Source organism: Pseudomonas fluorescens (assembly GCF_902498065.1).
Taxonomy (GTDB): domain Bacteria; phylum Pseudomonadota; class Gammaproteobacteria; order Pseudomonadales; family Pseudomonadaceae; genus Aquipseudomonas; species Aquipseudomonas fluorescens_BJ.
This window is the reverse complement of the sequence record NZ_CABVIR010000006.1, coordinates 343,469-389,240: the sequence shown is the minus strand read 5'-3', so window position 1 is coordinate 389,240 and position 45,772 is coordinate 343,469. Positions and strand designations below refer to the sequence as shown.

Annotated in this window: 30 protein-coding genes, 1 rRNA gene and 4 pseudogenes (1 of these 35 only partly in view); 26 read left to right on the top strand and 9 right to left on the bottom strand. The window is 59.7% G+C overall.

Annotation, left to right across the window (positions count from 1 at the left end):
* Positions 1-185 precede the first annotated feature (185 nt).
* Positions 186-301 (top strand): 5S ribosomal RNA (gene rrf / locus F8N43_RS22025).
* A gap of 295 nt (positions 302-596) precedes the next feature.
* On the opposite strand, the pseudogene F8N43_RS22020 reads toward rrf, so the two are convergent.
* Positions 597-767: pseudogene (locus F8N43_RS22020) on the bottom strand (peptide ABC transporter substrate-binding protein); the annotation flags it as partial.
* 325 nt (positions 768-1,092) lie between these two features.
* Between F8N43_RS22020 and F8N43_RS22015 the strand changes: the two are divergent.
* The gene (locus F8N43_RS22015; RefSeq protein ID WP_150632968.1) at positions 1,093-2,973 is read left to right on the top strand and encodes a methyl-accepting chemotaxis protein; all 1,881 of its coding nucleotides are present in this window, start codon (positions 1,093-1,095) and stop codon (positions 2,971-2,973) included.
* 137 nt (positions 2,974-3,110) lie between these two features.
* Here the strand turns inward: F8N43_RS22015 and F8N43_RS22010 are convergent, their stop codons facing one another.
* The 5 genes from F8N43_RS22010 to F8N43_RS21990 all read right to left on the bottom strand — a co-directional run bounded on the left by F8N43_RS22010 (position 3,111) and on the right by F8N43_RS21990 (position 10,082).
* On the bottom strand, positions 3,111-3,578 hold the full coding sequence (locus F8N43_RS22010; RefSeq protein ID WP_150654364.1) for an SRPBCC family protein: 468 nt from the start codon (positions 3,576-3,578) through the stop codon (positions 3,111-3,113).
* A gap of 22 nt (positions 3,579-3,600) precedes the next feature.
* Positions 3,601-7,017 (bottom strand): non-ribosomal peptide synthetase, encoded by a 3,417-nt coding sequence (locus F8N43_RS22005; RefSeq protein ID WP_150654363.1) that lies wholly within the window; start codon positions 7,015-7,017, stop codon positions 3,601-3,603.
* A gap of 13 nt (positions 7,018-7,030) precedes the next feature.
* The gene (locus F8N43_RS22000; RefSeq protein WP_150632965.1) at positions 7,031-7,960 is read right to left on the bottom strand and encodes a diiron oxygenase; all 930 of its coding nucleotides are present in this window, start codon (positions 7,958-7,960) and stop codon (positions 7,031-7,033) included.
* Positions 7,957-8,733, bottom strand: a complete 777-nt coding sequence (locus tag F8N43_RS21995) for a DUF3050 domain-containing protein (RefSeq protein ID WP_150654362.1) — start codon at positions 8,731-8,733, stop codon at positions 7,957-7,959. Before F8N43_RS21995 ends, F8N43_RS22000 begins: the two co-directional genes overlap by 4 nt.
* Before the next feature lie 638 nt (positions 8,734-9,371).
* A complete protein-coding gene (locus F8N43_RS21990) occupies positions 9,372-10,082 on the bottom strand; it encodes a GntR family transcriptional regulator (RefSeq protein ID WP_150632963.1) in 711 nt (236 codons plus the stop codon).
* Positions 10,083-10,276: 194 nt separating this feature from the next.
* Here F8N43_RS21990 and lapG point away from each other — a divergent pair, with 194 nt between their 5' ends.
* Entirely contained in the window at positions 10,277-10,969 is a 693-nt protein-coding gene (gene lapG, locus F8N43_RS21985; RefSeq protein WP_150632962.1) for a cysteine protease LapG, read from the top strand.
* 14 nt (positions 10,970-10,983) lie between these two features.
* Positions 10,984-12,930, top strand: a complete 1,947-nt coding sequence (lapD, locus tag F8N43_RS21980; RefSeq protein WP_150654361.1) for a cyclic di-GMP receptor LapD — start codon at positions 10,984-10,986, stop codon at positions 12,928-12,930.
* Between the two features lie 63 nt (positions 12,931-12,993).
* On the opposite strand, the gene F8N43_RS21975 is transcribed toward lapD, so the two are convergent.
* The gene (locus F8N43_RS21975; protein ID WP_150654360.1) at positions 12,994-13,359 is read right to left on the bottom strand and encodes a tryptophan synthase subunit beta; all 366 of its coding nucleotides are present in this window, start codon (positions 13,357-13,359) and stop codon (positions 12,994-12,996) included.
* Between the two features lie 499 nt (positions 13,360-13,858).
* On the opposite strand from F8N43_RS21975, the gene bcsQ reads away from it, so the two are divergent.
* From bcsQ to F8N43_RS21905, 14 genes are all read left to right on the top strand, one after another.
* The gene (gene bcsQ / locus F8N43_RS21970; protein ID WP_150654359.1) at positions 13,859-14,998 is read left to right on the top strand and encodes a cellulose biosynthesis protein BcsQ; all 1,140 of its coding nucleotides are present in this window, start codon (positions 13,859-13,861) and stop codon (positions 14,996-14,998) included.
* Complete coding sequence (bcsA, locus tag F8N43_RS21965) at positions 14,995-17,217, top strand: UDP-forming cellulose synthase catalytic subunit (protein WP_150632958.1); 2,223 nt, start codon at positions 14,995-14,997, stop codon at positions 17,215-17,217. Before bcsQ ends, bcsA begins: the two co-directional genes overlap by 4 nt.
* A complete protein-coding gene (gene bcsB / locus F8N43_RS21960) occupies positions 17,217-19,490 on the top strand; it encodes a cellulose biosynthesis cyclic di-GMP-binding regulatory protein BcsB (RefSeq protein WP_150654358.1) in 2,274 nt (757 codons plus the stop codon). Before bcsA ends, bcsB begins: the two co-directional genes overlap by 1 nt.
* On the top strand, positions 19,490-20,725 hold the full coding sequence (gene bcsZ / locus F8N43_RS21955) for a cellulose synthase complex periplasmic endoglucanase BcsZ (RefSeq protein ID WP_150632956.1): 1,236 nt from the start codon (positions 19,490-19,492) through the stop codon (positions 20,723-20,725). The genes bcsB and bcsZ overlap by 1 nt, the downstream gene beginning before the upstream one ends.
* The gene (locus tag F8N43_RS21950; RefSeq protein WP_150654357.1) at positions 20,701-24,705 is read left to right on the top strand and encodes a cellulose biosynthesis protein BcsC; all 4,005 of its coding nucleotides are present in this window, start codon (positions 20,701-20,703) and stop codon (positions 24,703-24,705) included. Before bcsZ ends, F8N43_RS21950 begins: the two co-directional genes overlap by 25 nt.
* 54 nt (positions 24,706-24,759) lie before the next feature.
* Positions 24,760-25,383: an SGNH/GDSL hydrolase family protein gene (locus F8N43_RS21945; RefSeq protein ID WP_150632970.1), complete on the top strand. Its 624-nt coding sequence runs from the start codon at positions 24,760-24,762 to the stop codon at positions 25,381-25,383.
* A complete protein-coding gene (locus F8N43_RS21940) occupies positions 25,380-26,048 on the top strand; it encodes an alginate O-acetyltransferase AlgF (RefSeq protein WP_150654356.1) in 669 nt (222 codons plus the stop codon). The genes F8N43_RS21945 and F8N43_RS21940 overlap by 4 nt, the downstream gene beginning before the upstream one ends.
* An 18-nt stretch (positions 26,049-26,066) precedes the next feature.
* A complete protein-coding gene (locus tag F8N43_RS21935; protein ID WP_150654355.1) occupies positions 26,067-27,482 on the top strand; it encodes an MBOAT family O-acyltransferase in 1,416 nt (471 codons plus the stop codon).
* An 11-nt stretch (positions 27,483-27,493) separates the two neighbouring features.
* Positions 27,494-28,636, top strand: coding sequence for an alginate O-acetyltransferase AlgX-related protein (locus F8N43_RS21930; RefSeq protein ID WP_191630148.1), 1,143 nt, complete (start codon positions 27,494-27,496; stop codon positions 28,634-28,636).
* Between the two features lie 453 nt (positions 28,637-29,089).
* Positions 29,090-31,636 carry an EAL domain-containing protein gene (locus F8N43_RS21925; protein ID WP_150632951.1) on the top strand — a complete coding sequence of 849 codons (2,547 nt, stop codon included), beginning with the start codon at positions 29,090-29,092 and terminating at the stop codon, positions 31,634-31,636.
* 187 nt (positions 31,637-31,823) lie between these two features.
* Positions 31,824-32,711: a TauD/TfdA dioxygenase family protein gene (locus F8N43_RS21920; RefSeq protein ID WP_150639949.1), complete on the top strand. Its 888-nt coding sequence runs from the start codon at positions 31,824-31,826 to the stop codon at positions 32,709-32,711.
* 18 nt (positions 32,712-32,729) lie between these two features.
* Complete coding sequence (locus tag F8N43_RS21915; protein WP_150632949.1) at positions 32,730-33,755, top strand: ABC transporter substrate-binding protein; 1,026 nt, start codon at positions 32,730-32,732, stop codon at positions 33,753-33,755.
* Between the two features lie 5 nt (positions 33,756-33,760).
* A complete protein-coding gene (locus F8N43_RS21910) occupies positions 33,761-34,621 on the top strand; it encodes an ABC transporter ATP-binding protein (RefSeq protein ID WP_150632948.1) in 861 nt (286 codons plus the stop codon).
* Positions 34,622-34,641: 20 nt separating this feature from the next.
* A complete protein-coding gene (locus F8N43_RS21905) occupies positions 34,642-35,508 on the top strand; it encodes an ABC transporter permease (RefSeq protein WP_150632947.1) in 867 nt (288 codons plus the stop codon).
* Between the two features lie 31 nt (positions 35,509-35,539).
* Here the strand turns inward: F8N43_RS21905 and F8N43_RS30015 are convergent, their stop codons facing one another.
* A complete protein-coding gene (locus F8N43_RS30015; RefSeq protein ID WP_150632946.1) occupies positions 35,540-36,625 on the bottom strand; it encodes an RHS repeat-associated core domain-containing protein in 1,086 nt (361 codons plus the stop codon).
* A 259-nt stretch (positions 36,626-36,884) separates the two neighbouring features.
* Between F8N43_RS30015 and F8N43_RS21895 the strand changes: the two are divergent.
* The 3 pseudogenes from F8N43_RS21895 to F8N43_RS21890 form a co-directional block, all read left to right on the top strand.
* A pseudogene (locus F8N43_RS21895) lies at positions 36,885-36,990 on the top strand (LysR family transcriptional regulator); the annotation flags it as partial.
* Positions 36,985-37,089, top strand: a pseudogene (locus F8N43_RS30010) (LysR family transcriptional regulator); the annotation flags it as partial. The pseudogenes F8N43_RS21895 and F8N43_RS30010, both read left to right, overlap by 6 nt.
* Positions 37,082-37,273, top strand: a pseudogene (locus F8N43_RS21890) (hypothetical protein); the annotation flags it as partial. The pseudogenes F8N43_RS30010 and F8N43_RS21890, both read left to right, overlap by 8 nt.
* Here the strand turns inward: F8N43_RS21890 and F8N43_RS21885 are convergent.
* Positions 37,246-37,608 (bottom strand): helix-turn-helix domain-containing protein, encoded by a 363-nt coding sequence (locus F8N43_RS21885; RefSeq protein WP_224787844.1) that lies wholly within the window; start codon positions 37,606-37,608, stop codon positions 37,246-37,248. The pseudogene F8N43_RS21890 and the gene F8N43_RS21885 overlap by 28 nt on opposite strands.
* A gap of 222 nt (positions 37,609-37,830) precedes the next feature.
* Between F8N43_RS21885 and F8N43_RS21880 the strand changes: the two genes are divergently transcribed.
* The 5 genes from F8N43_RS21880 to F8N43_RS21860 form a co-directional block, all read left to right on the top strand.
* Positions 37,831-39,459 carry a methyl-accepting chemotaxis protein gene (locus F8N43_RS21880; RefSeq protein WP_150654353.1) on the top strand — a complete coding sequence of 543 codons (1,629 nt, stop codon included), beginning with the start codon at positions 37,831-37,833 and terminating at the stop codon, positions 39,457-39,459.
* Positions 39,460-39,549: 90 nt separating this feature from the next.
* Positions 39,550-42,096: an EAL domain-containing protein gene (locus F8N43_RS21875; protein WP_150632943.1), complete on the top strand. Its 2,547-nt coding sequence runs from the start codon at positions 39,550-39,552 to the stop codon at positions 42,094-42,096.
* Positions 42,097-42,172: 76 nt separating this feature from the next.
* Positions 42,173-43,099 carry a LysR family transcriptional regulator gene (locus F8N43_RS21870; RefSeq protein ID WP_150632942.1) on the top strand — a complete coding sequence of 309 codons (927 nt, stop codon included), beginning with the start codon at positions 42,173-42,175 and terminating at the stop codon, positions 43,097-43,099.
* 216 nt (positions 43,100-43,315) lie between these two features.
* Positions 43,316-44,851, top strand: coding sequence for an MFS transporter (locus F8N43_RS21865; protein WP_150654352.1), 1,536 nt, complete (start codon positions 43,316-43,318; stop codon positions 44,849-44,851).
* A gap of 26 nt (positions 44,852-44,877) precedes the next feature.
* Positions 44,878-45,772, top strand: partial view of an HlyD family secretion protein gene (locus tag F8N43_RS21860; protein WP_150654351.1) — the 5' portion only. It continues 167 nt past the right edge of the window; only the first 895 of its 1,062 coding nucleotides appear in the window; the start codon lies at positions 44,878-44,880; its stop codon lies off the right edge, out of view.

The following is a 45,772-nucleotide window of genomic DNA, read 5'->3' as shown; positions in this document are numbered from 1 at the left end:
TCCCGAACTCAGCAGTGAAACGATGCATCGCCGATGGTAGTGTGGGGTTTCCCCATGTGAGAGTAGGTCATCGTCAAGATTAAATTCCGAAACCCCTATCTGCGTATGCAGGTAGGGGTTTTGTTTTAGTAGAAGTCACCAATTTTGCTGGCACGTTAGGACGTAACGGGCTGGTCACAGAATTTCTTGACGACCATAGAGCATTGGAACCACCTGATCCCATCCCGAACTCAGCAGTGAAACGATGCATCGCCGATGGTAGTGTGGGGTTTCCCCATGTGAGAGTAGGTCATCGTCAAGATTAAATTCCGAAACCCCTGTCTGCTAACGCAGACAGGGGTTTTGTCGTTTCGGGCTTGCTAAAAGCCCGATAGGCCGCCTCGGAGGAAGAAAAAAGTTCAGGCCAGATCGACGCCATATACCGAGGTGCCTGGGTTGACGAGTTACCTTTGTTCTCGATCATGTCCGTTGGCGTGCTCAAGGCTTACCGATGTTGCAGGCAGTGATTGCAGGATTTCGTAGGAAGTCGCTGAAGTCAGAGTTGAAGTGCTTACTGGCTAAGCCCGCCTCGCCCGGAAAACCCGCGAAACAATAATTCAGACCTGCCGTTCCAGTGTCACCCACCATCGGGAGCGGTAGCGCAGTTGCACCGGCAAGGTCCACGCAAGGGTGGCCAGCAGTGTGTCGGTGTCCTCCAACCGGAAGCCACTGGACAGTCGCAAGTCGGCAATATCTGCCGCACATGTCAGATAACCATTGCGGCAACGCGGGTGGAGACATGAACGCAACAACCCGATCTTCACAAATGATAGTTACTCGCATTTCTGCCAAGGGGCGGGAAGTTTGCAACTGCCTCGCGAACAACCGTCATCACAAAAATGTTACTCAGCCGCTCTAGCACGCCGTTCGGCGGGTATCTGACGGAAATACCGGCAATTTCGTACAAATCCCTAAGATTTATCCGGTTCGTGCCGACAGACTGGTGAGACATGCGTGCACCAAAGTAGAGCGGCCATAGAAGCTGCTTGAGCTGTACATGGAATGTTGCAACCCGGAACGCATCCCCACTTTCTGCATAAGAAGTCCCATGAAATGAATCTCAAGTTCAGCCATAAAATTTTGTTGGCCGCCTCCGGCGTCGTGGTGCTGGCTTTTGCGTTGTTCACTTTGTACAACGACTATTTGCAGCGAAATACCATTCGGCAAAACCTCGAATCCTCTGTCCAACAGGCCGGCGACCTGACCGCAAGCAGCGTGCAGAACTGGATGAGCGGTCGCGTGCTGGTGCTGGAAAACCTCGCGCAAAACGTCGCTCATCAAGGCGCCAGGGCCGATCTGCCAGGTCTGGTTGATCAACCGGCCTTCACCTCGAACTTCCAGTTCACGTACGTCGGCCAGACCAATGGCGGGTTCACTCAGCGCCCGGACGCGAAGATGCCAGACGGCTACGATCCGCGTCAGCGGCCCTGGTACAAGCAAGCGGTTACCGCCGACAAAACCATGCTGACCCCGCCTTACATGGCCGCCGTCGGTGGGCTGGTCGTGACCATCGCCATGCCGGTGAAAAAGAACGGTGAATTGCTTGGCGTAGTTGGCGGTGACCTGAGCCTGGAAACCCTGGTGAAAATCATCAACTCGGTGGACTTCGGCGGGATTGGCCATGCGTTTCTGGTCAGTGCCGACGGCCAGGTAATCGTCAGCCCGGACAAAGATCAGGTCATGAAGAACCTGAAGGACATCTACCCCAACGCCGGTCTGCGCATCGAAAAGGGTAATCAGCAAGTCACCCTGAACAACCAGGAGCGCATCCTCTCGTTCACCCCGGTCAACGGTTTACCGAATGCGGCGTGGTACATCGGTCTGTCGATCGATAAAGACAAGGCCTACGCACCACTGAGCCAATTCCGCACCTCGGCGTTGATCGCGATGTTTATCGCTGTCGCCGTCATTGCGGTGCTGCTGAGCCTGCTGATCAACGTGCTGATGCGTCCGCTGACCACCATGGGCCGCGCGATGCAGGACATCGCCCAAGGCGAAGGCGACCTGACTCGTCGTCTGTCCGTGGAAAGCAAAGACGAATTCGGCGAACTGGGTGGCTCCTTCAACCAGTTTGTGGAGCGAATTCACGCATCGATTTCCGAAGTGTCCTCGGCGACCCGGCAGGTCCATGACTTGTCGCAACGGGTGATGGCGTCGTCCAACGCATCGATTGTCGGCTCTGACGAGCAAAGTGCGCGCACTAACAGTGTGGCGGCGGCGATCAACCAATTGGGTGCCGCGACCCAGGAAATCGCCCGCAACGCCGCCGATGCTTCGCAGCACGCCAGCGGCGCGAGCGAGCAAGCCGATGACGGGCGTCAGGTGGTGGAAAAAACCATTCTGGCAATGACCGCGCTGTCGCAGAAAATCAGCCTGTCGTGCACGCAGATCGAAACCCTGAACGCGAGCACCGACAACATCGGGCACATTCTCGATGTGATCAAAGGCATCTCCCAGCAGACCAACTTGTTGGCGCTTAACGCCGCCATCGAAGCGGCCCGCGCCGGTGAGGCCGGTCGCGGTTTTGCGGTGGTGGCGGACGAGGTGCGCAACCTGGCGCATCGTACGCAGGAGTCGGCTGAAGAGATTCACAAGATGATCACGTCGCTGCAGATCGGCTCGCGTGAAGCGGTGACCACCATGAATGCCAGTCAGGTCTCCAGCGAAGAGAGCGTTGAAGTAGCAAACCAGGCGGGTTTGCGTCTGGTCAGCGTGACGAAGCGCATCGGTGAAATCGACGGGATGAACCAGTCGGTGGCGGCAGCGACCGAGGAGCAGACTGCAGTGGTAGAAACCCTCAACGTCGACGTCAACCAGATCAATCTGCTGAACCAGCAGAGCGTGGCCAACCTCAATGAAACGTTGAAGGATTGCGATGCGTTGTCGTTGCAGGCGAATCGGTTGAAGCAGTTGGTTGATAGCTTCAAGATCTGACCGCGTTATCGTTCAATTGCGGGCAAGCCCGCTCCCACAGGATTTTTTGGCGAACACAAAGTTTGTGTCCAGCCGGGAAACTGTGGGAGCGGGCTTGCCCGCGAAAGCGATGGCTCAATCACCACCAAACTGAAGTTTTAAATAAAAAACTTCAGCACATTATTCATCGCATCATCGGCAAACCCCTGCACAAAATCCTTGAACCCCGGCAGCGCCTCGGCACCGCCCTGGGCCGGTTCGGCGATGATTGTCCACGTCGCCCGGGACTTGCCCTCACCCAGCACTTCAACCGTCATCGCTGCCCACAAATTAGCGACGCCCAGCGTGTTGTAGATCGTGGTCCAGGTCATGCTCCGGGCCTGCTCATCCCGCGAGTTGAGTTGCTCGACCACCAGGTTGCCGTCCTTGAAGAATTTTTTGCGCAGCGATGAAACGCCTTCGCCGGTCATCTCGATGTGCGACAACGCCGGGATGAACTGATCGAAGCCGGCAAAGTTGCCGACCACCGCCCAGACTTTTGTGGCCGGCGTCGGCACGTCTACTGAAGACACGACGTGGCAGCCTTGAGGGTTTTTGATCAGGGTATCGGGTTGCAGGTTTTTCATGGTTTTGCTCCGCTTGAGTGAGTCAGATGAAGTTGATTTCTTTGAGGTAATCGCAGCCGCGACGCAGCAGCGCCGGGGATTTTTCCGGGTAGTGCGCGCCCATCTGCCGCACGCCGGCCTGAGCGTTGTCATGGCCGATCATTGAGATGTCGCCGATGTCTTCTTCGAAGCCGTTGAGGTAAAAACCGAGCACGCCAAACAGCGCGTTGTCGCTGTCGACCCGACCCAATTGCTGCTGCCAGTCCGCGACACTGACCATGGAAAATTCCCGACCCGCTTCACGGAAGGATGCGACGTAATCGTCCCAACTCAGCGGTTCGGGGTTGTGCAGGTTGAACACCGCTTTTTCCGCTGAATATCGGCTGGCGTGGAAGGCGATGAAACGGGCGAGAAAATCCACCGGCATCAGGTCGAAATTCAGGGCGAATTCCGGCACCTGACCGAGCTGGATCGAGCCTTTGAGCATCAGCATCAAACGGTTTTTGTGCGGCTGGCAGACGCCGCTCAGGCTGTTGAAACTGATGTTGCCGGGGCGGTACAGATTGACCCGAACCCCGCGCTCCCGAGCCCTTTCCAGGATTCGTTCGCCGACCCACTTGGAGAGGTTGTAGCCGTTCTTGATATAGATCGGCGGGGTCTGCGCGGCGGGCAATTCGAGCACCCGGCCGTCAGCGGAAATGGTGCTCGATGCCGACAGCGTCGAGACGAAATTGAAGATTTTTTTACTGCGTCCTTCGCACAGACGCAGGCACTCGAAGATCGGCTCGACGTTGTCCCGCGCCAGCGACTCGTAATCCAGCACGTGATTGACGTTGGCGGCGTTGTGCACCAGCGCGCCGTATTCGCGATCCAGGCGCTCATAAACGTCCACCGCGAGTCCCAGCGAGGGCTGTGTGATGTCCGCCGCGTAAACCTGCACCCGGCTCAAATCCAGATGCTCCAAACGGTTTTCCCGCAATGCATGACCAAAGCGTTCCGCCGCCGATTGCCCGCCGCCATCGCGCACCAGACACGCCACTTCGCTGGCGCCCCACGCCAACAACGCCTCGACAATATGCACACCGACAAAACTGTTGGCGCCGGTGACGATCACCTTGTGCACATCGCCCATGCGGCTGACGGGCAACGGCTCGATATCCAGTTCGCGGAAGGCATCCGCCATGGCCTGTTCGCTCAACACCTCTTCAGTACCGGAGCCGCGCACCAGTGTCGCCAGTTTGGTGATCGTCGGCAGTTCGATGAAGCGGTTGATCGAGATGCTGCGACCGAACTCTTCACGCAGGCGCAACAGCATGCGCGACAACAAGATCGAGTGGCCGCCGAGATTGAAGAAACTTTCGTCGGTGGAAATGTCGCTGGCCGGCAGCTCCAGCAGCTCGGCCCAGATCTCCAGCAGCAGCGCTTCGTCGGCACTGGTCGGCAAGCGTCGCTCGGTGTTTTCGGCGAGGCTGACAGGCAAATTCAACAGCGCTTGGCGATCGACTTTGCCATTGCTGGCGAACGGCATACTCGCCAGTTCGGTCCAGGCCATGGGCTGCATGTAGTCCGGCAGAAACCGAGTGGCGTGCGCTTTCAGCGCTTCACGCGCCGCGCCCGGTTGCTCTTCCTGAGGTTGGGCGAGGAACGCCAGAATCCGCCGTTGGCTGTCGATGACCACGGCCACCTGGCGGTACAGCTGACTGTCGCGCAGGCAACGTTCGATCTCCTCAGGCTCGACCCGAAAGCCGCGAATCTTCACCTGATTGTCCCGGCGTCCGCATAGCTCGATGCCGGCGCCGGTCCACTTCGCCATGTCGCCGGTGCGGTAGGCCCGCAGGCGCTCACCGCTCGGCAGGTTCACGTTCACATAGCGCTCGGCGGTCTGCTGCGGATTGTTCAGATAACCCAGGCACACGCCCGGTCCGACGATGTACAACTCGCCGACGGTCTGTTCGGCCACCGGCTGGAAGTCCTCGTCGAGAATCAGCACCTGACTGTTGGCGATGGGCGCGCCGAGGGTGCGATTGCTGTCGCCGGCACGCAATTGCCGCGCAGTGATCAGCACCGTGGCTTCGGTCGGGCCGTAGAGGTTGTAGAGATTTCCCTGGCGGGTGAGCTGCTCGATGACATAGGGTTCGCACACATCGCCACCGGTCATCACGTGATCGAGCACCTGCAACTGCTCCAGCGGCAGAATGCTCAACAAGGCCGGCGGCAAAAACGCGTGGCTCAAACGTTGGTGGCGGATCAGCTCCACCAATTGCAGCGGATCACGGCGTTGATCATCGCTGGGCACGATCAGCTCGGCGCCCTGCAACATCGTCGGGAAGATATCGATCAGCGACGAGTCGAAACTCAACGACGAAAACTGCAGCGCGCGGCTCTGCTCGGTCAGTTGCACATACTCGGCGTACCACGCGGTGAAGTGCGCGAGGTTGGCCTGGCTGAGCAATACCCCTTTGGGATGGCCGGTGGTACCGGAGGTGTAGAGCGCCATGCACGGCGCATCGAGGTCCGGGCGCTGGCGCATCAACGGTTGGTCGAAATCCACGCCGTCGATGTCGATCGCGCTGATGTCCAGACTGGGCATCTCGAACGCCAGTGGATGCTGCCCGTCGTGCAGCAGCAACACCGCGCCGGCATTCGACAGAATGTAGTGCTGACGTTGCAGCGGATGGCTCGGTTCCAGCGGCAGATACACCGCGCCGCTGCCGAGAATCGCCAGAATCCCCGCGTATAACGCGCTGCATTTCGGCAGGCAAATGCCGATCACCCACGGCCCGTCGAGTTGCTCGAGCATTGGCTGCAAGCGCTGCTGGATAGCGCGGCTGTGCGCATGCAGTTGCCGATAGCTGAGGGACGTGCCGGCAAAGTTCAGCGCCGGTCTTTCGGCGGACTGCGTGAAGCGCTGCTCAAGCCGCTCGATCATCGGTACCTGAGCGAGTTGCAGCAACCGAGGGTCAGCAGTGGAATTGAGCCGATGGATGAAGGCCAGGCGCTCCAGAAACCGCAGACTTTCCACTTGCTCGAAGTCCGCCGGGGTCGCTGGCTCGGCCAGTAGAAAATAGTCGGCGTCCCGCGAGAAACGACTGACCAGCAGCGCTACATGGTCAACCAGTTCCGCCACCGCCCGCAGGCGCAATGCCTGGCCGTTGCCCGAAGGTTCGTCGGCAATCGGCACGCGCGTCAGCAACGTCGAACCGTGCAAACACAGCAGGTCCAACGACGGAAGGCCTGAAGTCTGCGGCACGCCCATACCCAGTTGCAGCGTCAATCGCGATGTCGCGCTGAAGTCCACAAATGGCAGGCTTGTGTCATCGATCAGCAAATCAAACGTATACGCCGCAGGCTGGCCAACCTCCTCAATCCGCGTCAGTGAATGACCGTGTTGTTCGAGCTCCAGCGCCAGGTCGGTCAGGGCCTGGCTCTGCCCGATGAGCAGAATGTCGAGACGTCTCATGATGTACTCCTCGTTAAACCAGGTAGTCGCTCAGGGCTTCTTGAACGCACGGCGAATCGAGCAGCGAACTGCTGCGGAAAAACCGCACGATGTTGGCGACCAACGGGTGATGGCGGTTGATCGGGAAGGCCAGCCCCGACACTTCGCGCTTGAGTGCGCCGCGCGCGGCTTCGCTGATTTGCAAGGACTCGATCAGGCGGAAGTCGAACGACTTCTGAATGTCGTTGGTCAGGTAATGCCCGATAAACACCGGCAAGATCTGCGCGATGCATTGGCGGTCTTCTTCGCTTGCGGTGTGCCAGTAGATGCGCACCAGCCGCGCCCAGAACCCGGAGTGACGCCCCTCGTCGAGCAAGTGATCGGCCATCAAACCCTTGATCGATTGCTTGACCGTGTCGTCCTTGGCAAACGCCGCCACATCGCCGGTGACGGTGTTCTCGGCGATGGCCACGCAGATCAATTCCACGGCGCTGCGCAGGTGTTCCGGCGCGAGCGCCACGGCGGCCGGAATCGCCCGGCTCAGTTCGATTTCATCCGGCAGGTCGATGGGCGTGATGCCCGTCATGGCGACGGTTTGCTGCATGAAATCCATCGCCACCAGCGCGTGGTAATCCTCGTCCACCACCACGGTCATCGCGTCGTAACGGCAGGCGAACGGGAAGGCCACGGCAAAGCGGTTCTTGGCGATGCTGCGGGCGGTTTTGTCGACGATCTCGGTTTCGAAAATCACCACGTCATTGATGAATTTGTAGAGCGTCTGCACCAGGGCGAAATCCCGTTGCTCCGGGCATTCGCGCAGAAAAGTTTCGCTCAATACCAGCGGTTGGCGGCTGAGTGGGTAGATCAGCTTCGCGTCGTTCTCCAGTACGCGGCGCGGGCGGGTGCGGATGGTCGCGCGGCTTTCCCAGGCGTCGGCGAAGGATTGGTAGTCGGCGGCGTTCATGCGTTCATCTCCGCCACCGGTTCGCTCATGCTCAGGCGCAGGCCGTCCCACAGGGCGATACGGTTCTCCACGGCAGCGAGGGCGCTGGCGTAGACGTCTTCTTCTCGTTGTGGATCGCCATTGACCAATCGCGCGAGGAGTTTTTCCGCTGCCGGGCCGTGGTCTTCGGAGTCGACTTCGATGTGCCGTTCCAGGTAGTAACGGAAGGTCGGCGCCTGTTCGATGCCGATGCCCCAATCGTCGAGAATGCGCTGGAACATTTGGGGAATGACGCTCTCGCGCCCGTGCAAAAACGCCGCCGCAACGCTGTGGCCGGGCGCATGCAGCGCGGTGTGCAAGGTGTGGCGCACGAACTGCGCAGCGGCCGGATCGACCTCCACACTCTGCAACGCCACGTCATAACTCACGCCTTCTTGCTGCAGCGCCACGAAGCGTTCGACGGCGGCCGTGCTGGCACCCACTTCGCGCATTGCATCCAGATACAGTTCGAAATGGCTGTAATGGCCGTGGGAAGGACGATCATCGGACTCTTCGCCAAGCACGATCTCGTTGATCAGGCGCGCCGCCTGCGGATCGCTCGGCGGCAGCCACGGCAACTGAACGCAGGTCAGTTCCTGTTGCAGGCGCTTGGTCAGCGACATGAAGTCCCATACCGCAAACACATGGGATTCCATGAAACGTTGAAGCACCGAAAGCGAATGTATTTCAGAGAAAATCGGGTGAGCGCTAAGTTCTGCTTTTTTCTGATTAAGACGGTCTTTAGTCGATTTCATGGCGAGCCTATAAGTGATCCGTAGTGAGGGGTATTCAGTAAGTAACGGTGCTTTCATTAGTCTGATGGCGAGCGGGCGCCTCAAATGAATTGATCGGCGTTAGTTACATATAAGTCGTGCGGCCAGGGCTTGCAGGCCTTGGTCAGTGGTGGCGGAGAAAAACTAATACACGAATAAAGTGCTGGGCAAGTTATTTTTATACTATTTTAAAGTTTAACTTTTTCGGGCGTGAAAAGTTCCGATAAAACTTTTTGATCGGGTTTTATTTGGGCGTAGTTGCTCCTTCCGGCTTATATAAGTCGAAATCGAAATAAAGAGTGAATGCCTCACTCGAAGCAACTTTCTAAGGGTGATCGTTAGTGTCATTTGAGGGGTGGAAGTTGGCCGGGACGCCGCTGCTTCCTTTCCCGTGGCAAGACTCCTTCCTTAGGTTCTTGATATGGGGACAGCGCCGCTCATGCGGGGCGTCGCCCGTTTGTTATTCGTTGGCAGACCAAGAGTGAGCGTAAATCAAGGCAGCCGCTATCACCGACGCGTCATAGGGTCAGTGCAAGGGTCGGGTTTAGGAGGAAGGGGGTGAGGCGCGGCAAGCGCAGGCGAACAGGTAGCCCTGCTCGTGCCCTTGCCGGGGTGATTATTTATTTCGAGGTTTTACTGCTTTGTGCTTCGGGGCTGTCGAGATAGCGGGTGATGACCTCGACACCCCGGTTGAGGTGCTGTTCGAGCAGCTTCACCGAGCGCTCGATGTCGCGGCCTTCTACTGCTCGCAGCAACGCACGGTGATCTTCCTGGGACAGTTTGCCCAGCCCCATGGCTTCCAGGTTGAAGCGCAGGAAGCGCTCTTCTTCATTCAGGCCGTCTTCGACCAGCTTCAAAAGCCGACGGTTCGGCGCCTTGCAATACATCGACATGTGGAACAGGCGGTTAAGCCGGCCGATTTCGGTGTAGTCGTGTTCCGTTTCCAGTTCGTCGATGTAGCGGGCCGCCTGCTCCAAGTCTTCGGCGGTGAGCAAAGGGATCGACAGGCGCAGGGCTTCGGATTCCAGAAGGATCCGCAATGCGTAAGTCTCGACGGCGTCGCCCTGAACCAACGGCGCGACCACCGCACCTTTGTGGGCGACCACGTTGAGCAGCGCTTGCGCTTCGAGCTGGCGCAAGGCTTCACGGACCGGCATGCGGCTGACGCCGAACAGGTCGGCCAGGTCTTGCTGACGAAGGGCCGTGCCGCAAGGGATGCGACCATCGAGAATGGCGGCACGCAGGGTTTCTTCGATGACCGAGCGTGCCAGATGAGCGGGAATCGGCCCGTTGACCTTGATACTGCTGAGAGGGTTGGGCTTCTGTGTCACTACAACGCACCCTGAATGACTGAGGAAAATTTGGATCCAAGAGGACACTAGTGACTGCCTGATGGGTTGTCAAACGTACAGCGGGCCACACTCCCAGTTTAGCCGGCCCACAGTGATCTCACCGTGCCATTGTCTTTTAACAGGCTAACCTTCACCATCAATCGATTCCACCTGCCCACCCTGGATGCCTCGCATTGGCGGCACGTTTCGCGATCCCTCGGACCTTGCGCTGGTTGTGCTGCGCGTTGCTGCTGGCCGGTGTCATTCCGGGCGGCCTGCATGCCGACTGGGATTTTTCCCTGATCAGCCGCCGGGCGCAGGCCTTGTATGGGCCATTGGGCGAGGGTCGGCAGCGTATCGATGCCTGGCAGCAATTGTTGGCGACGCACAAGCAACTCGGCGAGCTGGACCAGCTCAATGTGGTCAACCAATTCTTCAACAAACAGATGCGCTATGAAGAGGACATCGACCTGTGGCACGAGGTCGATTATTGGGAAACCCCGATCCAAGCCCTGTGGAAAGGCGCCGGTGATTGCGAAGACTACGCCATCGCCAAGTATTTCAGCCTGCGCCGTCTCGGCGTTTCCAGCGACAAGCTGCGCATTACTTACGTAAAGGCCTTGAGCCTGAATCGCGCGCACATGGTGCTGACTTACTACGCCAGCCCCGAAGCCATGCCGCTGGTGCTCGACAGTCTCATCGATGCAATCAAGCCTGCCAGCCAACGTACCGATCTATTGCCGGTCTACGCTTTCAATGCCGAAGGGTTGTGGTTGCCGGGTGCCAAGGGCAACAAGAAAGTGGGCGATACCAAACGGTTGTCTCGTTGGCAGGATGTGTTGAAGAAAATGCAGGCGGAAGGATTCCCGGTCGAAACGATTAACTAGGAGCACGCGCTCAGATGTCTTTGTTCAAACAGCTATTGATCGCTATTTGTCTGTTCCTGGTGGTCGCCTTCACCGGCAGCTTCATGGTCAGCCTCGAGAGCTCGCGCACCCAATACGTCAACCAGTTGCGCTCCCACGCCCAGGACGCCGCGACGGCGTTGGCGCTGTCGCTGACGCCGAACATCGACGACCCGGCGATGGTCGAGCTGCTGGTCAGCTCGATCTTCGACAGCGGCTACTATGCGAGCATCCGCGTGGTCGATCTGTCGAACGACAAGGCCCTGGTCGAACGCAGCGGCATCCCGGCGGTGAACAACGTGCCGGACTGGTTCGTCAAACTGATCGGTCTCGAACCGGCCGGCGGCGATGCGATTGTCAGCCGTGGCTGGGAGCAGGCTGCACGGGTCGAAGTGGTCAGCCATCCGATGTTCGCGCTGGCCAAGCTTTGGCAGAGCGCACTGGGCAGCCTCGGCTGGTTGTTGCTCTGCGGTGCGGCGAGTGCGGCGCTGGGCGCGTTGCTGCTGCGCCGGCAATTGAAACCGCTGGACTACATGGTCCAGCAGTCCCACGCCATTGCCCGCCGGGAATTTCTCAGCCTGCCGGACCTGCCGCGCACACCTGAATTGCGTCGAGTGGTGCAGGCCATGAATCAGATGGTCGAGAAGCTAAAGGCGTTGTTCCAGGAGCAGGCCGAGCGCAGTGAAAAACTGCGCGCCGAGTCCTATCAGGACAACCTGACCGGGCTGGCCAACCGGCGCTATTTTGAAATGCAATTGAACGCACGGGTGAGCAACCCCGAAAAGGCGAGTTCGGGTTATTTGTTGCTACTACGGGTCAAGGATCTGGCCGGACTGAATCAGCGCTTGGGTGGCCAACACACCGATGATTTGCTGATAGCGGTCGCCGAGCAACTGTCCCGCGAGTGTGCCAAATACCCCGAAACGCTGAACCTCGTTACGCGGATCCGCGGCGGCGAATTTGCCGTGCTGGCGCCGGGACTGCTGCGCGCAGAAGCGTTGCAACTGGCGCAACACCTCGACAGTGCCTTGGCGAGCCTGCATGCGACCGGCGCCACCGACGTGGCCGCAGTGGCCTTCATCGGGCTGGCGCCTTTTGTCTATGGCGACGCCCCGCAAGCGGTACTCGGGTTGGCGGATCAGGCCTTGGCGCAGGCCGAAGGCCTGGGTGATTCACGGTGGGTGTGCCTGGACCACGCAGCGTCGGCCACTGTCGGCGATGATCATCATGCCTGGCACAGCTTGCTCGATCAGGCACTGAAACAGCAGCGTTTCGAACTGTATTTCCAGCCGGTGGTGGCCAGCCAGGACACGGCGCTGGTGCTGCACTACAAAGTGCTTTCGCGCTTGATCGACGAGCAGGGCCAAGCGATCCCTGCCGGCCGGTTCCTGCCCTGGATCGAGCGTTTCGGCTGGAGTGCGCGCCTGGATCGCCTGATGTTGGAACGGGTGCTCGAGCAGATGGCCGACCATGAAGCATCGTTGGCACTGAACCTGTCCTCGGCGACGCTGGCCAATCCGCAGGCGCTGGGTAAAGTCTTTGATACTTTGCGTGCGCATGCCCATTTTGGGCCACGGCTGACGTTGGAAATCGGTGAGGAGCAACTACCCGAGCAGGCTGAGCTGGAAGAACTGACGCGGCAGCTACGTGAACTCGGCTTCTCGTTGAGCCTGCAACACTTTGGCGGGCGCTTCAGCATGATCGGCAACTTGGCACGGCTCGGATTGGCGTATTTGAAGATCGACGGCGTTTACATCCGCGCAATTGATCAGGAGAGCGACAAGCGTTTGTTCATCGAGGCGATCCAGCGGGCGGCGCACAGCATCGACTTGCCGTTGATTGCCGAGCGGGTCGAGACAGACGGGGAGTTGGCGGTGATTCGCGAGATGGGGATTTACGGCGTGCAGGGGCAGTTGTTTGGTGAGCCGAAGCCTTGGGGATAAGGCCCTGAAGTTGCTTTGTCTGTGCTGACGCCATCACGAGCACAGACAACGACAACGGTTGGATCAGATCAACCCCGTCTCATCATCATCAATCAATTGACTCAACCCACCCAACGCTTCCCGGGCCTGGGACCGGTCCATCAGTTTGGCTTGTGCGGCGGCCGGCAGGTCGGTGACGCGGATCACGCCTTTATCAGTCAGCACCTGAATCAGGTCGTCGAGTACCCGGATCATGTCCAGGTCACTTTGCCTCAATTGCTTGAGTTGTTTGATTTGCTGCAGTTGTTTGTGACTGGTGGCCACGACTTCGCTGGCGAACCAGGCTTGAAGGTCTGGGTGATCGGCCGGGAGCGTTTCGGTGGAGCCGATATAAGCCTCTGCTTCCACGCGCATCAGCTGGCCGTCTGCATTGCGTTGCACGTAGAACATTGAGCATCCCTCATGAATGACCCACATCGGTCTGTCAGCAGCATAGCCAACGGCGCGTTGTCTGGTGTTCAGTCGTCGTAAAACAGGCTTATAAAATTAAGTAACTCTTTGATTTAAAAGATATATACGAAACAACTAAACGTTTGTTTCTTAATTGCCTGGTACATGGTCCGCTTATTGCTCCGTTGTTTTTCATTGGCATGAAGTTGTCAACGACTCAATACCCTGCCATTCGGCGAAAAAATGAGCAGCCTTTCAGGCTTGAGCGGATAATCGCGCGCCGTCGAAGAGTGCCGTTTATTCGCTGAATGCATGCATAGATCGGCAGCCAAAAAAAACTGCGCCAAGTCAAAAAAATGGCGATTAAAAAATAATTTTGATCGCGATTAAGTATTAGGCTAGTGTAGTTCAAAATATTGACGATATCATTTTAGTGGCTCGGTTCGACGGACCGTCTCGAGCCTCGTGTTCTATCTCAGCAAGCGCCTCGGGCAGTCTTATGAATCGTACAGACGATATATCGAACCTGTTCAACAGGTTCGGGGCAAGTGCGGACAGCTATCTCGAATTCGATAGCCATTTTGACTATAAAGAAAAGCCGTTGGCGCTGGTGCCGACTACGCCTGTGTCCGTGGTGATTGACGCCCCTCAGGCCGCTATTGGGGTGGTTGAAGCCGCACCGGTCGATCGCCCGATCCAAGATGCTGCTGAACTGTCGCCAACCCAAACCCCCCAGGTCGCCGCACCGCTTCGTCATTTACTGGCCGAGGTCGCGCTGGCGCGCCAGGCGGAGGCGCAAGCACGCAACGAAGAGGCACTGCGCCAAGTGTTGCCCAATGGTCGCCCGAGCAAAACCAAAGCGCATGTCATCGCGCTGATATCGGGCAAGGGCGGCGTTGGCAAAAGCACCCTGGCCTCGGCGCTCGCCACCCTCTTGCGGGTTGAGCACGGGCAGACGCTGGCCATCGACCTCGATCCGCAAAATGCCTTGCAGCATCACCTGGGTGCCGAGCCGGATGTGGCCGGCATGGGCAACGCCAGCCTTCAGGGTGAAAACTGGAATTCGCTGTTGTTGGCCGGGCCGGCAGGCTCATTGTTGCTGCCTTATGGTGCAGTCACTGAAGATGAGCGCCGGACGCTGGAACGCTACCTGGAAAACGATGAGTTCTGGCTGGCCCGTCAGCTGGCAAGCATGGCCCTGGGCGAAAACGACGTGGTGATTCTCGACACACCACCCGGTCGCACGGCATACCTGGACCAGGTCTTGATGGTGGCTGATCAGGTGCTGGTGGTGGTTACCGCCGACGCCGCGTGTTTCCTGACGCTGGACCCGATGCAGCGTTTGCTCGACGAACGCAAGGCCCGGGGACAAGTACAGCAGTGCAATTACGTGATCAATCAATTCGACGCTTCCCGAGCGTTTTGCCGGGATATGCAAGAGGTGCTCAAGCGCCGTCTCGGTAACGAACTGCTGGGGACCGTGGCGCTGGATCACGGCGTCGGCGAGGCGTTGGCGTACGGTCAAAACCCGTTGCTGAAGGCGGGTTTTTCCCCTGCGTGTCGAGACATGCGAGTACTGAGTGACACGCTCAAGGCGCAGTTGCAATCCATGGATATCGCGGAGTCGTACGCGTCGTGATTACAGCCTCTGCTCCCGATACCGAAGTCCTGACCCGTTCACAGCGTTGGGCTCAAGCGTTGTCGGATCGCGTGGACAGCTTGCCCAAGGCATTGCGTAAAGCGTTGACCCTCGGCGTGACCTTGATGTGCGCGCTGTTGGCCGTTTTTATCATCACGGTGCCGTTCGATCTGTACTCGCAGTGCATCTTTGCGGCGGGCTGTTTCGCCACCGCGTTGGTGCTGCGCAAGATCCCGGGGCGCCTGACGGTGATGGTGATGATCGGTTTGTCACTGACGGCCTCTCTGCGTTATCTGTACTGGCGGCTGACGTCCACCCTCGGTTTCGAGGGCTGGCTGGACATGGTGTTTGGCTACGGCCTGGTCATGGCCGAGCTGTACGCGATGATCGTGCTGGTGTTCGGTTACATCCAGACCGCCTGGCCGCTGCGCCGCAAACCCATATTGATGAGCGGCCCACCCAGTGAATGGCCGACGGTCGATGTGTTCATCCCGTCGTACAACGAAACACTGGATATCGTCAAAGTCACCATCTTCGCCGCCCAGGCCATCGACTGGCCACGCGACAAACTGCGCGTGCATGTACTCGATGACGGGCGCCGCGAAGACTTCCGCGAGTTCTGCGAGCAGATCGGCGTCAACTACATCGTGCGTGACAACAACCGCCACGCCAAGGCAGGCAACCTCAATGAAGCGCTGAAGGTCACCAGTGGCGAGTTCGTGGCCATTTTCGACGCCGACCACGTCCCCACGCGCTCGTTCCTGCAGGTGAGTATCGGCTGGTTCCTCAAGGACCCGAAGTTGGCGATGCTGCAAACGCCGCACTTCTTTTTCTCGCCCGACCCGTTCGAAAAAAACCTCGACACGTTCCGTTCCGTGCCGAACGAAGGCGAGCTGTTCTACGGCCTCGTACAGGACGGCAACGACCTGTGGAACGCGACGTTCTTCTGCGGTTCCTGTGCGGTCATCCGTCGTGAACCGTTGCTTGAAGTCGGTGGCGTGGCCGTCGAGACCGTGACTGAAGACGCTCATACGGCGCTCAAACTCAACCGTGCCGGCTACAACACCGCGTACCTGGCCATTCCTCAGGCGGCGGGCCTGGCGACTGAAAGCCTGTCACGCCACATCAGCCAGCGCATTCGCTGGGCGCGGGGCATGGCGCAGATTTTCCGCACCGATAACCCGCTGTTCGGCAAAGGCCTCAGCCTGGGCCAGCGTCTGTGCTACGTGAACGCGATGCTGCACTTTTTCTATGGTTTGCCGCGTCTGGCGTTTCTTACCGCGCCGCTGGCCTTTCTGATTTTCGACGCGCGGATCTACCACGCCTCGGCATTGATGATTACCGCTTATGTGCTGCCGCACATCCTCCACGCCAGTCTGACCAACTCCAGCATTCAGGGGCGGTTCCGCCATTCGTTCTGGAACGAGGTCTACGAGACGGTACTGGCCTGGTACATCATGGGCCCGGTGCTGATGGCGCTGGTCAATCCCAAGTTCGGCGGGTTCAACGTGACCGACAAGGGCGGGATCATCGACAAGAAGTACTTCGAGTGGAAGCTGGCGCGCCCCTACATCATCCTGCTGGCGTTGAACGTCGCCGGTCTGATCATTGGTCTGGTGAAGCTGGCCGAGGGTGCGGACGATGCGGCGACCACGATCCTGATCAACCTGGCCTGGACGGTTTACAACGTCATCATCACCAGCGCCTCGGTGGCGGTGGCCAGTGAAACCCGGCAGATGCGTTCCGAGCCGCGTGTCGCGGCGGTGCTGCCGATGCGCCTGACCCGTGCCGATGGCAGCGTCATCGAAGGCTCGACCCTGGACTTCTCGCAAAAAGGCCTGGGCTTCCGTTTGCCGGAAGGGGTGATGGTTCCCCAAGGCGAGCGGGTGCAGATTTCGCTGTTCCGCAATCAACACCTGAGCGTGTTCCCGGCGGTGATTGTGTTCAGTCGCGGTAACGTTTTGGGGGCGCAGTTCGATCAGTTGACGCTGCGCCAACAAAGCGAACTGGTGCGCTTGACCTTCTCGCGAGCCGACACCTGGGCGTCGACCTGGGGCAGCGGTCAGGTTGATACGCCGCTGGTGGCGTTGCGCGATGTCAGCGCCATTGGCTTGCGCGGCATCTACGAACTATTCAAGGCCACGGTCCTGGAAGCGCAGGCATGGCTGCGCAACCGTCGTCCATCCCCCCCCCTCTTAGAAAACGTTCTGGACAAGTGATGAACTCGAAGTCTTTCGCTGTCGGTAACCTGCGCGGCGCTCGCCGTATTCTGGCTCGTGCGACCTGCACCTTGCTGGCGTTGGGGAGTGGTGCTGCGGCGTTTGCCGAAACGGCGCCGGTGACCGGTGCTACGGCAGGTGTCGGCAACTACAGCCTGACGCTCAAGCAGTTGGGTCGGAACTATCCGATGACCCTGCGCGGCGTGGAATCCAGCGACAGCGTCAACTTCGACGTGCGCGCCGATGCAATCGTGACCGGCGCGCACCTGACGTTGCAGTACACCTATTCCCCTGCGTTGTTGGCCGACCTTTCGCAGATCAACGTGATGGTCAACGATGAGGTGGCTGCCAGCCTGCCTTTGCCCAAGGAAAACGCCGGGGTGATGCAAAAGCAGGTGGTGGAGATTCCCGCCCACCTGATCACCGAGTTCAACCGTTTGAGCCTGCAGTTCGTCGGCCATTATTCGATGAGTTGCGAGGACCCGCAGCACTCCAGCCTGTGGGCCAAGATCAGCAACAGCAGTCAGCTCGACATTCAAGTGTCGCCACTGTCCCTGCCGGACGATCTGGCGATCCTGCCTCTGCCGTTTTTCGACCGTCGGGATGCGCGCCAGCTGAGCTTGCCGTTTGTGTTTGCCACCGCGCCTGATAACAGCACCCTGGAGGCTGCCGGCGCACTGTCGTCCTGGTTCGGCGCGCAGGCCAGCTATCGCGGCGCGATGTTCTCTTCGCACTTCAACCAGTTGCCGGGCAGCGGCAATGCCGTGGTGCTGCTCAGTGGTCCAGATGCGCTGAAACTGGGCCCGTTGACGCTGCCGGCCGCGACAGGGCCGACCCTGACGCTGATGAGCAACCCCAACGATGCCAACGGCAAACTGCTGATCATTACCGGTCGCGATGGCGCCGAGCTCAAGCGTGCCGCGACTGCGCTGGTGCTGGGCAGCCAGGCCTTGTCGGGCAGCCGCGTCGTCATCGACCATCTCGACAACGTGCAGCCCCGCAAGCCGTACGACGCACCGAACTGGTTGCCCACCGATCGCCCGGTCAAGCTGGGTGAATTGATTGCGGCCAAGCAGTTGAACGTCGCCGGCTACAACCCGGGCGAGATCACCGTGCCGCTGAATTTCCCGCCGGACCTGTTCACCTGGCGCGACGATGGAGCACCGCTGGACCTCAAATACCGCTACACCCCCCAGGAGAAATCCTCCAACTCGTCGTTCATTGTCAGCTTCAACGACGGGCTGATTCAGTCTCGTAACCTGCCGTCCCAGGACAAACTCGACAGTGGTGTGCTCAGCGCACTGAAGACCAACGACAGCCTGGCCCGCGAGGTTCGTGTGCGCCTGCCATTGAACTCGGTCGCCCTGCAATCGCGTCTGCAACTGCGCTACATGTTCGATTACATCAAACAGGGCGAGTGCGGCGACATCATCATCGACAACATGCGCGGCAGCGTGGACCCGGAATCGACCCTCGACCTGAGCGGCTACGACCACTTCATGGCCATGCCGAACCTTGGCGTGTTCAAGGACGCGGGCTTCCCGTTCACTCGCCTGGCCGACCTGTCGCAAACCGCCGTGGTGCTGCCGGACAACGCCGGGGCTGCGGATCTGGATGCCTACCTCACTGTGCTCGGACGGTTTGGCCAGTCCACCGGTTACCCGGCCACTGGCGTACAGGTGACGCAAGCGGCACAGGTCGCCGCGGCTGCCGACAAGGATTTGCTGGTGTTGGCGTCCGGGGCCAACCAGCCGCTGCTGACCCAATGGGCCGATCGCCTGCCGGCGGCCGGGAATGACGGCCAGCAACGTTTCGAATTGTCCGATTTGCCCATGCGCGTGCGGGACTGGTTCAGCCCCGACCCGGATGCCAACCAGCGCAAGGCGCGACTGGCCATGGCGTTTTCCGGCGGGCAGCGCAGCACCTACCTGACCGGTTTCGAGTCGCCGCTAAAGAGCGGTCGCAGTGTCGTGGTCATTGCCAGCGACCGGCCGGAGGGTCTCATCGACGCGACCAAGGCGTTGATCGGTGGCGAGGAATACACCCAGTCGATCCAGGGCAGCCTGGTGGTGGTTCGCGGCAAATCCATCGAAGCGCTGGTGGCGGACGAGCAGTACTACGTTGGCGATCTCGGACCGTTCAAGTACGTGCAATGGATGTTGTCGCGGCATGTGGGCTGGATGTTTGCGCTGACCGGGCTGGCCATTTTGCTGCTCAGTGGTCTGGCGTACGTGTCGCTGCGCGCCCGAGCCAAACGACGTCTTGAGGTGTGATGAGCGTGCCCGCCTTCGCCCATAAACGCCCGCGCCGCGCCGCCATGATCGCTCTGTCGACGCTGCTGCTGGCATGGCTGCTGCCCGCCACCGCCCAGGCGCAACGCTGCGAGGCATCGACCTGGCCGTTGTGGCAGACGTTCGTCGAGCACTTTGTGCAACCCGACGGGCGTGTGCTGGATGCCAGCACGCCGCAACGTCACAGCTCGTCTGAAGGTCAGTCGTACGCCATGTTCTTCGCCCTGGTGGCGAATGACCGCGTGACCTTCGACAAGCTGTGGCGTTGGAGTCAGGACAACCTCGCCCAGGGCAATATCAAGAGCAATCTGCCGGGTTGGTTCTGGGGCCTGGACGAACAGGGCACCTGGCGCCTGCTGGACAGCAATTCGGCATCTGATGCCGATCTCTGGTTCGCCTATGCGTTGCTCGAAGCCGGAAGACTTTGGCACAACGACGCCTACACCCAGACGGCGCGCCAGATTCTGCACAACGTCGCCACCCAAGAGGTCGAAGACCTGCCGGGGCTGGGCAAAATGCTGATGCCGGGCAAAGTCGGTTTTATCAAACCCGACCTCAACAAACCCGAACTGTGGCAGCTCAACCCCAGTTACATGCCGATTCCGGTGCTGCGCCGATTCGCCGACATCGATCGCAACGGACCGTGGGCGGAAATCGCCACGAACACCGCGACCCTGATCAAGGCCGTCAGCTACAAAGGCTTTGTGGCCGATTGGGTCAGTTATCGCCGTACCGGGCCGGGCAAGGGCGAGTTCATCGTCGACCCGGTCAAGGGTGAGTTGGGCAGTTACGATGCGATCCGCACGTACCTGTGGGCGGGCGTGATGCCGGTCAAGGACCCGCTGCGCAAACCGTTGCTCGGCAGCCTGGGCGGCATGCTCGCCGCCACGCTCGCCGACGGTGTGCCGCCGGAGCAAGTCCAGGTGCTCAGCGGTCAGCGCAGCGGTGCCGGACCGTTCGGATTTTCCGCCGCGCTGCTGCCGTATTTCAAAGCGCTGGGCACTGCGTCGCTGCAACAGCAGCAGGCCTTGCGCGTGCAGCAACTGATGGCCCAGACCCTGACCCCCGAAGCGGTCCAGGCGAAGCAGCCACCCTATTACTTTTTTGTACTGAGCCTGTTTTCGCTGGGCTACATGGACAACCGCTACCACTTCCTCGATCACGGGAAGTTGCAACCGATGTGGGAGAAGCAATGCCAGCGCGCCGTCACGCCATAGCCTTCGGGATATTTGCCGCCCTGATCCACAGCAGCAGCTTTGCCGCGCTCAACGACGCCGGCAAGGCGCTGTTGCAACAGGGGCAATACTGGCAGGCACAAGGTGACCAGGCCCGGGCCACCGAAGCCTGGAAAAAACTGCTGCTGATCGATCCGCAGCAAGCCGATGCGTTTTACGGTCTGGGCTTGCTGGAGCTCAAGGCCAACCGCCCTGCGGGCGCCAATCGCTACCTGGATCAGCTCAAGCAAACTCATCCCGGCGAGTCGCAAACGTTGTTGCTGGAGCAAGCCATCGCCTTGCAGAGCGGCAACAACCTCGATCAGTTGGAGCAGGCGCGTTTGCTGGCGACGGCGGGCGAGCTGGACAAGGCCATGCCGATCTATCGGCAGATTTTCGCGGGCAAGGCGCCCCAAGGGGAGCTGGGCCTGGAGTTCTACAACTACCTGGGCTACACGGCCGGCGGCTGGACCGAGTCGCGCCAGGGCCTGGAGCGTTTGCTGCAACAGAGCCCGAACAATGCCAAGGTTAAACTGGTGTTGGCTAAACTGCTGCTGCGTAACGAGGCTACCCGAACCGACGGTATTCGCCGCTTGGGTCAGCTGTCGACCCTGCCCGAACTGGGCGGTGAAGCCACCGAGAGTTGGCGCGAAGGTCTGGTGTGGCTGGGTTCGCCACGTGCGGCGGAGATCCCGTTGTTCGAGGAGTACCTCAAGGCCAATCCGGACGATGCCGAGATTCGCACGCAAATGAACAGCCGTGGCACGGCCGCCGTGGCTGCCCAGCAGAATCCGAATCTGGCCCGCGGTTTCAAGGCGCTTCAGGACAACCAACTGAATGTCGCCGAGCAAGCCTTTCTGGCGCGACTCAAAGAACAAGCGCAGGACGCCGACGCGTTGGGCGGCCTGGGGATTGTTCGTCAGCGTCAGGGCCGTTTGAGCGACGCCAATGAACTGCTCAAGCGTGCCGCCGGCCGTGGCGGCAACCCGCGCTGGCAAGCGGCGCTGGAGAGCAATCGCTACTGGGATCTGCTGGGCCAGGCCGACAAGGCCAAAACCGATCACGATCTGGTGCGCGCACGCAGCCTGTTGCAACAGGCCATCGCCAGTAAACCGCGACAAGTCGAAGGCTATGTCGCCCTGGGCGGCGTGCAAGCGGAGCAGAACCAGTTGGACAATGCCGAGGCGAGCTATCGTCAGGCGCTGACCCTGGACAACGACAACCCTGCGGCCGTGTTGGGGCTGATCACCGTGCTGGCGCAAAACGGCCAGGCCAGCCAAGGGTTACGAATGATCGAAGGGCTGAACGCTGCCCAGCAAAAACGCCTTGGCGATTTGCGGCCATTGCGTGCCGCCGTCGCGGTCGGCCAGGCGAAAAATGCCGAGCGCAGCGGCGACCTCAACGGCGCGATTGCCGCGCAACAGGAAGCAGTGCGCAACGACCCGCAGAATGTCTGGACGCGCTATGACCTGGCGCGCCTGTACGTGCAGGCGAAGGCCCCGGACAAAGCCCGGCAGACCATGGCCGAGCTGTTGAAAGCCGATCCGCAGCGTGTCGATGCGCTGTACGTCAGCGCGTTGCTGTCGAGCCAGTTGGGCGAATGGTCGACCGCGCAAAGCACGCTGGAGCGCATCCCGGTGAGCCAGCGCAGCACGGCGATGCAACAACTGGCCAACGAGGTTCAAGTGCAATCGCTGGCCAGCCAGGCTTCAACCCTGGCCAAACAGGGTGACCGCAGCCAAGCCATCACCCTGCTGCGCCGTGCCGAACTGGCCGCCAACGGCAAACCTGAATCGTTGGGCATGCTGGCTTCGGCGTACGTCGATGCCGGTGATACCGAACACGCGTTGTCGATGCTGCGCAGCGCCATGGCGCAAAGCAGCACACCGTCGGCGTCGCTGCGCCTGGCGTATGCCGGCGTGCTGCTGAAAACCGGTGACGACGTGCAGGTCAATCAGATCCTGCACGAGTTGCAGAGCCAGCCATTGGCGGCGGCGGATCAGCGCAATTATGACCAACTGTTGTACCTGTACACCGTGCGTCAGGCCGATCTGTTGCGGGAGAAGGGCGACCTCGTGGCGGCCTACGACACGCTCGCACCGGCCCTGGCCCAACGCCCGAACGATCCCTTGGCGGTTGGCGCGCTGGCGCGCATGTACCTGGCCAACAACAACGCCAAAAAAGCCATCGAGCTGTATCAACCGCTGCTCGACCAGGCGCCGAATGATCCGCAGTTGCAGATCGGCATGGCCCAGGCCTTGAATCAGTCCGGCGATTATCGCGGCGCCGAGAAAGCCATGGACAAGGCGCTGGAACTGGCGCCGAACGATGCGCCGATTCTCGCCACCGCTGCCAGTCTGTATCGCGCCCAAGGCAAGAACGCCAAGGCTGCGCAACTGTATGCGCGCGCCCTGGCACTGCAAGCGCCGAGCAAGGAAGAAGCCAATCCGTTTGCCGGGACCGTGGCCGCCAACCCATTTGTGGGCAAGGCCGGCCAGCGCAGTCAATCGCGGCTGGCCGAGGCCACGCTGTCACAAATTCCGGCACCCGCGCAGGTGCAAGTTGCGCAGGCGGCGGATGAGGCCGAGCCCACCACATCGAATACCCTGGCAATGAACGGCAGCGCAGGCGCTTACGCAGCGCAACCCGCGCGCGCCGGCTTCGATGACACTCGCCGTTCGGCCTCGGCCAAGCCGACGGACCCGCAGACAGAAGCCCGTCAGGCGATGCAAAGTGCGCTTGATCAGATTGATCAGGAGCGCAGCCCGCGTGTCACTCAAGGCGTGACCATCCGCAGCAATGACAGCGAGGCGGGCCTGAGCAAAATCACCGACGTCGAAACGCCGCTGGAAATCAGTGTGCCGCTGGACGATGACCGTCTGGCGCTGCGGGTGACACCGGTGTCGCTGAACGCCGGTGGCATCAGTGATCCTGCGAAGTCACGCTTCGGTGGTTTCAATGAACAGCAAATGGCCGCGTTGCAAGCCCAATTGGCGAACAACACGGACCCGGCCCAGAGCGATTTTCTGCGTAACCAGATCAGCGGCCCGGTCGGGCGCCAAAAGGACACGGGTGTCGGTCTGGCCGTGGCTTACGAGAACCCGTCGCTGGGGCTGAAAACCGATGTGGGCGCCAGCCCCATGGGTTTCCTCTACAGCACCGTGGTCGGCGGTATCAGCCTTGATCGCTCGTTCACCGAAGGCAGCGATTTCCGCTACGGCCTGAGCCTGTCGCGGCGCCCGGTGACCGACAGCCTGGTGTCTTTCGCCGGTGCGCGAGACGCTCGCAGTGGACTGGAATGGGGAGGCGTCACCGCCAACGGCGGGCGTTTGCAGTTGAGCTATGACAATGGCGACTACGGCGTCTATGGCTACGGCGGCCTGCACAAACTGGTGGGCAACCATGTCGAATCCAACAGCCGTGCCGAGGCCGGTACCGGGGTCTACTGGTACTTGCTCAATGACGACAGCCGTCAGTTGACCGCCGGCCTGAGCCTCACCGGCATCAGCTACGACAAGAACCAGGGCAACTTCACCTATGGCAACGGCGGTTACTTCAGCCCGCAAAACTTCTTTTCCATCGGCGTGCCGATCGGCTGGTCACAACGCACCGACCGCTTGAGTTATTCGATCAAGGGCTCGGTTGGCGTGCAGCACATCGAGCAGGATGCGACCCCGTATTTCCCGAACGACGACGACATGCAGAGCGTGCTGAATCAAGTATCGCAGCAGTACGCCACGGCCGGGATCATTGTGCCGACCCAGTACTCGGGACAGAACAAGACAGGCGTCGGTTACAACCTGAACGCGGCCGCCGAGTACCGTTTTGGCGACAACGTCTTCCTGGGTGGCAGCTTCGGCCTGGATAACGCCCAGGACTACAAGCAATTCACCGGTGGTTTGTACCTGCGGTACATGTTTGAAGACTTCACCGGTCGCATGGCGATGCCGGTCAGCCCTTACCGTTCCCCTTATTCGAATTAAGCAGCAGGAGTTTGCACCGTGGCAGTATCGATTCTGGCAGGCATGACCATTTTGATGATTGGCGACAGCCACCTGGCGACGCCTGACTATCTGATTTCCTCCCTGCATGACAGCCTGGTTGCCCAGGGGGCGACCGTGCATACCTTGGGTATTTGCGGCGCCAACGCCGGTGACTGGCTCAAAGCCACGCCGGGTACCTGCGGTGGCGCCGAGCGCCGCGGCACGGAAAAAACCGTCGTGCTCGGTGGCAAAGCCGCGACCTTGCCGATCAGCCAGTTGCTGGCCACCGACAAACCGGACCTGGTGTTGATTGTCATGGGTGACACCATGGCCAGCTACACCAAACCGGCGTTCCCGAAAGCCTGGCTGTGGCAGCAGACCACGGCGCTGACCAAGGAAATCTCGGCCAACGGCACCCGTTGCGCGTGGGTCGGCCCGAATTGGGGCACCGAAGGCGGCAAATACGGCAAGACCTTTGCCCGAGTCGAGATGACCTCTAAATTCCTCGCCGCCAACGTGGCGCCGTGCAGCTACATCGACTCGCTGCAGTTCTCCAAGCCGGGCCAGTGGGCCACGGTGGACGGTCAGCATTTGACCGCGCCGGGCTACAAGACCTGGAGCGCTGACATCAGCAAGGCCTTGCTGGAAACCCCGGCCGTCAAGGAAGCCAAGAAATGATCAAGCTGTTCGCGGCGCTCGCGGCCGTCCCGGTGTTGTCGATCAGTACGCTGGCCCACGCCGAAGTGGCGTTGTACCCCACCGGCCCGGCCGAAGATTCGGCGTTCATCCGCTTCGTCAACGCCGGCACCGCACCGCTGGACGTGATCGCGCAGGCCGGGCAACCGCCGCTGCGTCTTGAAGTGGCCGCACCGGTGTCGTTGTTTTTCCCGGTGCAGGCCAGCAGTCCGATCAAGGGCAGCCTGGTCAGCGGTGCGCAAAAACTGGCCATGGATTTGAAAGTCGAGCCCGGTGAATTTGCCACCGTGCTGGTGTTGCCGGACGGCGCTGGCCTCAAGCAAGTGGCCGTGCGCGAACAGCCGGACGACTTCAACGGCCTGAAAGCGTCGCTGGCGTTCTTCAACGTCGACGCTTCGTGCGCCGACGCCAGTTTACGTCCAGCCGGGCGTACCGCCGACCTGTTCAAAGCGGTGCCGGTCGACAGCTTGCAACGTCGCTCGATCAACCCGGTGAGCCTGTCGGTGCAACTGGTGTGCGCCAACGCCAACGTCGGCGCGCCGCTGGACCTGGGGGAACTCAAAGCGGGTGAGCGCTACAGCGTGCTGCTGGTGCCGTCGGCCGCAGGACCACGTGTGTTGAACGCCACGGACTCGTTGTCCCACTGATCGGATCTCGCCGCTGCCATGGTTTTCGCCTCGTTAGAGTTCCTGACATTGTTTTTGCCAGCGTTTCTGCTGGTCTACGCCTTGGGCCGACCGGCCTGGCGCAATGTCATCCTGTTGCTCGGCAGTTGGCTGTTCTACGGCTGGCTGAGCCCGTTGTTCCTGACGCTGCATATCGTGCTGACGATTGTGGCGTGGGTGGGCGGCCTGCTGGTGGATCGCGCGCCGGACGGCTCCCGTGGACGAGTGCGGCTGTTGATCGCGCTGATCGTGTTCAACACGGCGGTGTTGTGCTGGTACAAATACGCCAACATCCTCGCCGGGACCTGGAGTGAGCTGATCACTTATTACGGGGCGATGCCGCTGGAATGGCAGCGGGTGGCGCTGCCGGCGGGCCTGTCGTTCATCGTGCTGCAGGCGATTTCCTATCTGGTGGACGTGCATCGGCATACCGTGCCGGTGGAGCGCAGTTTCATCAATTACGCCACGTACATTTCCATGTTCGGCCACTCCATCGCCGGCCCGATCATTCGTTATGACTGGGTACGCCGGGAGCTGACGCAGCGGTATTTCAGTTGGCAGAATTTCTCCCTCGGTGCGCGTCGTTTCATGATCGGCATGTGCATGAAAGTGCTGGTGGCCGACACGCTGTCGCCGCTGGTGGACGTTGCGTTCCATCTGGAAAACCCGTCCTTTGTCGACGCCTGGATTGGCTGCCTGGCCTACTCGCTGCAACTGTTTTTCGACTTTGCCGGCTACAGCGCCATGGCCATCGGCCTGGGCCTGATGCTGGGCTTTCACTTTCCGGAAAACTTCAACCGGCCGTACCTTGCCAGCAGCATCCAGGACTTCTGGCGGCGCTGGCATTTGTCGCTGTCGAGTTGGCTGCGTGATTACCTCTACATCGCCCTTGGCGGTAACCGCAACGGTGCGTGGAAAACGTACCGCAACCTGTTCCTGACCATGGCCATCGCCGGTCTGTGGCACGGCGGCGACAGCTGGAATTACCTGTTGTGGGGTTCGGCGCACGGGGTCGCATTGTGCGTTGATCGCCTCTGGTCCCGTTCCCGTTTGCCAGGCATTCCACCGCTGCTTTCGCACAGCCTGACGTTGTTGTTTGTGCTCCTCGCCTGGACGCTGTTCCGCGCGCCGGATTTCCATTCGGCGATGACCATGTATGCCGGGCAGTTTGGCCTGCATGACTTTGCGTTGGGTGATGCGCTGGCGGTGACCTTGCGTCCGGTGCATGGGCTGGCAGCGATGCTCGGCCTGGTGTGCATCCTCGCGCCACTGTTGCAAAGTCGTGTCGAGCAACGGTTTGCCCGTCACGCCTTGTTCGTTCCGATCACGGCCCTGTGGCCGGTGGCGGGGTTCCTGCTTTCGTTTGCGTTGATCGCGAGCCGTGAAGCCGTACCCTTTCTGTACTTTCAGTTCTGATGACCGCGCCCATGACTGCTTCGTCTCCCGCACCGGCTCAACCCTGCGAACGTACCGCCCGCATCAGCAAGCTGTCGGGCGTCGTGTTCGTGGCTTTTCTGGCGCTGGCTTTCGCTTCTTGCGTCTGGCTGCTGGCGAGCGGAAAAGTCGAGTTCATGCCGCCCAAACTGACGCCTCAGGCCGCACTGGAAGGCGACATCACCCACAAGATTGCCAAGCAGTTGTCGCAGGCGACAATGCCTGAGCAGGCGGCGGATCTGGAGCGCGGCGCAAGCTGGCTGGTGCTGCACGATACCGGCCCACGGGTGCGCTCGGGGTGTGCCGGCTGGTTGTTCCTGACCGATGAGATGCGCATCAACCGTCACGCCCGCGCCAATGCCGACACCAAGGCTGGCGTGGTGCGTGAACTCCAACAACGCTTGGCCAAACGCGGCATCACGTTGTTGGTGGCGGTGGTGCCGGACAAGAGCCGCATCGTTCAGGCGCAACTGTGCGACCTGCGTCGCCCGGCGATGTTGCAGGACCGCGCCGTGGCGTGGGTCGATGGGCTGAACAAGGCGGGTGTCGCCGCTGTGGACCTGGCGCCGAGCCTGCAACCGTTGGGCGCCGACGCGTACCTGCGCACCGACACCCACTGGAGCGAAACCGGCGCCGCTGCCGCTGCCAAAGCCGTGGCCGCGCACGTGCAGCGCATGGGCATCAGCGCCACGCCGCACAAGGATTTCGAGGCGCAGGTGCAGGAACCGGCACGCCGTCCGGGCGACCTGGTCAGGCTCGCCGGTCTGGAGTGGCTGCCGGTGACACTGCAACCGACTCCGGAAACCGTGGCGACCACGCAGATCAGCGAGAAAGTGGCCGCAGCGCCAAGCGGCGGCGATAACCTCGATGACCTGTTTGGCGATGACAACCTGCCGAACGTGGCACTGATCGGAACCTCGTTTTCGCGCAATTCCAACTTTGCCGGGTTTTTGCAGCAGGCGCTGGGTGCGCCGATTGGCAATTTCGCCAAGGACGGTGGTGAATTTTCCGGTGGCGCCAATGGTTATTTCAACAACCCGGCGTTCAAGCAGACGCCGCCCAAACTGATCATCTGGGAAATTCCCGAGCGTGATCTGCAAACGCCTTACAGCGACGTCATCGTTTGGGGTCAATAGCGGTTTCATCGCCGGCAAAAGAGCCTGCCCGGCAATCTGTTCAAGCCCATATTCGAGGATGTGAGGTGTTGCACGCACGATGGTTTTTGGTCAGATGAGGGGAGAGTCAAATGCATTGCTGGCCACTATTTTTCCTCGCATTCAACTTTTCCATTGATGTGAATCAAGCTTGCAGGCGCGCAGTGGCGGCATATTGATATCGGCGTAAGACCTATACTTTTTCTAATAAAGGGACGTGCCCGCATGTTGATCCTCCCATTGTCTTCGCAGAGCCTTGCTACACGCGTCATTCCTTTCTACATGCCGTTACGATTTCACCTCCAAGCCCGTCATTGACTCCTCATTTCGATTGAATCCATCGCATCCGAAAGTCGGCTGGGTCTGCCTCGCCGAGCGTTTGATGTTTGGGACGTGCCCAGTTCCTCATTTCCTCCCAATCAGTAGATCACCGCCATGTCGTACCGTAAGGATCTTTCGCAAATCTTCATCCAGACCCTGGAGCAGAGCGTTGATAGTGTCGTGGTCATCGACAGCCAAAACCGGATCATTCTGTTCAATGAGGCCTCGGAAAAGCTCTGGGGATACGGCAGTCACGAGGTGATGGGGCGAAATGTCGAGCAGTTGGTGCCGAAACTGATTCGTCCCCTGCACGACGGTTATATCGAAGCGAACCGACGCACCGGAATCAATAAAATCGTCGGCACCAGTCGCGATGTGCTGATCGAGTGCAAGGACGGCACCCGACGCTGGGGGTCGATGTCCATTTCAAAGATCGAGGCTCAGGGGCAGATCCTCTACGCCGCGTTTATCAAAGACGTTACCCGGCAACATGAAGAGCAGCGCCAGTTGTATCTGTTGTCATTGGTGGTCGATACCACGGACAACGCGATCATCATCACTGACGCGTCGTGGTCGATCATTTACGTCAATGACGGCTTCACTCAAATGTTTGGCTATAGCGCACAGGACGTCGTCAACAAAACACCGATTGACGTATTGGCTCCGTACTTCACGCATTCACGCATCGCAGCGATCCGCCGCCAACTCCTCAAGAGCAATGCCTACCATGGTCAGGAATTCGGTTATGACCGCGGCGGCCAACGGGTGTGGTGCAACGTCACTACGTACCCGGTTAATGACGTTCACGGGCACATGACCAATACCGTGAGTGTGATGATCGATGTGACCCTTACGCGCATGCATGAAGTGCTGCGACACAAAATGCTGGAAGCGATGGTTCGTGAAGAGTCACTGGAAACCTTGATGAATCTGGCGTGCGTGGAAGTGCAGCGAATCGCGCCGGAAGTGATCGCTACGGTATTGCGGGTCGATGGCCAGGGGTTACTCCATACGTTGGCGGCCCCCGGTCTTCCGATCGCTTACTCCAAGGCGCTGGACGGAACTCCCATCGGACCCGAATCCGGTTCTTGCGGGGCGGCAGCGTTCAGTGGCGAACCCGTCATGGTCAGTGATATTGCCTCGCATCCTTTCTGGGACGGATTCCGGGAGCTGGCGCTGCCGCTCGGTTTGAAGGCGTGTTGGTCAACGCCGATAAAATGCACCGACGGGCGTGTGTTGGGGACGTTCGCGTTTTATTACCGCGACTCGCGTGAACCCAGTCCGCTGCACTATTTACTGGTCAATGCGTGCATTCATTTGTGCGCCCTGGCGCTGGAGCGTGAGGAGTCCCGTTTGCACATACGCCAACTGGCGTTCTATGACGACCTGACGGGTTTGACCAATCGCAACTTGCTCCATGCGCGGGCAGAGCAGGCCATTGCTCAAGCTTCCCGGCATCAATCGAGCCTGGCGGTCATTTTCATTGATCTGGATCGATTCAAGCAGGTCAACGACTCCCTCGGGCACCCTGCCGGGGATGAGTTCTTGCGCGTGATGGCTCGTCGCTTGTCCGAGTGTCGACGGGAGAGCGACATCGTCAGCCGGCTATCGGGTGATGAATTCGTTCTGGTTCTGCCTCAATGCACGTTAGTGCATGCGACCGATTTGATCGAACAGTTGAGAGTTCGGCTGAGTGCTCCATGCCAGATTTCGGGTGTGACACTCAAGCCGTCGATGAGTATCGGCGTCAGCATGTTTCCGGAAGACGGTCGCACGATGGAGCTGTTGTTACATCGCGCCGATATGGCGATGTATCAAGCCAAGACCAGTGGCCGCGGCAGCGTCTGTTTTTTCAGTGACGGGCTGGATCAGTTAGCGAAAGGGCGTTTGCGCCTGGAGGCCGCTTTACGCGAAGCCATTGATGGTGAAGCCCTGTACCTGGTTTATCAGCCGCAGATCGACCTGTGTGAATCCGAACTGTATGGCATCGAGGCCCTTGCGCGATGGACCCATCCTCAGTTGGGAGAAATCTCTCCCGCGAGTTTTATTCCGCTGGCGGAAGAGTGCGGCTTGATCGGGGAATTCGGTTTATGGGCGCTGCGTGAGTCCTGCCGCCAATTGGCGGCCTGGCGCAAGCAAGGGCTGCGGGTGCCAACCGTTTCGGTAAACATGTCGCCGACCAATTTCCACAATCGCAATCTGTCGAACATCATCACCAGGACGCTTGAAGAGCATGGTTTGCAGGCCAAGGATCTGACGCTGGAAATTACCGAAGGCGTGCTGATGGATACCAACCCTGACACCTTGACCACGATCAAAGAGGTGCATGCGCTGGGTATCAGTCTGGCGATGGATGATTTCGGCACGGGTTTCTCCAGCCTGAGTTACTTGCAACGTATGCCGATCCAGGAACTCAAGCTTGATCGTAGCTTTGTGCATGACCTGGAGAGCGATGCAACCAGTCAGGCATTGAGTGAGGCGGTTATTCGCATTGGCGAAAGTTTGCAATTGAGGGTGGTGGCTGAAGGTATCGAGACCTTGGCGCAGCAACACATTCTGCAAAAACAGGGATATCGGATCGGTCAAGGCTTCCTGATCTCAAGACCCCTGGCCCCGAACGATTTGGGGAGTTGGCTGGAACAACGCTGTGCGGTCGGCTGAGTGTGCCTAAAGTCATATCGTTATTCACTAACGGTATTTAAATTTCAATTCTTATGCCTATAAGGTTGTACTCCTGCGTACCTGCCGACCAATCGGCGCGCCGCACGAAACGAACCAACACGGGACCTCCGTGAGTTTCTGATCGACGCGCGCGCCTTGAGCGTGCCGTGCGTGGGAGTGAGTTTTTATGTCAGCCGTCTCTGCATCACCTGCAATCGCACCACAAACCTTCGAGATTCGCCCCTTCAGTGGTGCCGTTGGCGCCGAAGTCATCGGCCTGGACCTGTCCCGTCCGATCAACGATCAGGACTTCGCCCGCCTCCATCGCGCGCACCTGGATCATCACGTCGTGGTGTTCCGCGACCAACGCATTACTCCCGAACAGCAAATCGACTTCAGCCGCCGCTTCGGCGTGTTGCAGATTCATGTGCTCAAGCAGTTCCTGCTGACCGGGCACCCGGAAATCCTCATCGTTTCCAACATCATCGAAAATGGCCAATCCATCGGCCTGGGTGATGCCGGCAAGTTCTGGCACTCCGATCTGTCCTATAAAGAACTGCCAAGCCTGGGCTCGATGTTGCACGCCCAGGAGTTGCCGTCCGAAGGTGGAGACACCCTGTTTGCCGACATGCACAAAGCCTGGGACAGCTTGCCCGAGGCATTGCGCAAAGCGGTCGAAGGTCGCTCGGCGGCGCACTCATACACGGCGCGTTATAGCGAGACCAAATTTGAAGGCAACTGGCGTCCGACCCTGACGCCGGAGCAGTTGGCCCAAGTCGCCGAAGTCGTCCACCCCATCGTGCGCACCCACCCGGAAAACGGCCGCAAGGCGTTGTTCGTCAGCGAGGGTTTTACCACCCGCATCATTGGATTGCCGGACGACGAGAGCAAGCAGCTGCTCGACGAGCTCTACGCCCACAGCGTGCTGCCGCACAACATCTACCGCCATCAATGGCAGCCCCACGACCTCGTGTTCTGGGACAACCGCTCGCTGATCCACCTCGCCGCCGGATGCCCAAGCCATCTGCGCCGCAAGTTGTATCGCACCACCATTCAGGGCGACGCGCCTTTCTGATTTGTCGGAGATTGAATCATGTCCAAACGTCTTCCCTTTGCACCGCTGGCTGCGGCCATCGGTCTGGGTTTCAGCCTGATCGCCGGCAGCCTGGTGGCGCCGACCGTGGCCCATGCCGAAGGTGAAATCCGCATCGCCGAACAGTTCGGCATCGTTTACCTGCTGCTTAACGTGGTGCGCGATCAGAACCTGATCGAGAAATACGGCAAGCAGGAAGGCATCGACATCAAAGTCGACTGGACTCAGCTGTCCGGTGGTGCGGCGGTCAACGATGCATTGCTCTCCGGTTCGATTGATATCGCCGGCGCCGGGGTCGGTCCGCTGCTGACCATCTGGGACCGCACCCACGGCAAGCAGAACGTCAAAGCCGTGGCTTCCCTCGGCAACTTCCCGTACTACTTGGTGAGCAACAATCCCAAGGTCAAAACCATCGCCGATTTCACCGAGAAGGACCGTATCGCGGTGCCGGCCGTGGGCGTGTCGGTGCAGTCGCGCTTCCTGCAATACGCGGCCGCCAGGCAGTGGGGCGACAAGGAATTCGATCGCCTCGACAAGTACACCATCGCCGTTCCGCACCCCGACGCCACGGCGGCGCTGATTGCTGGCGGCACCGAGCTGAGCGGGCACTTCTCCAACCCGCCATTCCAGGATCAGGCGCTGGCCAACCCCAACGTCCATGTGGTGCTGAACACCTATGACCTGCTCGGCCCGAACTCGCCGACGGTGCTGTTCGCCACCGAGAAATTCCGCAACGAGAACCCGAAAACCTACAAGGCGTTCGTCGAGGCGCTGACCGAAGCCGCGCAGTTTGCCCAGAACGACAAAGGCGCCGCCGCCGATACCTACATCCGCGTGACCAAGGCGAAAATTGATCGCGCCGCGCTGCTGAAAATCATCGATAACCCGCAGTTCGAATTCAGCGTCACACCGAAAAATACCTATCCACTTGCCGAGTTTCTCTACCGCGTCGGTGCGATCAAAAACAAACCGGATTCGTGGAAGGATTACTTCTTCCAGGACGCCAAACCGCTGCAAGGGAGCTGACCGACATGAACGCCCCTTTGCAAGGCCACACGGTCAGCAAATCGAACGTCACAGCTCAGGCGCTGCTGTCAGTCGATAACGTCAGCCTCGAATACCGCACGCCGCAGCGTGTGGTTCGAGCGACCCACCAAGTCAGTTTTGAAATCGACCCGGCGGACCGCTTTGTGCTGCTCGGTCCTTCCGGTTGCGGCAAATCCACGTTGCTCAAGGCAGTTGCCGGTTTCATCCAACCCGTTGAAGGCGAGATTCGTCTGCAAGGTCAAACCGTCCATGCGCCGGGGCCGGACCGGATCGTGGTGTTTCAGGAATTCGATCAACTGCCGCCTTGGAAAACCGTCAAACAGAACGTGATGTTTCCACTGCTGGCCTCGAAAACCCTCAAGCGCAAAGAAGCCGAAGAACGGGCGCTGCACTACCTGGGCAAGGTCGGTCTGTCGGCGTTCGCCGATGCTTATCCGCACACCTTGTCGGGCGGCATGAAGGCACGGGTCGCCATCGCCCGGGCGCTGGCGATGCAGCCGAAAATCCTCCTGATGGATGAACCCTTCGCCGCGCTCGATGCACTGACCCGGCGCAAGATGCAGGAAGAATTGCTGCTGCTCTGGGAGGAGGTGCGTTTCACGTTGCTGTTCGTCACGCACTCCATTGAAGAGGCGTTGGTGGTGGGTAATCGCATCCTGCTGCTGTCGCCGCATCCCGGCCGGGTACGGGCGGAAGTCCACAGCCATCAATACGATTTGCACAGCCTCGGCGGCGTGGCCTTTCAGGAGTCGGCGCGGCGGATTCATCGGTTGTTGTTCGATGAAGGCCAGTCCCCGGAAACCGAGCGCGAGCTGGATTTTTCCGACATTCGCATCGCTTATTGAGCCATTGAGAGGAGTGCCCGATGAGCCAGTCATCATCCGCGCGTGAAGCGTTCGAAACCGTTTTGCAGCCGCTGACCAGCGTACCGCTGGAGCGGGAATTACCGCTTGGTCAGCGTTTGTGGCAACAAGGCTGGGTTCGTAAAAGCCTGATCCTGATTCTGCTCGCGGTGCTGTGGGAAGTGGTTGCTCGCCTTCAGAACAACGACCTGCTTTTGCCGAGTTTTCTGCAAACCGGCAGCGCGTTGTACGACGGTTTGCTCAGTGGTGAGTTGCTCGGCAAAGTCTGGATTTCCCTGGTGGTGTTGCTCAAGGGCTATTTGATCGGCATCGTCCTGGCGTTTGCCCTGACGACATTGGCCGTATCGACCCAGTTCGGTCGCGATCTGCTAAGTACGCTGACCTCGATGTTCAATCCGCTGCCGGCAATTGCGCTGCTGCCGCTGGCGCTGCTGTGGTTTGGCCTGGGGCAGAACAGCCTGATTTTCGTGCTGGTGCATTCGGTGCTCTGGGCGTTGGCGTTGAACACCTACGCCGGGTTCCTTGGCGTCTCGGAAACCCTGCGCATGGCCGGGCGCAATTACGGTTTGAAAGGCATGCGCTTCGTGCTGTTCATCCTGATTCCGGCGGCGCTGCCGTCGATTCTCGCCGGGCTGAAAATCGGCTGGGCGTTTGCCTGGCGCACGTTGATCGCCGCCGAGCTGGTGTTCGGCGCTACCAGCGGCAAGGGTGGGTTGGGCTGGTACATTTTTCAGAATCGCAATGAGCTGTATACGGACAAGGTGTTTGCCGGGTTGGCGGTGGTGATCCTGATCGGGTTGCTGGTGGAAAATCTGGTGTTTGATTCGTTGGAGCGGGTGACGGTGAAGCGGTGGGGGATGCAGCGATGAGGGGAACAGTGATGAAATCACCCTTTCCAGTTCAACGCTGATGACGTATTTGAAAATTGTAATTGTCGAGCTCGTCAAAGAGGGGGCGGTTGCCGCGAGGGCGAGGCGAGCCCGGTGGAGTCGAATCTCTGGATGACGCTGAGTCGAGACTTGGACTCCGACTCCGAGGAGGTGTGGGAGGCAGTGGAGGTGTTGGATGCTCCATACGAGGAGCACGCAGATCCAAGTAGCCGTTGTTTGGGGCAGCCATTCTGTTCACTACGAAGGCCTTACCCTGCTGCGATCTTGCAAAAGTGTCAGCATTCCACAGTTGCATTGAACTTTCATAGGACGGTGGCGATTCATACGTGGGCGGCGCGCCAGATCTGGACATTGACATATTGTGGCCGCGCCCCCCAGAGCTTGGTACGTGTGGAGTTGAACGAGTGGCGCGGGAGGTCAATCCGTCTGCTGCAGCGCCGGCTACATATCCAGGGTGGTTTCTTGGCCTTGTTTCAGTGTATTGGATGGCTGGCGAATTGTTTCCTCGGGGGCCTGGAGCACCGCCGACAAAGCTGAGCATTGCAGTAAGTCCGGAGCTCGTTGACGCTCTATTGTCGGGAGTCGGCGTTCCTCCAGCAGCAGCGAGTGCGTACCTTGCCTGTTGCCTGGCAATCCCGTTTGCCCTGCGAGTGGCATTTTGGGCGGCGAGTTGCCCTGATGAACCGCCAAAAGTAAGGTTTTCCCGAACGAACAGCTTAACCACATCGAAAACATGCCCCGTCGGGTCCGAATGGTTTACGGGGTCCCCCGCGCAATACATATACGCATTCAACCCACCCCCTCCAAACGGACTCCAACTGTCCGGGCTATGAAAACGCATCAACCTCGGGTTGTAAGCACGGTAGCCATTCCCCAGCAAGTACCAACCCTTATTCGCTTCGCGAAATTGGCCATTGAAGCCCAGTTTCGTGGCGACTTCCTGCTCCGCGGATTGCTCCCCATAGGCGGAGTAGGCGATGGGGTTAGCTTTACCGCTATGGACTTCGGCGATAATCGAAAGGCTGCCGTTGGTTGCCAGTAACACGGTGTGCGACCAGTGGGGTTTCTTTTGATCAACAGATTTGGGCTGATTCATGAAAGCCACGCGGAAGTGGGGTGGGTGCTTGCAGTTCTACACGTCTGAACCACGGTTGAGAACTATCAGAACTGCTAGTTTTAGAGCCCCGAGTTCAACACAGCTGCCCCCGTATGAGCATCGCTTGCTTGCGAGTGGCGCGATTCGGTCCCACGTGCGGACCGCGTTATCGTTCATCGCGAGCAAGCTTGCTCCTGCAGCGTGGATTAGCTGCTAGAGCTGCGTCCGAATCAATCCAGATCAGCCACGAGTGTTCAGCATGCAACTCCCGGACATGAATCTTCTGATCGCCCTCGACGCCTTGCTCGGCGAGGGCAGTGTGGTGGGGCGCTGCACGGCGGATGAACCTCAGCCCGACGGCGATGTTTGCCTTGCCTGATTCCGATCTGATTCTGCCGGTGCCCAAGGAAGCACTGTTGAGCGTGCGGCGTCTGGGCTTGAAATTGCGCTCCTTTATCCTGCCGCAAGGGTGGATTGGGTTGGCACATCTTTCAGAACCGCAAAGCGCTGTACACCGACAAGGTGTTTGCCGAGTTGGCGGTGGTGATTTTGATTGGGTTGCAGGTGGAGAACCTGGTGTTTGATTCGCTGGAGCGGGTGACGGTGAGGCGCTGGGGGCTCTATCGTCGGCCAGCGCTCGAATCATAGTGTTGAACCGGCTCTCTGGATTTCAGCACCTTGACGATTTCAGCAACGAAATTAACCACCAACACTCGTTCACCGGCCGGCAGGCTCTGAATCAGCTCATTGATGTTCTGGGACTGGCTGTGGGAGTCATGGGCGTTGGTGCGCACCAGATCGCTAAGCGAGCAATCGAGCACCTCGGACATTTGCTGCAGGCGTGTCAGGGTCAGGGAAATCACGCCATTTTCCATGCGGCTGACCGTCTCTTTTTCCACGCCGATAGCTTCGGCAATATGAGCCTGAGTCAGGCCCTTTGCTTTACGGCGGGCTGCGATTGCGGCACCCACATGATCTGTCACTGTGCGCTCCTTCATGATTTTGACCTCCAGCGTCAATTTTCCGTAGTTATGTGACATTTTGCGCACTTACTACGTTCAAGCGAATGATGTTATACGACGAAGGTATTGATGTATTACGTCATTGTTTGTTTGATTCATGTCAAATTGCCCCTATAGGATGTGGTGTAATTTGATGCTGGCTTTTTGGCTGGTGACCGCCCGTACAACTGAGAACTGTCCAAAATGCTGACTCATCTGAAAATCCGAACAGGCATGTTCTGGGTGCTTGCATTGTTCGTCTGTGCATTACTGGTTTCGTCGTTGACCAGTTGGCGCAGCGCGCTGAGCAGCGATGAGCAGATCCAAAACCTGCATCAGGTCGGGGTCACCCAGAACAGTCGGGTGCACCTGGCCTATCTGCGTCTATTGCGTTCCCGCGTGGGCATGGCGGGGGCATTCCTCGAAACGCGCACGGGCGATACCGTCAAGGCCCAGGCCAGCCTGCAGCGGGCGACGAACCTGTTTCAGGAAGCCATCGATTACTTCGACACGTTTGCTGCGCATGAGAAGAGTAGCCATTCGACCCTTCAGAGCGATGAGTTGCAGCAGGCTTTCGTGGTGTATCGCGATACCCTGGAGGAGCAGATGCAGGCGCTGAGCCAAGGATCGGAAGCGCGTTACATCGAGGTCAATCTCAAGGCGCGGACGGCTAACGACCGGTTTGACATGGCTCTGGTCGGCTTCGAAAAGCAGCTCGATGTGCAAACCGCCGCAATCATGGATCAGGCCCATTCCCGCTACGGCATGGCCCAGGCTCAGGCGTTGATTCTGTTTGTGATCGCCGGGTTGTTAGTGGCCGGTTGCTGGTGGTTTATCGCCAGCCGCGTGCTGCGCCCACTGCGTGAGGCAGGGCAGCATTTCGAGGAAATCGCCTCGGGGGATTTGCGACATCCGATCGATGTGCAGTCGAGCAACGAGATCGGTCAGCTATTCCTGGGGTTGCAGCAGATGCAGATCAGCCAGCGTCAGACCATCGAGCAGATCAGCCAATACGCCCATCAATTGGCCAGTTCTGCCGAGCAATTGAGCCGGGTCACGGTGGAAAGCAATCACGGCCTGAATCAGCAGCACAACGAGCTTGAACAAGCGGTCACCGCTGTCACCGAGATGACGGCGGCAGTCGAAGAAGTCGCGAGAAACGCAGTGTCCACATCAGAGGCCTCCAACGCGACCAATCAATTGGCGGGTCAAAGTCGTCGGCAGGTGCAAACCACGCTTGAGGAGGTGGACGCCATGAGCCGGGAGATCAGCACCAGTTCCGCCCTGGTACAGGACCTGGCCACCCAGACTCGCGACATCGGCAAGGTACTGGAGGTGATCCGCAGTATTTCTGACCAGACGAATTTGCTGGCGCTCAATGCCGCTATTGAAGCTGCGCGAGCCGGTGAAGCGGGGCGCGGGTTTGCTGTCGTCGCAGACGAGGTGCGGACCCTGGCTTATCGCACTCAGGAGTCGACCCGGGAAATCGAACAGATGATTGCCGGAATCCAGAGCGGCACGCACCAGGCCGTCAACGCCATGGACGCCAGTACCTTGAGGGCCAGTAGTTCGTTGCAAGCGACGGAAGCAGCCGGTCAGGCGCTTGAGGCGATCTTTGCCGCAGTGCACGAGATAACCGAACGCAACCTGGTGATCGCCAGCGCCACCGAGGAGCAGGCCAAGGTTGCCCATGAAGTGGATCGAAACCTGTTGAATATTCGTGAATTGTCGACCCGCGCGGCTGACGGCGCTCATCAGACGAGTTCGGCCAGCAGCGAATTGTCGCGCCTGGCCTCCGAACTGAGCTCGATGGTGCGGCACTTCAAGACCTGACGCCGGGGAATTCTGGAAGACCGGTTGGCTCGGCAAACCTGACGCAGCATGGAGCCTTGTACGTTAAAGCGTTATCAGTGAGTCATCGGCATGTCGGATGTTCAGGATTTTTCACCCATCTTTACCCAGGCACTCGCGCAATCCATTGATAGCGTTGTGGTCATCGACAGCCAGAATCGGGTCATTTTGTTCAATGATGCCGCTGAGACCCTATGGGGCAATGAGCGCGATCAGGTGCTCGGCCAGAACGTCCGCTTGCTGGTGCCGGACATGATCCGGGCTGATCACGACAGTTACATTGACGCCAACAGACGGAGCGGCATCAACAGGATTGTCGGTAGCAGTCGAGACGTGTTGATCGAACGGCCGGACGGTGATCACCGCTGGGGAGCCATGTCCATCTCCAGAGTCAATGCTTCAGGGCAGCTGTTCTATGTCGCGATCGTCAAGGACATAACCCGTCAACACAAGGAGCACGAACGCCTGCAACTGCTGTCGCTGGTGGTCGACACCACGGAAAACGCCATCATCATCACCGACGGTCAATGGAGCATGGTGTACGCCAACGGTGGGTTCACCCGGATGTTCGGGTACGACCTCGATCAGGTCCGCGGACGCACGCTCGATAGCGTGATCGCGCCGGATTTTGATCAGCAGACCATTGCCGCCATCAACGGGCAGGTAACGCGTGGCGAGGTCTACCGCTCAGAGGCTGTCGGCTACCTGCGCGAGGGGCGCCGGGTTTGGTGCGATGTCACGATTTACCCGGTGTGTGACGACCACGGCAATCTGCTCAATACCGTCAGCGTGATGATCGACGTCACTCACTCTCGAATGCCGGAGATCCTGCGTCACAAGATGCTTGAGGCGATGGTACAGGAGGAGTCGATAGAGTCGTTGATGGGCCTGGTATGCAAGGAGGTCCAGAGGGTCGCGCCGGAAGTGGTCGCCTCGATTTTGAGTGTCGATGATAGCGGGCGATTGCGGACCCTGGCGGCTCCTGATCTGCCGGCCAGCTACTGTGCGGCGTTGGATAATGTGGCTATCGGACCGGGCGTCGGCTCTTGCGGCGCCGCTGCGTTCAGCGGCACGGCGGTGATGGTCCGTGACATTGCCAGTCATCCGTTCTGGGTCCGCTTTCGTGATTTGGCGTTGCCCTTGGGCCTCAGGGCCTGCTGGTCGACGCCGATCAAATCCAGCTCGGGCCGGGTGTTGGGTACTTTTGCGTTTTACTATCACGAGCCCCGTGAGCCTTCGTTGCTGCATCAGCAATTGGTCAGTGCCAGTATTTACTTGTGTGCATTGGCCCTTGAGCGCGAGGAATCACGCGCGCATATCCGCCAACTGGCTTTTTATGACGACTTGACCGGTCTGCCCAACCGCAACCTGCTTAGCGCCCGCGCGGACCAGGCCATCGCCGAAGCCTCACGCGATGACACGCCGCTCACCGTCCTGTTTATTGACCTGGACCGCTTCAAGCAGGTCAATGATTCGCTGGGGCATCCGGCCGGTGATGAGTTTCTGCGAATGATCGCCCGGCGCCTGGGCAAGTATCGGCGCAAGGTCGACATCGTGAGCAGATTATCGGGTGATGAGTTTGTCGTGGTGTTGCCCCAGTGCGCATTGGCGCAGGCCCAGGTCGTGATCGAGCATTTGAGATGTGAACTGTGCGCGCCCTGCGAGATTGCGGGTGTAACGCTCAAACCATCGGCAAGTATCGGTGTCAGCCTGTTTCCTGACGATGGCCGTTCCATGGAGACTCTGCTGCATCGCGCCGATATGGCCATGTATCAAGCCAAGACCAGCGGGCGGGGGTGTGTCAGCTTCTTCAGCCAAGGCCTTGATCAGTTGGCGCGCGGACGCTTGAACCTTGAGGCGGCATTGCGTGAAGCTATTGATCAACATCTGTTGCACTTGGTCTATCAGCCGCAAATCAATCTGCAGGGCAATGATCTTTACGGCGTGGAGGCCTTGGCTCGCTGGAGGCATCCACATCTGGGCGATATCTCGCCCGGCTGCTTTATTCCACTCGCCGAGGAGTGCGGGTTGATTGTCGAGCTTGGACAATGGGCCCTGCGTGAAGCCTGCCGCCAACTGGCCGCCTGGCGTCGCGAAGGGCTTGAGGTGCCCGCCATATCAGTCAATCTGTCACCCACCAATTTCCATAATCGGGGATTGCCCGGCATGCTGATCGGGATCCTCGCCGAGCAGCAGCTGAAAACTTCCGACCTGACGCTGGAAATTACCGAAAACGTCCTGATGGACAGCAATCCCGATACCCTGACCACGATCAACGAGGTGCACGCCCTGGGGATTCGCCTGGCCATGGATGATTTCGGCACGGGTTATTCGAGCCTTAGCTATCTGCGTCGAATTCCTATCCAGGAACTCAAGCTCGATCGCAGCTTTGTTCATGACCTGGAACATGACACCACCAGTCAGGCCTTGAGCGAAGCGGTAATCCGTATTGGCGAGAGCCTGAAATTACGCGTGGTGGCCGAAGGTATTGAAACGCTGGGCCAGCAACGCATTCTGCAAGAGCAGGGCTATCACGTCGGCCAGGGCTATCTGATTTCAAGGCCGCTATCGGCGCCGGGGTTGAGGCTTTGGCTCGAGGATCGCTCGTACTGCGAGTAAGCGTGGCCTTCGACGCGCTTGTTCGAGCTGCTAGCATTGCGTCTGAATCAATCCAGATCAGTCACGAGTGCCCAGTATGCAACTCCCGGACATGAATCTTCTGGTCGCCCTCGACGCCTTGCTCGACGAAGGCAGCGTGGTAGGCGCCGCGCGCCGCATGAATCTAAGCCCGGCAGCCATGAGCCGGACGTTGACGCGGATCCGCGAGGCCATCGGCGATCCGATCCTGGTACGTGCCGGCCGCGGCCTGGTGCCGACGCCCAAGGCATTGGCGTTGCGCGAACAGGTGCGGGAGGTGGTGGAGCAGGCCGCGTTGTTGTTCCGATCCGCTGATGACGTAGAGCTGGGCAGTTTGCGCCGACGCTTCAGCATTCGCGCCAACGATTTCTTTGTCGGGGTCTACGGCGGCAAGCTGTTCGACACCATGGAGCGGCAGGCGCCGCACTGCGAATTGCGCTTCGTTCCGGAGGGCGATGGGGATGACGAAGCGCTGCGTGAAGGGCGCATCGATTTAAGCGTCAGCAACAATCGGCCGTTGATGCCGGAAGTGAAGGTGCAGACCCTGTTCTCCACGCACTTTGTCGGCCTGGTGCGCGACGACCACCCGCTGTTTGATGAAGAGATCACCGCCGAACGCTATGCCGGGTTTTCTCACATCAGCGTGTCTCGTCGCGGCATCGCTCGCGGGCCGATTGATACGGCGCTCAATGCCTTGGGCCTGGAGCGCCGGGTTGCGGTGATAGCACCGAGTTTCCATGCGGCGATGTTTGCCTTGCCTGATTCCGATCTGATTCTGCCGGTGCCCAAGGAAGCGCTGTTGAGCGTGCGACGGCTGGGCTTGAAATTACGCTCGTTCACCCTGCCGATCCCGTTGCCGACCCTGATGCTGACCCAGGCCTGGCACCCGCGCTTCGACAAAGACCCGGCGCATCGCTGGATGCGAGAAACACTAAAAACCTGCTGCGACGAAACGTGGCTGGCTGCACAGCCGACTTCAGGTTGATCAAATGATTCCCTGTGGGAGCGAGCCTGCTCGCGATAACGGTAGATCAGACAAAGATGATGTTGAATGTAAGTGCCCCATCGCGTGCAGGCTCGCTCCCACAGGGGTTCTGCATTGCTGCATGGAACGCACTTATAACCTACCAATAAGTTGATTTTCGTCAGCTTCCACACTTCCTAAAATGCTTCGGTATTCAAATCCCGGAGCTTGCAGTCCATGACGTCCCTCACGGCCCCGGCCCCTCTCGCCACGGCCAGTCCCTCCACCATGACGCCACCGGTGTTCGGCCCGCGGATCATCATCGGTCTGGTGGGCGTGTTGCTGGCGGTGCTGGTGTCGGGTCTGAACGAGATGGTGACCAAGGTCGCTCTCGCCGACATTCGCGGCGCATTGGCCATCGGCTACGACGAAGGCACCTGGCTGGTCGCCAGTTACACCGCGACCTCGGTGGCCGCGATGGCATTCGCGCCGTGGTGTTCGGTGACGTTCTCGTTGCGGCGCTTCACCCTCTGCGCGATCAGCGTGTTCACGGTGTTGGGCGTGCTTTGTCCGTTCGCCCCGAACTACGAAAGCCTGCTGCTCATGCGCACTGTTCAAGGTCTGGCGGGCGGTGCCTTGCCGCCGATGTTGATGACCGTCGCCCTGCGTTTTTTGCCGGCCAACGTGAAGCTCTACGGCCTGGCCGGGTATGCCCTCACGGCCACCTTCGGTCCGGGGCTCGGCACGCCGCTGGCCGGGTTGTGGACCGAGCATGTCGGCTGGCAATGGACGTTCTGGCAAATCGTCGCGCCGTGCCTGATCGCCATGGCGGCGGTGGCCTACGGCTTACCCCAGGATCCGCTGCGCCTCGAGCGTTTCAGGCAGTTCAACTGGCGCGGATTACTGCTGGGGTTTCCGGCGATCTGCATGCTGGTGATCGGCATCCTGCAGGGCAATCGGCTGGACTGGTTCGAGTCGACGCTGATCTGTGGCTTGCTCGGCGGCGGGCTGGTGTTGCTGGTGCTGTTCCTGATCAACGAGTGGTCGCAGCCGATTCCGTTTTTCAAAATGCAGATGCTCGGCATCCGCAACCTGTCGTTTGCCTTGCTGACCCTGGCCGGCGTGCTGGTGATCTTGCTGGCGGTGATCATCATTCCGTCCAGTTACCTCGCGCAGGTTCAGGGTTATCGCCCGGTGCAGACGGCGCCGGTCATGTTGCTGGCGGCCCTGCCACAGTTGCTTGCGCTGCCCTTGGTGGCGGCGCTGTGCAACCTGCGCTGGGTCGATTGCCGCTGGGTGTTGGGGATCGGCCTGAGCATGCTGGCGCTGTCGTGCATCGGTGGCTCGCAGCTGACGTCGGTGTGGATTCGCGACGATTTCTACGTGCTGCAACTGCTGCAAATCTTCGGTCAGCCGATGGCGGTGTTGCCGCTGTTGATGCTCTCCACCGGCAGCATCAGTCCGATGGAAGGGCCGTTCGCTTCGGCATGGTTCAACACCGTAAAGGGTCTGTCGGCGGTGATCGCCACGGGTGTCATCGACGCGCTGACCACGTCAAGGCTGCACTTTCACTCGACCATGCTGGTGGACCGCCTCGGCAACTCGCCGCTGGCCGACAGCGACAGCGCGGGCCTTGCCCACCGGCTGCATGAGCAAGCCGTGGTGCTGACGGCCTCGGACCTTTATCTGTGCATGAGCGGCGTCGCGCTGGCGCTGATCCTGCTGATTTTCTGGCTGCCGACGCGAATCTATCCGCCGCGTGCACCGACATGAATGCTTCGCTGAAACAGAAGGTTTTTATGACTCAATCCAAGCAAAAAGTGGCCGTCGCAATTGTCGCCGTGATGGTGGTCGGCGTGCTGGTGTATCTGTTGGCGCCGGGGATTTTCGGCAAACGCACGCAACAGAACACCAATGACGCCTTTGTCTCTGCCGACTTCACCTTGGTCGTGCCCCGCGTTGCCGGGTTCATCAAGGAAGTGCTGGTGGAAGATAATCAACAGGTCCAGGCCGGGCAGTTGCTGGCGCTGATCGATGACCGGGATTTGCGCGCTGCCGCTCAGGCCGCGGATGCCGAAACGCTGGTGGCGCGGGCGCAACTGCAAAACGCCCGCGCAACCCTTGAGCGCCAGACGTCGGTGATTGCTCAGGCGCAAGCCACGGTCGTGTCGGCCAAGGCGGAAATGGCCTTCGCCGAACATGAATTGAACCGCTACAACCACCTTGCCCGTGTTGGCGCGGGGACGGTGCAGAACGCTCAGCAAGCCCGCACGCGTATCGATCAGGCCAGCGCCCGGTTGGCCAATGCGACGGCGGTGTTGGCGGCGGAACGCAAGCAAGTGGAAATCCTCACCGCCCAGCGCGATGCGGCAGACGGTGGGTTGAAACGCGCGCAAGCGGCGCTGGAAATGGCCAGCTTTGAGCTGTCCTATACGCGCATCGTCGCGCCGCAGGACGGCATGGTCGGCGAGCGCGCCGTGCGTGTCGGTGCGTATGTCACACCCGGCAGCAAGCTGCTGGCGGTGGTGCCATTGGCACAGGCTTATGTGGTCGCCAACTTTCAGGAAACCCAATTGACCGACGTGCAACCGGGGCAAGGCGTGCAGGTGCGCGTCGACAGCCTTGGCGGCGAAGCATTGCGCGGTCGCGTCGAGAGCATTGCGCCTGCCACCGGGGTGACCTTCGCGTCGATCA

What these genes read in the sequence shown, in the direction of transcription:
- F8N43_RS21865 (WP_150654352.1), top strand. Translation starts at nt 43,316, where the DNA reads ATGACGTCCCTCACGGCCCCGGCCCCTCTCGCCACGGCCAGTCCCTCC.
- F8N43_RS21910 (WP_150632948.1), top strand. Translation starts at nt 33,761, where the DNA reads ATGAACGCCCCTTTGCAAGGCCACACGGTCAGCAAATCGAACGTCACA.
- F8N43_RS21995 (WP_150654362.1), bottom strand. Translation starts at nt 8,733, where the DNA reads ATGAAATCGACTAAAGACCGTCTTAATCAGAAAAAAGCAGAACTTAGC.
- bcsQ (WP_150654359.1), top strand. Translation starts at nt 13,859, where the DNA reads ATGAATCGTACAGACGATATATCGAACCTGTTCAACAGGTTCGGGGCA.
- F8N43_RS21875 (WP_150632943.1), top strand. Translation starts at nt 39,550, where the DNA reads ATGTCGGATGTTCAGGATTTTTCACCCATCTTTACCCAGGCACTCGCG.
- lapD (WP_150654361.1), top strand. Translation starts at nt 10,984, where the DNA reads ATGTCTTTGTTCAAACAGCTATTGATCGCTATTTGTCTGTTCCTGGTG.
- F8N43_RS21870 (WP_150632942.1), top strand. Translation starts at nt 42,173, where the DNA reads ATGCAACTCCCGGACATGAATCTTCTGGTCGCCCTCGACGCCTTGCTC.
- F8N43_RS21880 (WP_150654353.1), top strand. Translation starts at nt 37,831, where the DNA reads ATGCTGACTCATCTGAAAATCCGAACAGGCATGTTCTGGGTGCTTGCA.
- bcsZ (WP_150632956.1), top strand. Translation starts at nt 19,490, where the DNA reads ATGAGCGTGCCCGCCTTCGCCCATAAACGCCCGCGCCGCGCCGCCATG.
- F8N43_RS21930 (WP_191630148.1), top strand. Translation starts at nt 27,494, where the DNA reads ATGACTGCTTCGTCTCCCGCACCGGCTCAACCCTGCGAACGTACCGCC.
- F8N43_RS22005 (WP_150654363.1), bottom strand. Translation starts at nt 7,017, where the DNA reads ATGAGACGTCTCGACATTCTGCTCATCGGGCAGAGCCAGGCCCTGACC.
- F8N43_RS21935 (WP_150654355.1), top strand. Translation starts at nt 26,067, where the DNA reads ATGGTTTTCGCCTCGTTAGAGTTCCTGACATTGTTTTTGCCAGCGTTT.
- F8N43_RS21940 (WP_150654356.1), top strand. Translation starts at nt 25,380, where the DNA reads ATGATCAAGCTGTTCGCGGCGCTCGCGGCCGTCCCGGTGTTGTCGATC.
- F8N43_RS21920 (WP_150639949.1), top strand. Translation starts at nt 31,824, where the DNA reads ATGTCAGCCGTCTCTGCATCACCTGCAATCGCACCACAAACCTTCGAG.
- F8N43_RS21915 (WP_150632949.1), top strand. Translation starts at nt 32,730, where the DNA reads ATGTCCAAACGTCTTCCCTTTGCACCGCTGGCTGCGGCCATCGGTCTG.
- F8N43_RS21925 (WP_150632951.1), top strand. Translation starts at nt 29,090, where the DNA reads ATGTCGTACCGTAAGGATCTTTCGCAAATCTTCATCCAGACCCTGGAG.
- F8N43_RS22010 (WP_150654364.1), bottom strand. Translation starts at nt 3,578, where the DNA reads ATGAAAAACCTGCAACCCGATACCCTGATCAAAAACCCTCAAGGCTGC.
- F8N43_RS21905 (WP_150632947.1), top strand. Translation starts at nt 34,642, where the DNA reads ATGAGCCAGTCATCATCCGCGCGTGAAGCGTTCGAAACCGTTTTGCAG.
- F8N43_RS22015 (WP_150632968.1), top strand. Translation starts at nt 1,093, where the DNA reads ATGAATCTCAAGTTCAGCCATAAAATTTTGTTGGCCGCCTCCGGCGTC.
- F8N43_RS22000 (WP_150632965.1), bottom strand. Translation starts at nt 7,960, where the DNA reads ATGAACGCCGCCGACTACCAATCCTTCGCCGACGCCTGGGAAAGCCGC.
- F8N43_RS30015 (WP_150632946.1), bottom strand. Translation starts at nt 36,625, where the DNA reads ATGAATCAGCCCAAATCTGTTGATCAAAAGAAACCCCACTGGTCGCAC.
- F8N43_RS21950 (WP_150654357.1), top strand. Translation starts at nt 20,701, where the DNA reads ATGCCAGCGCGCCGTCACGCCATAGCCTTCGGGATATTTGCCGCCCTG.
- F8N43_RS21975 (WP_150654360.1), bottom strand. Translation starts at nt 13,359, where the DNA reads ATGTTCTACGTGCAACGCAATGCAGACGGCCAGCTGATGCGCGTGGAA.
- F8N43_RS21945 (WP_150632970.1), top strand. Translation starts at nt 24,760, where the DNA reads ATGATTGGCGACAGCCACCTGGCGACGCCTGACTATCTGATTTCCTCC.
- bcsB (WP_150654358.1), top strand. Translation starts at nt 17,217, where the DNA reads ATGAACTCGAAGTCTTTCGCTGTCGGTAACCTGCGCGGCGCTCGCCGT.